41 protein-coding genes and 1 pseudogene are annotated in these 45,720 nt (G+C 71.4%); 16 read left to right on the forward strand and 26 right to left on the reverse strand.

The window, feature by feature from the left end:
* Positions 1-1,140, reverse strand: a pseudogene (locus tag Aut01nite_RS14250) (hypothetical protein); the annotation flags it as partial.
* A 64-nt stretch (positions 1,141-1,204) separates the two neighbouring features.
* The gene (locus Aut01nite_RS14255; RefSeq protein WP_201775522.1) at positions 1,205-1,693 is read right to left on the reverse strand and encodes a VOC family protein; all 489 of its coding nucleotides are present in this window, start codon (positions 1,691-1,693) and stop codon (positions 1,205-1,207) included.
* A 538-nt stretch (positions 1,694-2,231) separates the two neighbouring features.
* Between Aut01nite_RS14255 and Aut01nite_RS14260 the strand changes: the two genes are divergently transcribed.
* Together Aut01nite_RS14260 and Aut01nite_RS14265 are read left to right on the forward strand one after the other, a co-directional pair.
* Entirely contained in the window at positions 2,232-2,837 is a 606-nt protein-coding gene (locus tag Aut01nite_RS14260; protein WP_043525651.1) for a response regulator transcription factor, read from the forward strand.
* A 78-nt stretch (positions 2,838-2,915) separates the two neighbouring features.
* Positions 2,916-3,497, forward strand: a complete 582-nt coding sequence (locus Aut01nite_RS14265) for a VanZ family protein (protein WP_043525528.1) — start codon at positions 2,916-2,918, stop codon at positions 3,495-3,497.
* Here the strand turns inward: Aut01nite_RS14265 and Aut01nite_RS14270 are convergent.
* Positions 3,412-4,590 carry a glycosyltransferase gene (locus Aut01nite_RS14270; RefSeq protein ID WP_043525527.1) on the reverse strand — a complete coding sequence of 393 codons (1,179 nt, stop codon included), beginning with the start codon at positions 4,588-4,590 and terminating at the stop codon, positions 3,412-3,414. The genes Aut01nite_RS14265 and Aut01nite_RS14270 overlap by 86 nt on opposite strands.
* A 431-nt stretch (positions 4,591-5,021) precedes the next feature.
* Between Aut01nite_RS14270 and Aut01nite_RS14275 the strand changes: the two genes are divergently transcribed.
* The 5 genes from Aut01nite_RS14275 to Aut01nite_RS14295 all read left to right on the forward strand — a co-directional run bounded on the left by Aut01nite_RS14275 (position 5,022) and on the right by Aut01nite_RS14295 (position 11,397).
* Positions 5,022-6,974 carry a nucleoside-diphosphate sugar epimerase/dehydratase gene (locus Aut01nite_RS14275; RefSeq protein ID WP_083999039.1) on the forward strand — a complete coding sequence of 651 codons (1,953 nt, stop codon included), beginning with the start codon at positions 5,022-5,024 and terminating at the stop codon, positions 6,972-6,974.
* A 56-nt stretch (positions 6,975-7,030) separates the two neighbouring features.
* A complete protein-coding gene (locus Aut01nite_RS14280) occupies positions 7,031-8,287 on the forward strand; it encodes a nucleotide sugar dehydrogenase (RefSeq protein WP_043525649.1) in 1,257 nt (418 codons plus the stop codon).
* A gap of 14 nt (positions 8,288-8,301) precedes the next feature.
* Positions 8,302-8,961: a sugar transferase gene (locus tag Aut01nite_RS14285; protein ID WP_043525526.1), complete on the forward strand. Its 660-nt coding sequence runs from the start codon at positions 8,302-8,304 to the stop codon at positions 8,959-8,961.
* A complete protein-coding gene (locus Aut01nite_RS14290) occupies positions 8,951-10,033 on the forward strand; it encodes a hypothetical protein (RefSeq protein ID WP_043525525.1) in 1,083 nt (360 codons plus the stop codon). Before Aut01nite_RS14285 ends, Aut01nite_RS14290 begins: the two co-directional genes overlap by 11 nt.
* Positions 10,034-10,140: 107 nt before the next feature.
* On the forward strand, positions 10,141-11,397 hold the full coding sequence (locus Aut01nite_RS14295) for a hypothetical protein (RefSeq protein WP_201775521.1): 1,257 nt from the start codon (positions 10,141-10,143) through the stop codon (positions 11,395-11,397).
* Positions 11,398-11,643: 246 nt separating this feature from the next.
* On the opposite strand, the gene Aut01nite_RS14300 is transcribed toward Aut01nite_RS14295, so the two are convergent.
* The 3 genes from Aut01nite_RS14300 to Aut01nite_RS14310 all read right to left on the reverse strand — a co-directional run bounded on the left by Aut01nite_RS14300 (position 11,644) and on the right by Aut01nite_RS14310 (position 15,629).
* Positions 11,644-12,930, reverse strand: coding sequence for a serine/threonine-protein kinase (locus tag Aut01nite_RS14300; RefSeq protein WP_236642572.1), 1,287 nt, complete (start codon positions 12,928-12,930; stop codon positions 11,644-11,646).
* 1,041 nt (positions 12,931-13,971) lie between these two features.
* Positions 13,972-15,036 (reverse strand): NAD(P)H-dependent flavin oxidoreductase, encoded by a 1,065-nt coding sequence (locus tag Aut01nite_RS14305; protein WP_043523393.1) that lies wholly within the window; start codon positions 15,034-15,036, stop codon positions 13,972-13,974.
* Positions 15,033-15,629: a flavodoxin family protein gene (locus Aut01nite_RS14310; RefSeq protein ID WP_043523394.1), complete on the reverse strand. Its 597-nt coding sequence runs from the start codon at positions 15,627-15,629 to the stop codon at positions 15,033-15,035. Before Aut01nite_RS14310 ends, Aut01nite_RS14305 begins: the two co-directional genes overlap by 4 nt.
* Positions 15,630-15,712: 83 nt before the next feature.
* Here Aut01nite_RS14310 and Aut01nite_RS14315 point away from each other — a divergent pair, with 83 nt between their 5' ends.
* On the forward strand, positions 15,713-16,336 hold the full coding sequence (locus tag Aut01nite_RS14315; protein ID WP_043523395.1) for a TetR/AcrR family transcriptional regulator: 624 nt from the start codon (positions 15,713-15,715) through the stop codon (positions 16,334-16,336).
* 83 nt (positions 16,337-16,419) lie between these two features.
* Here Aut01nite_RS14315 and Aut01nite_RS14320 read toward each other — a convergent pair whose 3' ends face one another.
* On the reverse strand, positions 16,420-16,836 hold the full coding sequence (locus tag Aut01nite_RS14320; RefSeq protein ID WP_043523396.1) for a hypothetical protein: 417 nt from the start codon (positions 16,834-16,836) through the stop codon (positions 16,420-16,422).
* A 525-nt stretch (positions 16,837-17,361) separates the two neighbouring features.
* Here Aut01nite_RS14320 and Aut01nite_RS14325 point away from each other — a divergent pair.
* The gene (locus tag Aut01nite_RS14325) at positions 17,362-17,781 is read left to right on the forward strand and encodes a hypothetical protein (RefSeq protein ID WP_043523397.1); all 420 of its coding nucleotides are present in this window, start codon (positions 17,362-17,364) and stop codon (positions 17,779-17,781) included.
* 139 nt (positions 17,782-17,920) lie between these two features.
* Here the strand turns inward: Aut01nite_RS14325 and Aut01nite_RS14330 are convergent, their stop codons facing one another.
* Positions 17,921-18,277 (reverse strand): response regulator transcription factor, encoded by a 357-nt coding sequence (locus Aut01nite_RS14330; RefSeq protein WP_043523530.1) that lies wholly within the window; start codon positions 18,275-18,277, stop codon positions 17,921-17,923.
* Positions 18,274-19,377, reverse strand: a complete 1,104-nt coding sequence (locus Aut01nite_RS14335) for a sensor histidine kinase (RefSeq protein WP_052163343.1) — start codon at positions 19,375-19,377, stop codon at positions 18,274-18,276. Before Aut01nite_RS14335 ends, Aut01nite_RS14330 begins: the two co-directional genes overlap by 4 nt.
* 137 nt (positions 19,378-19,514) lie before the next feature.
* Between Aut01nite_RS14335 and fdhA the strand changes: the two genes are divergently transcribed.
* Positions 19,515-20,750, forward strand: a complete 1,236-nt coding sequence (fdhA, locus tag Aut01nite_RS14340; protein ID WP_043523398.1) for a formaldehyde dehydrogenase, glutathione-independent — start codon at positions 19,515-19,517, stop codon at positions 20,748-20,750.
* On the opposite strand, the gene Aut01nite_RS14345 is transcribed toward fdhA, so the two are convergent.
* From Aut01nite_RS14345 to Aut01nite_RS14400, 12 genes are read right to left on the reverse strand one after another with little or no spacing between them, the layout of a single operon-like run.
* Positions 20,641-21,060, reverse strand: a complete 420-nt coding sequence (locus tag Aut01nite_RS14345; RefSeq protein WP_083998573.1) for an oxidoreductase — start codon at positions 21,058-21,060, stop codon at positions 20,641-20,643. The genes fdhA and Aut01nite_RS14345 overlap by 110 nt on opposite strands.
* 28 nt (positions 21,061-21,088) lie before the next feature.
* Positions 21,089-23,017, reverse strand: coding sequence for a metallophosphoesterase (locus Aut01nite_RS14350; RefSeq protein WP_052163381.1), 1,929 nt, complete (start codon positions 23,015-23,017; stop codon positions 21,089-21,091).
* 21 nt (positions 23,018-23,038) lie between these two features.
* Complete coding sequence (locus Aut01nite_RS14355) at positions 23,039-24,052, reverse strand: GNAT family N-acetyltransferase (RefSeq protein WP_043523399.1); 1,014 nt, start codon at positions 24,050-24,052, stop codon at positions 23,039-23,041.
* A 26-nt stretch (positions 24,053-24,078) separates the two neighbouring features.
* The gene (locus Aut01nite_RS14360) at positions 24,079-25,311 is read right to left on the reverse strand and encodes an FAD-dependent monooxygenase (RefSeq protein WP_043523400.1); all 1,233 of its coding nucleotides are present in this window, start codon (positions 25,309-25,311) and stop codon (positions 24,079-24,081) included.
* Positions 25,312-25,321: 10 nt separating this feature from the next.
* Positions 25,322-26,344 carry a GNAT family N-acetyltransferase gene (locus tag Aut01nite_RS14365; RefSeq protein WP_043523401.1) on the reverse strand — a complete coding sequence of 341 codons (1,023 nt, stop codon included), beginning with the start codon at positions 26,342-26,344 and terminating at the stop codon, positions 25,322-25,324.
* 23 nt (positions 26,345-26,367) lie between these two features.
* Complete coding sequence (locus Aut01nite_RS14370; RefSeq protein WP_043523402.1) at positions 26,368-27,495, reverse strand: hypothetical protein; 1,128 nt, start codon at positions 27,493-27,495, stop codon at positions 26,368-26,370.
* Positions 27,492-28,685 (reverse strand): O-antigen ligase family protein, encoded by a 1,194-nt coding sequence (locus Aut01nite_RS14375; protein ID WP_043523403.1) that lies wholly within the window; start codon positions 28,683-28,685, stop codon positions 27,492-27,494. Before Aut01nite_RS14375 ends, Aut01nite_RS14370 begins: the two co-directional genes overlap by 4 nt.
* Entirely contained in the window at positions 28,682-29,956 is a 1,275-nt protein-coding gene (locus Aut01nite_RS14380) for a lipopolysaccharide biosynthesis protein (RefSeq protein ID WP_043523404.1), read from the reverse strand. Before Aut01nite_RS14380 ends, Aut01nite_RS14375 begins: the two co-directional genes overlap by 4 nt.
* Entirely contained in the window at positions 29,949-31,634 is a 1,686-nt protein-coding gene (locus Aut01nite_RS14385) for a tyrosine-protein kinase domain-containing protein (protein WP_063958727.1), read from the reverse strand. Before Aut01nite_RS14385 ends, Aut01nite_RS14380 begins: the two co-directional genes overlap by 8 nt.
* 15 nt (positions 31,635-31,649) lie before the next feature.
* On the reverse strand, positions 31,650-32,876 hold the full coding sequence (locus tag Aut01nite_RS14390) for a glycosyltransferase family 4 protein (RefSeq protein ID WP_043523405.1): 1,227 nt from the start codon (positions 32,874-32,876) through the stop codon (positions 31,650-31,652).
* Between the two features lie 5 nt (positions 32,877-32,881).
* The gene (locus tag Aut01nite_RS14395; RefSeq protein ID WP_043523406.1) at positions 32,882-33,985 is read right to left on the reverse strand and encodes a DegT/DnrJ/EryC1/StrS family aminotransferase; all 1,104 of its coding nucleotides are present in this window, start codon (positions 33,983-33,985) and stop codon (positions 32,882-32,884) included.
* A complete protein-coding gene (locus Aut01nite_RS14400) occupies positions 33,978-34,748 on the reverse strand; it encodes a polysaccharide deacetylase family protein (RefSeq protein WP_043523407.1) in 771 nt (256 codons plus the stop codon). Before Aut01nite_RS14400 ends, Aut01nite_RS14395 begins: the two co-directional genes overlap by 8 nt.
* Before the next feature lie 224 nt (positions 34,749-34,972).
* Here Aut01nite_RS14400 and Aut01nite_RS14405 point away from each other — a divergent pair, with 224 nt between their 5' ends.
* Positions 34,973-35,986, forward strand: a complete 1,014-nt coding sequence (locus Aut01nite_RS14405; RefSeq protein ID WP_043523408.1) for a lipid II:glycine glycyltransferase FemX — start codon at positions 34,973-34,975, stop codon at positions 35,984-35,986.
* Positions 35,987-36,154: 168 nt separating this feature from the next.
* Positions 36,155-36,925 (forward strand): ATP-binding protein, encoded by a 771-nt coding sequence (locus Aut01nite_RS14410; protein ID WP_052163344.1) that lies wholly within the window; start codon positions 36,155-36,157, stop codon positions 36,923-36,925.
* 7 nt (positions 36,926-36,932) lie between these two features.
* Here the strand turns inward: Aut01nite_RS14410 and Aut01nite_RS44285 are convergent, their stop codons facing one another.
* Positions 36,933-37,961, reverse strand: coding sequence for a response regulator transcription factor (locus Aut01nite_RS44285; protein WP_043523409.1), 1,029 nt, complete (start codon positions 37,959-37,961; stop codon positions 36,933-36,935).
* A 7-nt stretch (positions 37,962-37,968) separates the two neighbouring features.
* Positions 37,969-38,367 carry an STAS domain-containing protein gene (locus tag Aut01nite_RS14420; protein ID WP_043523410.1) on the reverse strand — a complete coding sequence of 133 codons (399 nt, stop codon included), beginning with the start codon at positions 38,365-38,367 and terminating at the stop codon, positions 37,969-37,971.
* A 158-nt stretch (positions 38,368-38,525) separates the two neighbouring features.
* Between Aut01nite_RS14420 and Aut01nite_RS14425 the strand changes: the two genes are divergently transcribed.
* Entirely contained in the window at positions 38,526-38,753 is a 228-nt protein-coding gene (locus Aut01nite_RS14425) for a zinc-ribbon domain-containing protein (RefSeq protein WP_043523411.1), read from the forward strand.
* Positions 38,754-38,762: 9 nt separating this feature from the next.
* Here Aut01nite_RS14425 and glpK (Aut01nite_RS14430) read toward each other — a convergent pair whose 3' ends face one another.
* The gene (gene glpK / locus Aut01nite_RS14430; RefSeq protein WP_043523412.1) at positions 38,763-40,259 is read right to left on the reverse strand and encodes a glycerol kinase GlpK; all 1,497 of its coding nucleotides are present in this window, start codon (positions 40,257-40,259) and stop codon (positions 38,763-38,765) included.
* Positions 40,256-41,008, reverse strand: a complete 753-nt coding sequence (locus Aut01nite_RS14435) for an IclR family transcriptional regulator (RefSeq protein ID WP_043523413.1) — start codon at positions 41,006-41,008, stop codon at positions 40,256-40,258. The genes glpK (Aut01nite_RS14430) and Aut01nite_RS14435 overlap by 4 nt, the downstream gene beginning before the upstream one ends.
* A 125-nt stretch (positions 41,009-41,133) precedes the next feature.
* Between Aut01nite_RS14435 and Aut01nite_RS14440 the strand changes: the two genes are divergently transcribed.
* From Aut01nite_RS14440 to Aut01nite_RS14450, 3 genes are read left to right on the forward strand one after another with little or no spacing between them, the layout of a single operon-like run.
* Positions 41,134-41,973, forward strand: coding sequence for an MIP/aquaporin family protein (locus Aut01nite_RS14440; protein ID WP_043523414.1), 840 nt, complete (start codon positions 41,134-41,136; stop codon positions 41,971-41,973).
* Positions 41,966-43,471, forward strand: a complete 1,506-nt coding sequence (glpK, locus tag Aut01nite_RS14445; protein WP_043523415.1) for a glycerol kinase GlpK — start codon at positions 41,966-41,968, stop codon at positions 43,469-43,471. The genes Aut01nite_RS14440 and glpK (Aut01nite_RS14445) overlap by 8 nt, the downstream gene beginning before the upstream one ends.
* Positions 43,468-45,171: a glycerol-3-phosphate dehydrogenase/oxidase gene (locus tag Aut01nite_RS14450; RefSeq protein ID WP_373871492.1), complete on the forward strand. Its 1,704-nt coding sequence runs from the start codon at positions 43,468-43,470 to the stop codon at positions 45,169-45,171. The genes glpK (Aut01nite_RS14445) and Aut01nite_RS14450 overlap by 4 nt, the downstream gene beginning before the upstream one ends.
* 87 nt (positions 45,172-45,258) lie before the next feature.
* Here Aut01nite_RS14450 and Aut01nite_RS14455 read toward each other — a convergent pair whose 3' ends face one another.
* A complete protein-coding gene (locus Aut01nite_RS14455; protein WP_152628538.1) occupies positions 45,259-45,609 on the reverse strand; it encodes a hypothetical protein in 351 nt (116 codons plus the stop codon).
* Positions 45,610-45,720: the final 111 nt, after the last annotated feature.

Genomic DNA, 45,720 nt, shown 5'->3' on the forward strand with positions numbered 1-45,720 from the left:
CGGCGCTTGAACCGCCAGCGGATGCGGTGGCCGCGCTCGAACCGCCAGCGGATGCGTTGTCAGGGCTTGAGCTACCAGGGGATGCAGTTGGTCGGCACTGATCATCCCGGCGTGGAGAAGTTCCAGATCGGGCGGGATCCATGTGGCCGCGTAGGGGAGGACGGGATCACCCGTACCCCCTCGGGTTCCGCGGAGGAGTGTGCCGTGACCGTTCTCGTCCAGCCGGAGGCGCTGCCGGTTTCCGAGGCGGACGGTGACCGGGCCCGCGACCCGGTCGGCTTCCCGGAGGATCGCCGCTTCGGCGATCCATCGATGTACGGCGTAGCCGCTTCCCGCGGTCACCTCGGCAGGCAGCAGTCTCTCCCGCTCGCACGGCTCGGCGAGGAGCCCGGGAGCGCCGGAACGAGTGGGCAGTCCTGAGGCGCCGGGGCCGACGGGCGATTCGGGGGCACCGGACCCGGCGGGTAGCTCAGGGGCACTGAAGCCGGTGGGTACGTCGGGGGCGCCGAAGCCGGTGGGTATGTCGGGGGCGCCGAAACCGACGGGCAGCTCGGGGGCGCCGAAGCCGGTGGATGGGTCGGGGTGTCCGGAGACGGTGAGCAGATCGAGGGCCCCGGAGCGGGTGAGCAGGTCGGGGGCGCGGTCGGCGGCCCACAGGTGGGGATGGAGGTCGAGGCGGAAGCGGCGGTCGGGCCGAGGGCGGGGGTGCGGGCCGCCGGGTCCGGCGGTGGGGTCCCACAGGGCGAGGCTGATGCGCTGGCCGGCGTCGGCCCAGCCCGGGGCGGTTCGGGCGACCAGGTGCACGTCGCCGGCCGGGTGGGGGTAGCGGGTCAGTGAGATGGTCAGGCCCGGCCGGAGCAGGCCGTTCGGAATGGTGCGGGGCAGGTGCCATCGCAGCAGGTCGGGGGCGAGACGGCGGAGGTCGGTGCGGATCAGCGCCGCGAGATCACGGCCGCGGGTTCGGGCCACCGTACGCAGATCGAGGTCCACGTCGATGTGGGCGGCGGCGCACGCTGCGGCCCAGTCGCCGGCGAGGCGGCGCGCGGTGGCGGTGTGGATCATCGAGGGCGGCACGGCGAACTCGCGCACGCGCCGCCAGTGGAGAAGACGGGTCCGCCCGTCCGCGTCGGGGGAGCGCATCAGCACTCACCTTGCGCGGACGTGACCCCCGATCCGTGTTCGAAGGTGTTCATCGCCGGGCAGCCTACCGCCCGTTCTCGAATCTGTCAGCGGGGAATCCGTCGGCGGCTTCGGCGGAGAGCGGCTGGGCCAGCGCGATGATGATGCCTTCGGGGCCGCGGAGGTAGCAGAGCCGGAAGGTGTCCTCGTAGTCGGCGATCTCGCCGACGAGTTCGGCGCCGTGGGCGCGCAGCCGGGTGACGGTGTCGTCGAGGTCGTCGACGGCGAACATGAGGCGCCGGATCCCGATCGTGTTGGCGGGGGCGCCGGCCGGGCCGGCGCTGACGGCGGGCGGGGCGAGGAACCTGGTGAGCTCGAGCCGGCTGTGCCCGTCGGGGGTGCGCATCATGGCGATCTCGACCCGGATGCCGTCGAGGCCGACGACCCGGTCCACCCAGGGGGCCTGGACCGGCATCCGGCCTTCGAGCTCCATGCCGAGTTCGGTGAAGAGGGCGACGGCGGCGTCGAGGTCTTCGAGGACGATGCCGACGTGGTCCATCCGCTGAAGTGCCATGCCCCGAGGATCGCACGGCGCCGGGTCGCCCGTACGGATGAAAGATAATCCTTTTCGGACCTTTGAGGGATCTTCAGTTTCGGGACTGATCTTGATTTGCGGTATGACGGTGCGGTCGTGGAGAGGGATTCATTATCACCTTCGAGTGATCGGAATGGCGATAATCGATCATTTTGTTGTACCTTTGGTCCAGAAAAAGCAGGACATCGCCTAGGTTTCCGGTGGGTAAATGATCCATGTCCTGGTCATTTCGGCCGCCCGTTTCGTTGATCCGGTACATCCGACTCGTTCGATCGGCTACGGCTAGGTGCGCAGAGTGCTCCGGGCCGTTACGTTAAGTACGTGTCCGATGGTGATCGCCATTGGCACGGATCGGTATTGAGCTGGGGGGACGACCGTTTTCCCGGATCAAGGGAAGATCTGTCGACCCGGGGTCCTCCGAATGGACACGGGGCGATAGAAAGGTATGTGCATCAGCGTTCCTGACGGGGGCGGCGAGCCGGCAGGCGCCGGGGCGTCCATCGACGAGGGTGGTGTGATGATCCGGGTCGTTGTGGTGAGAGACGAGGGATATTTCGGTGTCCCGGTGCGGGCCTTTCTCGAGACCGAACCGGACATGCACTACGTCGACACCCTGCCGATCAGTGGCGACCTGGCCCCACGTGCCGCCCAGTTGTGGCCCGCCGTCGTCGTGATCGACACGGAGTACATGGTGAGTCAGGTCCTGCCGATCGCCGACGAGCTGCACACCGCGATCCCGTCCTGCTCGATGCTGCTGCTCTGCGACCCGTCCAAACGCGGCATGCTCCCGCCCCGCCGGTGGAACGGCGGGCTCAACTTCCTGGTCAAGGGCTCGCCGCCGACCGTGCTGGCGGACGCGGTGCGGCGCCTGGCCCGGGGCGAGCGGGTGGTGTCGCCGATGCTGCAGGCCGCCTCGCTCAACACCGACCGCGGTCTGAGCACCCGCGAGCTGGAGGTGCTGGGCCTGGCCGCGGAGGGCGACTCGGTGAAGGAGATCGCCGGGCGGCTCTATCTCTCCGGCGGCACGGTCCGCAACTACCTCTCCGCCATCATCTCCAAGACCGGCGCCCGCAACCGCCTCGACGCGATCAGGATCGCTCGCAAGGAAGGCTGGCTGCGCTAGATCGCCCGCAAGGAAGGCCGGGGCCGGCCGGTGGGAACGGGAAAGGCGTGCGGAGCCGACCGGGTAGCGTAGGAACGGATGCCAACCCATCACCTCGACATCCCGGCCCTGCCCGTTCTGGTGCCGCTGGGCGTCGCCCTGATGATCTTCTCGGCGTGGTTCCTGCGCCGCCGGGGGCTGCTGACGCCGGGCCGGCTCGCGGTGGCCTGGTTCGCCGGGTGGTACGCGGTGGCCGTGATCGGCGCGACGATGCTGCCGATGCGGCTGTCCTGGGGGCCGGGCACCGGCGACCCCGACCTCTACCGGATCCTCTGGGTGCCGATCGTCGACATGCGCCGCCGCGACTTCGTGCTCAACACGATGATGACGCTGCCGCTGGGCGCGGTGCTGCACATGGTGTTCGGGGTGCGCGCGGTGCGGCACGTGGTGGGCATCGGCTTCCTGATCAGTTTCGTCATCGAGCTGAGCCAGCTGACCCTGCTGCTCACCCTGCACGGGCAGCGCTGGGCGGACGTGCACGACGTGCTGTCCAACACGCTCGGCGCCTGGCTCGGCTATCTGGCGTTCCGCTGGATCACGCGTTCCGGACGCTGGAGCCGGGTAGTGGAAAGCTGCTCTTTCGCCCGAAGCGCCCGCGGTACGCCAGCAGTGGCGCGATGACCCGGCGCCGTCCGGGCCGGGCCGAGATCCGCTGATAGAGGTCGCCCACCGCGGCGGCGAGATGGTCGGCGTCGTACCGTACCCCCGCTGATCGCGACGGCAACCGTGCGCCGCGCCGCTCGCCGAGGCACAGCACCTCCGCGCGCAGCGCCCGGGGCAGCGACTCGCGGTCCGCCGAGAGCCGGAACGTGCCGCGGACCGGGACGCGGGCGGCGGCACGCTCCTCCAGCGGCGGGCAGGAGCCGTAGACGGCGGGCAGCCCGGCAGCCAGCGCCTCCAGGGTGGCGAGTCCGAAATTGGTCGTGTCCGGCGAGGCGAAGACGTCCATCGCGCAGAGCATCTCGCGCGGGTGGGCGACGGTTCCGGCGAACAGCACCCGGTCGGCGACGCCCTCGATGATCGCCAGCCGTTCCAGGGCGGCGCGGGCCGGGCCGTCACCGACCAGCAGCAGCACCGCCTCCGGCACCTCGGTGACCGCCCGGATCAGCAGGTCGAACCGTTTGTCGGGGTCGAGCCGGCCGACGCCGCCGATCAGCGGCACGCCCGGTTCGACGCCGAGCCGGGCGCGGGCGGCGGCCCGCAGCCCCGCGTCGAACCGGAACTCGCGCGGGTCGATCGCCTTGGGGATCACGGTGATCCGCCGGTCCGGCACGCCCCACGCGCGCAGCCGGCCGGCGACCGCCGGGGACGGCGCGATGGTGACCTGGCCGAGGCGTTCCGCGGCCAGGTAGAGGGCGCGGACGCCGCGGGACACCCGGCGGCCCTCGACGACCTCGGTGCCGAGCTGGTGTTCGGTGGCGACGATGTTCGGCACCCCGGCCAGGCGGGCGGCGATGCGGCCCTGCACGCAGGCCCGGTACTGGTGGGTGTGCACCAGGTCGTAACGGCCGGAGCGCATCAGCTGCCGCAGCCGCAGGATCGCGGCCGGGTCGCGGTCGCCGGCGCTGGCGACGTGGTGCACCCGGGCGCCGGCCAGGTCGCCGCCGGCCAGCGTGACGATCTCGTTCTCGTACGGCAGCCGGCGCACCAGCAATCGCAATTGGTGACCGGCCCCACCCGGCTCCAGCGTGCCGATCACATGCAGCACCCGCATCTGTTGTCCCCCGGTCGCATTCTCGACAGAACGCTTGCCTCATCCGCCGTAAAGACGCTGCCGGAATTCCGGCCGTAACGGAAGTTGCAGATGTCACGCCTAAGGTGAGAGCTTCTCACCGTCAATATGACATGCTCCGCCGAATGGCCATCCGGGCGGGCCCGAAAGTATCTGACGGAAATGCCGATCAAGGCCCTGTCCTCAAGAGAACGCCGAAAATGAGATGTTCTCACGTAGCCCATGACAATTGCTACTGTGAAGCTCCCTTCCCGGCTGCAACTCTAATTTTGCGAAAGGCCGACGGGGCCGTTGCGCAGACGAGTCGCAGCCGCATTTCACTGTCCGGAAATGTATTTGGCGGGCGCTCGTTTTTTCCTTGTCTCGAGGAGGATCCGCGGCCGGCCGCGCCGGCATCGTACGAGGGGGATTCCATGCAGGTACGGCGACGAGCGTCCGGCGGCACCACCGCCGACGCGACTCCCGGCGACTGGCGCGGCCCGGGACGGCACCCGGTTCCGTGGTACCGCCGGGCCCTGCCCGGCCGCGCCGCACGTGCGGCCACCGACGCGCTGGCGCTCGCCAGCGCGCTGCTGATAGCGACGTTGCTGCGCCATGACGGCGACGTCGGCCACATCGACTTCCTCGGCCTGGTGACGCTCGCCGCGTTCGCCGCGATCGTGCACACCGTGGCCGGCATCCATTTCGGCCTCTACACCGGCCGCTGGTCGTACGGCTGTTTCGAGGAGATCGCGGCGCTGGTGAAGACCGCCGCGGTCACCACCGGCGTGGTGTTCGTCCTGGACAGTCTGTTGTACCTGACACCCCGTTCGGCGGTCATCGGCGCCGGGCTGATCGCGCTGGTGTTCACCGCCGGTGTCCGCTACACCGTGCGGTTCCTGCAGGACAGCCGGCTGCGGCCGTCGCCGGAACACGGGACCCGGGTCGTCGTGATGGGCGCGGGGGAGGGCGCCACCCAGGTCATCCGGGCGATGCTGCGCAGCCCCCGCAGCCCGTACGTCCCGGTCGCCCTGCTCGACGACGATCCGGCCAAGCGCACCTTCCGGGTGATGGGCGTCCCGGTGCGCGGCACCCGCGCCGACATGGCCGACGTGGTCCGCCGGTTCAACGCCGAGGCGGTGGTCATCGCGATCCCGAGCGCCAGCGCCGACCTGATCCGGGCGCTGACCGAACTGGCCCAGCCGCTCAACGTCGACCTCAAGGTCGTCCCGCCGGTGGTGGAGCTGTTCGGGCGTACCGTCCGGGTCGAGGACATCCGCCCGGTCAGTCACGAGGATCTCCTCGGCCGCCGTGAGGTCGGCATCGACCTGGCCGCCGTCGCCGGATACCTCGAAGGCCGCCGGGTGCTGGTCACCGGCGCCGGCGGCTCGATCGGCTCGGAGCTGTGCCGGCAGCTGGCCCGGTTCCACCCGGCCACCCTGGTGATGCTGGACCGCGACGAGTCCGGCCTGCACGCGGTGCAGCTGTCCATCGACGGCCGCGGCCAGCTCGACGACCGCAACCTGGTCGTCGCCGACATCCGCGACCAGCAGCGCCTCGACGAGGTGTTCGCCGAGCACAAGCCGCAGGTGGTCTTCCACGCCGCGGCCCTCAAGCACCTGCCGCTGCTGGAGATGCACCCGTCCGAGGCGCTCAAGACCAACATCATCGGCACGTACCAGATCCTGCAGACCGCGATCCGGCACAACGTCGACCGGCTCGTCAACATCTCCACCGACAAGGCCGCCGACCCGTGCAGCGTCCTCGGGTACTCCAAGCGGATCACCGAGCGGCTCACCGCGGCCGCCGACGCCACCGCGTCCGGCACCTACTGCAGCGTCCGGTTCGGCAACGTGCTCGGTTCCCGCGGCTCGGTGCTCACCGCGTTCGCCGCCCAGGTCGAGGCCGGCGGCCCGATCACCGTCACCCACCCGGACGTCACCCGCTACTTCATGACCGTGCAGGAGGCGGTCCGGCTGGTCATCCAGGCCGGCGCGCTGGAGAGCGAGGGCGAGGTGCTGGTCCTCGACATGGGCGAGCCGGTCCGGATCGCCGACGTCGCCAAGCGGATCGCCGACGCCGCCGAACAGCACATCCAGATCGTCTACACCGGACTGCGGCCGGCCGAGAAGCTGGCCGAGGTGCTGCTCGGCCCGGACGAGCCGGACCACCGGCCGAACCACCCCCTGATCTCGCAGGCGCCGGTGCCGCCGCTGGACGGGGCGGTCCTCTCGCTGCTCGACGCGTCGGCGCCCGGCGAGGACCTGATCGCGGTGCTGCGCTGGCTCGCCGAGAGCCCGGCCCTGTCCAAGACCCCGCACGCGGTCGTCACCACCAAACAGCGCCGTCCCGAATCGGCCGCCGTCCCGCCGGGCCGGCGCTCGTGAACCGCCGCCGGTTCAAGAAGACCCGAACGCTCGAACACCCTGAGGAGAACACGCTCATGCGGGTCGTCATCGCCGGTCAGGGCTACGTGGGGCTGCCGCTCGCGGTCCGCGCCGCCGAGGTCGGGCACACGGTCGTCGGCTTCGACGTCGACGACGACCGGATCAAACGGCTCGCCGCCGGGGAGTCCTACGTCGACGACGTCTCCTCCGCCGACCTGCAGCGGGTCCTCGCCACCGGCTCGTTCCATCCCTCGTCCGACCCGCGGTCCTGTGCCGGTTTCGACGTGGCGGTGATCGCGGTGCCGACCCCGCTGCGCGAAGGCAGCCCGGACCTCTCCTACATCGAGGACTCGGCCCGCACCCTGGCCCGGTACCTGCGGCCGGGCGCGACCGTCGCCCTGGAGTCCACCACCTATCCCGGAACCACCACCGAACTGGTCGCGCCGCTGCTGGAGGAGGGTTCCGGCCTGATCGCCGGAGTCGACTTCCACCTCGGGTACAGCCCGGAGCGCATCGACCCGGGCAACCGGGAGTTCAGCCTCGTCACCACGCCGAAGGTGGTGTCCGGCATGAACCCGGCCTCGCTGGCCATGGTCCAGGCGTTCTACGCGTCGGTGGTCGAGCGGACCGTGCCGGTCTCCGACCCCAAGGTCGCCGAGCTGGCCAAACTGCTCGAGAACACGTTCCGGCACGTCAACATCGCGCTCGTCAACGAACTCGCGGTGTACGCCCACGAGCTCGGCATCGACGTCTGGGAGGCGATCGACGCCGCCAGCAGCAAACCGTTCGGCTTCATGCGGTTCGTGCCCGGCCCCGGCGTCGGCGGGCACTGCCTGCCGATCGACCCGTCGTACCTGTCCTGGCGGGTGCAGCGGACCCTCGGCCAGAGCTTCCGCTTCGTCGAGCTGGCCAACGACATCAACAACCACATGCCCGACTACGTGGTACGCCGGCTCGTCGCCGCGCTGAACGAACGGCGCAAAGCGGTCAACGGGTCGACGATCCTGCTGCTCGGCCTCGCCTACAAGAAGAACAGCGGCGACGCCCGGGAGTCGCCGGCCCGCCGGGTCGCGGCGTTGCTGCTGGACATGGGCGCGACGGTCCGGGCCGCCGACCCGCACGTGGTCGAGGACGCCCACGTCGACCGCCGGGTGGAACGGGTCCAGCTCACCGCCGAGCAGGCCGCCGACGCCGACGCCGTGGTGCTGCTCGCCGATCACGAGGCGTTCGACCTCGACCTGGTCCTGCAGCACGCCCCGTACGTGCTGGACACCCGGCACCGCCTCACCGGCGGATCCGTCGAGTGCCTGTAAGAGAAGAGGTAACCGTGCGAGTTCTCTGGAACGCTCTCAACCGGCTCACCGCCCTCCTCATGCTCCTGCTGCTCGCCCCGCTGATCCTGGCCGTCGCCGCCTGGATCCGGATCGCCGACGGCAAGGGCGTCCTCTTCGTCCAGGACCGGGCCGGCAAGGACGGCGTCCCGTTCCGGATGCTGAAGTTCCGGTCGATGGTGCACGACTCGGTCGCGCTCAGCGCGAAGCTCGGCATCGACGACCCGTTCGGGCTGGTCGAGAACGATCCGCGGATCACCCGGTGCGGGCGCTTCCTGCGGCGTACCAGCCTGGACGAGCTGCCCCAGCTGATCAACGTGGTGACCGGCCGGATGAACCTGGTCGGCCCGCGCCCCGACGTGCTGCCGCAGGTCGCCAACTACTCACCCGAGGACGCCCGCCGCCTGGCGGTGAAACCCGGCATCACCGGGTGGGCGCAGATCAACGGCCGCGACGACATCGACTGGCCGCAGCGGTTCATCCTGGACCGCTGGTACGTCGACAACTGGTCGCCGCTGCTCGACCTGAAGATCCTCGTGCGCACCGCGATCAGCCTGAACCGGGGCGAGCCGCCGGTCCACGTCGACCAGCTCAACATCGCCCGGCAGCAGACCGTCACCGAACCGGCCGAGGCGGAAGCCAGCCGTGCCGCCTGAACCGCCCCGCGAGATCGGGTCGGAGTTCCACTGGGACGCGGCCGCCCTGCTCGACGAGGAGTGGGGCGGTCTGCCCGGATGGCTGCCGGTCCGGCGGGCGCTGTTCGCCACCGGGGCCGGCGGGCTGAGCGCGCTGCTGCGGCTGCTCGCGCCGTCCGGGCGGCTGCACGTCCCGTCGTACTTCTGCATGGGGGTCGCCGAATTCCTCGCCCCGCAGACGTCGATCACCTGGTACCGGCACCTGCCCGACGGCCGCGGCCCGCGCTGGGACACGCTGCGGCCCGCACCCGGCGACGTCGTGCTCGCCCAGAACCTGTTCGGCCGCGACGACCCGGCGGGCTGGGAGGCCTGGATACGGGGCCACCCCGCGATCACCGTGATCGAGGACCACTCGCACGACCCGTTCAGCGAATGGGCCTGCGCCAGCACCGCCCACTACGCGGTCGCGTCGCTGCGCAAGACGCTGCCGCTGCCGGACGGCGGTCTGCTGTGGTCGCCGCGCGGCCTCGACCTTCCGGCCCCGTCCGGGCCGGCCGCCGGCGGCGCCGACCTGAAACTCGCGGCGATGCTGCTCAAGGCCGCTTGGCTGGCCGGCCGGCCGGTGCCCAGGGACCACTTCCGGGAACTGCAGCGACGAGGAGAACATCAACTGCTGGGAAGCGCGGGCCCGGCGAGCGCGGTCACCGCGGCGATGCTGCCGCTCCTGGACATCTCGGGAGTACGGGGGGCGAGCGCGCGGAACGCCGCGGAGGTGGCGGCCGCGCTCGGTGGGCGTACACCGCAGGGGTTCGAAATCCTCGGGGGTGGGGGTTTCCGGGTGCAGCTGGTGTGCCCGTCGCGGCCGGCGCGCGACCGGTTGCTGGCGTTCCTGGCGGCGAACCGGATCTTCGCGCCGGTGCACTGGCGGCAGGACCGGGTCGGGTTCTGGAGTGGCGACGAGGCGGCCGCGGCCCTCGGGGACCGGATGCTCACGCTGCCCGTCGATCACCGGTGCGGACCGGGAGATCTGCGGCGTATCGCTGAGGTGGTCAGCGCGGGGTCGAAAGGATCTTTTTCTGGCCATATGATCTGAGCGTGGTCGATCGCAGGCCGGCATCAGCTCGCTTCGCTCGCCGATGCCGGCCCGGACGTTCGATCGTGATCCTGGCAGATGGCCCGTGATCATGTAGGAGGCAGGCGATGACCTCCATGAGCTGGTTCGCGCTGGGGATGGCGGTGTTCGGCGCGTTCAGCTACGCGACCGGCTCGATCCTGCAGGCCGTCGGCGCCAAGCGCAGCCACAGCACGGCCAGCACCCTCGGTCATCCGCTCTACCTGGTCGGCATCGGCTTCGACATCGTCGCCTGGGTCGGCGCCGTCGTCGCCCTGCAACACCTCGCCGTCTACGTCGTCGAGTCGGTCCTCGCCGGATCCCTCGCGGTCACCGCCGTCGCGGCCTGGCTGTTCCTCGGCTCCCGACTGCGCCCCCGCGACGTCGCCGCGATCGTCTGCACCACCTGCGCGCTCGGGGTGCTCGCGCTCTCCGCCGGCCAGCAGCACGAGATGCTGCCGTCCATGACGGTCCGGATCGGCCTGGTCACCGCCCTCGTCACCCTGTGGGCGCTCGGCTGGGGCGCCACCCGCACCGGGCGGCCCGGCCTCATCGCCCTCATCGGTGGCTTCTCGCTCGGCGGCGCCGCGATCTCCGGCCGTGCCCTGCAGTTCCCCGAGACCGAGATGGCGCAGGCGTCCACCGCCGTCGTCGCCGTCGTCACCGAGCCGGTCACCTGGACCATGCTCGCGTTCGCGCTGACCGGCATGCTGCTCTACGCCGCCGCGCTGCAGGGCGGCGAGGTCGGCCGGGTCACCGCCGTCCACTGGACCGGCGAGGTGGTCCTGCCGTCGATCATCGCCCTCACCCTGATCGGCGACACCGTCAAACCCGGCTGGGAGTGGGCCGCCCTCGCCGCCGGCGCCGTCACCGTCGGTTCGGCCATCGTGCTGGCCTCCGCTCCCGCCGCCGTCGCCCCCGCCGGGGAGGACGGCGCCGTCGCGGGTGCCGCCGCCGGTGGCGCCGTCGCGGTGCCGCCGCCACGGGCCGGGGTGGCCCTCGTGCCCGTCGAGGCCTGGCGGTTCGCCATCCCCGTCGAAGCGCACTGGCCGGCGCTGCAACCGCCACTCGTCCGCGGGTACGGGACGATCATGTGGTGGGGCTCGCCGATCACCCCCCAGCCGTTGTGGATCCCACCCGACCGGACCCTCAGCCCGCCCGGCGCGATCCCGGCCTGGGCCGGCCCGCAGCTGCCCGAGGCCCGCACCGCCGGCGCGGCCCGCACCGGCCTGCGCCGCCCGCGCCGGATCCCGGCCCGCCGGCCCGCGGCCCTGCCCGCCGCCCGCCGCGCCACCACCGCACCCGCTGCGGCCCTGCCCGCGCCACACCGTTCCACCGCGGCCTGACACCGCTGCGCGCCGGTTGGCCCGCACGGTTCCACCGCTGCGGCCTTGCCCGCGCCACACCGTTCCACCGCGGCCTGACACCGCCGCGGGCCGGCGGGCCACACCGTTCCACCGCGCCCTGACACCGCTGGGGCCGGCGGGCCGCACGGTCGCGGCCTGACGCCGCTGTGCGCCAGCGGCCCCGCACAGTTCTACCGCGGCCTGACGCCGCTGTGCGCCCGGTGGCTCGGCTTCGGCCGCCGGTGTTCAGGACTTCTTGCCGCCGGTTTTCGATGTGTTCTTGTCCTTGGTTTTGGCCTTGGCCTTGGTCTTCTTCTCGGCCTTCGGCTCTGAGCCGCCGGCCTTCGACGCGGGCGCCGCCGTCGCGGCCGCCTTTGACGCGGCAGCCTTCGGTGCGGACCCGGCGGCCGTGACGAGCCGACCGGGCGGTGAGGCCGGCGGGCGTGTGACAGCCGGCCCCGTGGCGGGTGCCGATGGCGCGGCCGGCGCCGACCGGCAGCCGATCCCGCGGGACGCGGCGAACGAAGGCGCTGTGGCGCAGCTGCCCGGCGGAGGGCCGGCGGCAGCCGGCGACGGAGTGCGGGCGTCGCCGCCGTCCCACGTCACCAGACCGGCGACGGCCAGAACACAGGCGGCGCCGGCCGCGGCGAGAACGCGGCGATCGCCGATGACGCGGGCCGCGCCCGCCGTGGCCACCGTCGTGGCCCGGTCGCGAAGCCGTGGGAGCACCGTGCTCGTCTCCGCCGAAGCCGCCGCCTCCCGCAACATCATCGCCGGGGGAAGCCCGGCGATCCGGCCGAGCACCTCGGCGACCTCCGCGGCGCTGGGGCGTTCCTCCGGCGCCTTCGCCAGACAGCGCGGGACCAGACGGGACACCTCGGACGGCAACCCCGGCACCGGCGGCAGCGGAGCCGGCTCGGTGTAATAGTGCGCCCGGAGCTGCTGTGTCACGGTGGAGGTCCGCCACGGCATCCGCCCGGCCAGGCTCAGATAGAGCAGCAGACCGAGCGCGTACACGTCGGTCGCGGGGCGTACCGGGCCGCCGTCGATGCGTTCCGGCGCCAGGTAAGCCGGTGTCCCCAGCAGTTGGCCGTCCGCGCCGTCCATCTCGCCGACGGCGGCAGAGATGCCGAAGTCGACCAGCTTCACCCCGGACGAGCTCACCATCACGTTGCCCGGTTTGACGTCCCGGTGCACGACACCGCGGGCATGGGCCGCGGCGAGGGCCGCCGCCACCTGGGCGCAGATCAGGACGGCCAGCCGCCATGGGATGCGATTGCCGCTGAGCAGATCCGCCAGCGTGCGACCGTCGACGAGTTCCATCACCACATAGGGCAGAGCCTTGCCGTGGTACGCCGCCTCGCCGTAGTCGTACACCTCGACGACCATCGAGTGCCGCAGGCCGGCTGCCGCACGCGCCTCCGCGAGGATCCGGTGCGTCACCTCCGGATCGGTCGCCAGCCGCGGCGAGAGCACCTTGACGGCCACCTCCCGGCCCAGCACGTCGTCGTCGGCACGCCACACCACGGACATGCCACCCTGGCCCAGGCGGTCACGAAGCCGATACCGCCCACCGATCAGTAAACCGCTCTCCACGACGTGTTGCGATGCCCGCAAACAGCACGGTCCAACCCGCGCGGAGCCGACCGGGACGGTGAACCGGGTCCCAGGCCCCAGCCACCTGCCGCAGATGCGGACAGACAGTGCGTTTCGCTTCTCTTCGGACTGTCGCGCCGTGGGGCGTCACCCGAGGATCGTCCGCGCAGCGGTGGATCTGCCGGGCTCGCTCTCAGTGCTGTCTCCCGCTGCTTGAGACAGCCATCCGAGTCCTTGCGACGCCCGTGCCGTGCGTGAAGTCGGCCGCTGGGCGCGGTTGGCATAACGCTTTCGATCACGGTGTGAGCTGCGGTGATGGCCGCCTTGCGAGACAGCAGTGACGACCAGCCGGAAGTAACCCGGTGCCCGGCTTGCCCGCAGGCCGGCAGAAAGTCCCGTCACCCCGCCGGTCCGGCCACGCTGATCATGGGGACGCTGTGCAGGCGGGCTGGCACCACATCATCACAGTGGTGTTCTCGCGATGAGGGACCGCGCGCTCAGCGATTCCTGATCCGTACAACCCATCGCTTCGGTGTGCCCTCCGGGTACGACGCAGAGAGGACGGAGAGTTGATGGGCCGGCTGCGCTCATAGCCACCTCCCGGAGGTGCGCTCGTCGTCGATGCCGGCAGTTCGGGCCGGCCTGCATGTAGCGGCGACGAGCCGTACCCGTACGTCATGGAATCGGGCAGCCCTCCTGCGCGCCACGCGATCGTGGACAACGCGAGCGGCGACGGGAGGCCGCAATCGAGGAGGATCGTCATGACGCCTACCGAAACGTCGTTTTACCATCGCCCCATGAAGATCATGGTAGATGACCTGCGGGGACCTGAGATCCAGGCATTCCTCCAGGAGCACGTCGATGAAATGCGCGCGGTCGGTCCTCCCGAGAGCAAGCACGCCCTCGACCTGGACGGTCTGCGCCGCAACTGGCGCCAGGTGGACGGAAGGTCGCGATCCTCCGCCCACCGATACGCCGTCAGATGCTCTCGAACCGGTTGCTGTCGTCGGCCACCAGCGTGGCCAGGTATTCCTGCGCGGTGACCGACCGTGACAGCGACGCGGACTGCCCGGCCCAGAGGTTGACATATCGCGAGTCGTTGTGAGCTGCGGCGGCTCGACGCAGGGGCTGCATCAGTGCGTTGTGCACCGGATACTCGGGCACGTTCGCCTCTTCCGCCGCGAGTTCCCGGATCAGCGGGTTGATGATCGCTCGTGCGTGGCGGCCGGAGAACAGTCGGGTGAGCACGGTGATCCGGGCGTCGGGACCGGTGAGTGCAGCCTTGTGGATCGGGCTCGCCCCCGACTGGGTCGTGGCCAGGAAGCCGGTTCCGATCTGTACGCCCGCGGCGCCGAGCGCGAGCGCCGCCGTCACACCGCGACGGTCGGCGATCCCACCGGCCGCGACCACAGGGATGCGGACGGCGTCGACGACCTGCGGAACGAGCGAGAACGTTCCCACCAGCGACTCGGCGACCGGCCGCAGGAAGGCACCCCGATGCCCGCCGGCGTCGCTGCCGGAGGCGACCACGACGTCGAGTCCCGCGGCCTCCACGGCCACTGCCTCGTCGACGGTGGTGGCGGTGCCGATCGTCACGATGCCTCGGCGTCGGGCCTCGGTCACCACGTCGGCGGACGGCACGCCCATGACGAAACTGATCACCGGTGGCTGCGCTGCCAGCAGAGCGTCCATCTGATCGTCGAAGACCGGCGGCGTGGTGTACGAGGTCGGCGCCGACACGCCGAGGCGCTCGTAGAGCGGCCGGAGCCGTTCGAAGTCCGCGGGTGCCGGGCGCAGGCCTGCCTCATAAGGGTGCGGTACCCACAGGTTCACGTTGAACGGCCGGTCCCGGGGCACCGCCGACTTGAGGTCGGCAACGAGCGCCGTGATCGCATCGGGGTCCAGATGGTGCGCGCCGAACGAGCCGAGGCCGCCGGCGCCGCTGACCGCGGCGACGAGTGCGACGCTCGACAAGCCACCGCCGAACGGGCCCTGGATGATCGGAACATCGATTCCCAGCAGTTCGGTCAGCCGGGCGCTCATGCCGCACCGACCAGGCGGCCATGGCGCAGTTCGACCGCGACCCGGGCGACCCTGCGGCCGAGGTGCTCGGCGGTGCGCAGGTCGGCCGTCCCCGGCGCGTCATCCGGGCCGGCATCGGAGGGCGCCTGTGCCATCGCGCCGAGGAACCCGCCCAAGCGATTGAGATCCTCCACATCACCGACGGTGGAATAGAGCCACCCGGGCGGCAGCCCGAGGGAAACCCAATGCATGCCGTGCTGGGCGGCGAACACCGCCAGCGACGACAGGGTGTTCAGTTTGTCGCCGTTGACACCGGCGGACGTGGTGAACCCTGCAGCGATCTTGTCGCGCCAACCCTGCTGCGCCCAGACCGACCCGCTGGCCTCGGCGAAGGCCTGGAAGACGGCAGACTGGCTGCCCATGTATGTGGGGGTGCCGAAGATGATCGCTTCGGCGTCGGTGAGGGCCTGCCACAGCACATCGTCCAGTGCGGAGATGTCGTGCAGGGCAGCGGTGACACCGGGAACCGATGCCGCGCCGGAGGCGACGGCCCGAGCTTGGCGTGCGGTATGGCCGTAGCCGCTGTGGTACGCGATGACGACACTGATGGACATGTCGTCCTCCTTCCAAGAGATGATGAAAGGACCGTAGACGACCGGTCAACTAAAAGATAGTTGACCGCTCGTATACTCGCCCCATGGGCCGAACCAGTACCGCTCGTGACCGGCTGCGCGACAGCGCCTGTGAGCTGCTGCACACTCGTGGCTACGCCGCCGTCGGGGTGGCCGAGATCTGCGTGCGCGCTGATGTCCGCAAGGGCAGCTTCTACCACTTCTTCGAGTCCAAGCAGGCATTGACCATCGAGGTCATCGACACCCACTGGCAGGCGCAGCGGACAGGGTGGCGCGAGCTGCTCACCGGGCCGGAACCGGCCTTGGAACGCCTTCAGCGCCTCATCGCCTGGCTCGTCGAGACACAACGGCAGGGGTGGCAGGAGACCGGCCGGGTCGACGGATGCCTGCTCGGCAATCTGGCGATCGAATTGAGCAACCAGGAGGCCGCCGTTCAGCAACGCCTCACCGCCGCCTTCGCCGAACAGGCCGAACTCGTCCACGCCGCACTGGCCGATGGGGTGCGGGACGGCAGCGTCGCGCCCGGATACGCCGACCGGGCCACCGCGCGGGCCGTGGTCGCGCAGATCGAGGGTGCCGTGCTGCTGGCGAAACTCGCCGGCGGCGTGGGCTCGCTCGACGATCTGTGGCCGCACGTCCGACGACTCGTAACTGTCGATCCACCAACAGATGAATCAACCGGCAGCTGAGCCCGGCTACCCCCGGCGGACATTCGCTCGCTCGGCTCATTCTTGCGTGATGACACTGCGCTACCGGCATGTCGATGCGGTGATCACCGATCCGACGCTCCACGTTCGTCGCCGATCTCCTGGAGTCCGATGGCGAGCCGGTGGGTGAACGCGAGATCGGGAAGTTCCCGGCCAACTACCTCGTCGTCGTCCATGGCGATGCCGCCACGGAATCCGCCGCCGCGGAACGTCTCCCGCAGATAACCGACGAACCAATCGCCGAACTGGTCCACCTCGTTACCGACCATTCCGAAGATCCGGAGCGAATCCGGGACCAGATCGCCGCCCAGCTGCCGGACGGTGGCGTCGCCCTCCAGCTCGCCTTCGTCGTCGGGTCTCGCCGCGCGTGGCCGGACCTCTGGAAGGCCACGATCGACTCCCTCGGTTTCCTCCTCGGCCGCGACGCCGGAGCCGGGCAGTGGAACGTCCGCGACGGTCGGATGACCGACCTCGGGCCGCACTGTGTCGTCGACTCGAACGCCCGCAGTCGCGTCGTCGTCGCCATGCGGGCAGGCGCGGTCACCTCGCCGGCATGGCCGGAGACTTCGGCGGCGGCATGGGCCACGACTCCGCGGATGGGAATGGTTCGGCGATGACGAGGCCGGGTTGTTCCCCGCGATCACGCCGCCGTGGACGGAGGAGCACTGGTCAACACGGGTATGGCCGAGGCATTCCGAAACCACCGATCACCACCGGATCGCCACGTCCCACACCGGGGGAAGATGAGGGGGGCAGAACTGGGACAAAAGAATGGCCGTTAGCTGCATTCCTGCAGGTCACGACCATTTTCAGGAAGTGCGCCCGAAGGGGCTCGAACTCCTGACCTCCTGATCTGTAATGGTCGGGCCGGTGAGCCGGACGTGCTGGTTCTATCGGTGGGCGTCGATCAGAGATGCCAGGGTGGCGATGAGATGTGCCGAATCTGACCGGTTGATCACGGTCTAGCAGTAGCATCGGGACACCTGGAAGCGGCGATGGTGGTCGATATGGATCTGCGGTGGTGGTCGATCGAGGTTCTCGACGGGACGCGTTCCTCTGCGGCCCGCTGGCGGGAGTCTCACCAGGAGACGCTGGTCTCGGCAGTCATCGCGTTCGGCGCTCGCGACTGGGACTGGCGGCTGTTCCGCTGGGGAGTCCTGTTCGAGACAGCGTTTGCCGACGAGTCGGGATGGGCCTCCTTCCGTGAGCTGCCGGCCGTTCGGGCCGCACTGGACGCGGTGCCCGATCCGGTCAACGGCCTGCTGATCTATCCAGGCAGGGGCGGCAGTGCGGGCAGCCTCCAGCCCCGCCGGCCCCGCCCCGTCACCGGAGCGGGCGCCGCCGAGATCCCTCGCGAGCCGGTGCGGACCCGCGTCACCCTGGCGGTGGCCGAGCCCGTGCCCACGGCAGGCGGTGTCACCGCCTAGCCGCTACCAGACCCCCGCCCCGCCCTACGTCCCCGGCCGCCCGCGGCCGGGGACGTCCTTTTCCGCCGGATGGCGATCCCGGACTTCCGTCCGGCGGCGAGCGCCGGACTTCCGTCAAGTGGCGAGCCCGGACCCTCCGTCAAGTGGCGAGTCCGGATCGGAAGGCGAAGACGACGAGCTGGGCGCGGTCACGGGCGCCCAGCTTCACCATGGCACGGCTCACGTGGGTGCGTGCCGTCGCCGGGCTCACCGCCAGCCGGGCGGCGATCTCATGGTTGGTCAGGCCGTCGGCGGCCAGGGTCGCCTCCAGACCGTCGATGCCGGGCATCCGGACGTCCATCAGCACGACGTCCGGTCGTACCCGCTCGGTGATCTCGACGGCGGCCAGCCCGTCCGCCGCCTCGCCGGCGACCCGGAAGTCGTCCTCGCTGGTCAACAGGGTGCGCAGGCCCAGCCGTACCAGATCCTGGTCGTCGGCGAGCAGAACCGAGATCATGCCGGGACCGTCCCGGCGACCGGAAGCCACGCGTCGACGATGAATCGGGCGCCCGGCGCGGGTCCGGCGGTGACGCGGCCGCCGAGAGCGGCGACGCGCTCGCGCATGCCGGCCAGCCCGGTGCCGCCGGCGGACGGCGTCACCTCCACGAAGGTGCTGGTCGCCCTGATCCGCAGGGCGCCCGGTTCGGTCGCCAGCACGATGTCGGCCTCCTTCGGGTACGCGTGTTTGAGCACGTTGGTCAGCGACTCCTGCACCGTCCGGTAGGCGGCCAGCGCGGACTCCGGCGGCACCGCTGCGGGCGTCCCGTCGGTCCGCACCCGGATCCGCAGCCCGGCCGAGCGCATCCGCTGGTAGAGGGCGTCGAGGTCGGCGATGCCCGGGGTGGAGGCCTGTGACGCGGCCGCCGAACGGAGCATCCCCAGCGTGGTCCGCAGCTCGTCGAGGGCGTGGGCGCTGGTGCCGCTGATCGCCTCCAGTGACGGGCGGGCCACCTCCGGCTGCTTCGCCAGCACGTGCAGGGCGATGTCGGCCTGCATCTTGATCGCGGCGAGGCCGTGACCGACGATGTCGTGCACCTCCTGGGCCATCCGCAGCCGTTCCTCCTGGGCGGCGCGTTCGACGGCTTCGTGCCGCTCCCGGGCCCTCGATTCGAGGCGGAGGGCGAGCATGCTGCCGATCGCGAACGGCACCACCACCCAGCCGGACGCCGGGAAGATCGCCAGGAGGTCGCCCGGATCGGCGCCGTCGCCGAGGTCGTGCAGGGCCAGGACCGGGACCGCCAGGCCCGCCGCCAGGACGGCGGGCCGCCAGGCGACGTGCCGGCCGACGGTGTACGCGGCGACGGCGAACGGGAGGTTGATCGGGCCGAACGGGTAGCCGATCAGCATGTAGGCGAGTGTCACGACGGTGACGGCTGCCAGCACCGCCCGGGGCGCCGCCCGCCGCCAGGACAGCACGAGCGCGTTCGCGGCGGCCAGCGCGTAGGCGGGCGGGCCGAGCGGGGTGGCCCGCGGCATGTACGGCCCGGCCCAGTGCAGCCAGGCCAGCATCAGCGCGCAGAGGAGGAGCGCGCTCAGCGCGTCACGGCCGCGGGGCATGCGTCCACTCTGGCCCATCCGGCGGCCCGCTTCGTACGCCCGGGAGCGTAGTTGGGATATGCATTATTCGACACTACTGACGGTTCTCAGTGCGTCACCCTGCGGTGAAGACTGACCGGGACCGGAAGGAGGCACTCATGGGCAACAGAGCGGTTGTCTATCAGGGGCCTGGACGCGTCGAGGTCCGTGACATCGACTACCCCGGCTACGAGATGAGGGACGGGCCCGGCGTCAACAAGATGAACGTCGGCCGCCGCACCCCGCACGGCGCGATCCTGAAAACCGTCGTCAGCAACATCTGCGGCAGCGACCAGCACATGGTCCGCGGGCGCACGACCGCCCCGGAAGGGCTGGTGCTCGGCCACGAGATCACCGGCGAGGTGATCGACGTCGGACCGGACGTCGAATACGTGCGGGTCGGCGACATCGTGTCGGTGCCGTTCAACATCTCCTGTGGCAGATGCCGCAACTGCAAGGAACGCAAGACCGGCGTCTGCCTCAACGTCAACCCCGACCGGCCCGGATCGGCGTACGGCTACGTCGACATGGGCGGCTGGGTCGGCGGGCAGGCGGAGTACGTGATGGTCCCGTACGCCGACTGGAACCTGCTCCGCTTCCCCGACCGCGACCAGGCCCTCGAGAAGATCCTCGACCTCGCCATGCTGAGCGACATCTTCCCGACCGGCTACCACGGTTGTGTGAGCGCGGGCGTGACCACCGGCTCCACCGTCTACATCGCCGGCGCCGGACCGGTCGGGCTGGCCGCCGCCACCTCGGCGTTCCTCCTCGGCGCCGCCGTCGTCATCGTCGGCGACCTCAACGACGAACGGCTCGCCCAGGCCCGCAGCTTCGGGTGCGAGACGATCAACGTGGCCCACGGCGACCCGGCCGAACAGGTCCAGCAGATCCTGGGGCGCGCGGCTCCCGCGATCGGGCAGCCGCTCGTCGACTCGGCCGTCGACGCGGTCGGGTTCGAGGCCCGCGGGCACGGCCGGGACTCCGGCACCGAGATGCCGGCGACCGTGCTGAACTCGCTGATGGACGTGACCCGGGCCGGCGGCGCGATCGGCGTCCCCGGCCTGTACGTCACCGGCGACCCCGGCGGCGTCGACGAGGCGGCGAAGGTCGGCGCGCTGTCGCTGCGCCTCGGCCTCGGCTGGGCGAAGTCACACTCGTTCGTCACCGGTCAGTGCCCGGTGATGAAATACAACCATCAGCTGATGATGGCGATCCTGTACGACCGGGTGCACATCGCCCGCAACGTCAACGCCACGGCGATCGCCCTGGACGAGGCCCCGCGCGGCTACCAGGAGTTCGACCAGGGCACGGCCCGCAAGTACGTGCTGGACCCGCACGGCTACGTCCGCCGCTGATTCGTGTGTGGAGTTCGGCCATGTGACGAGCCCGAACTCCACACACTCGGTGATGAGTCGACCCGAAACCCGAACCCCTGCTCCGGTACGACCTACCGGCGGTGGGGTGGCCGACCAGGGTGCCCTCGGTGACGATCAAGCCGATGCCGCCTTCCGCGCGCCGCCGGTAGTAGACGGCGACCTCGGGTGTGGGCACCCCGCCGGGGGAGCGGAACCGGGTCATCGGCGCCATCACGAACCGGTTCGGCAGGGCCAGTCCGGCCAGGGTGAACGGCGTGGAGAGATCGAGGGCGGTGGTTGTCGTCGTCATGCGGAGACGCTAAGACTTGACACTGGTGTCAAGTGCAAGGGATGTGAGCGGGGCGACATGCGGTCCGGCCGTCGGTGAGGACGCCGCGGCCGGCGGTGCGGGCGAGGGTGATCCGGTCGATCTCGGTGTACGGCTTCCCGGTGCCGGGGAGGGCGTCGGCCAGCGTGCGGATCGTCATGGTCGTCGTCTTCCCGGGTTCGGCGGGTTTCACGTCGACGGCGATGAAGGCGTACGCGTCGTAGCGGACCTGCGACCAGTCCACCGCCTCCGGCACCCGGGTCCCGTTGAGCTGCCCGCCCTTGCCGCGTTTCGCCGGCGTGGCCTTCCAGACGTAACTGTTGGCCACGGTCTCGGTGGTGTTCTCCGGCTTCTTCGGGCGGTAGCCGCGATACCGTTCGCCTTCGGCGAGGGCCTGCGCCCCGGCCGGTTTCACGCCGTGCGGTGCGGGCGCCTCGGGTCCGGGCGCCGGCCGGAACGGGTAGCGCGGCCGTCCACCGGATCCGGCGCAGATGTAGGTGACCCCGTCCTCGGCCGGCCGGATCGTCGACCCGTCCGGCGCGGACCGGGTCTTCTTGCCGAACCGGATCGGGTCGGTGCGTTCGAACTGGTGGTTGTGCCCCTGCACGGCCAGGTCGACGCGGTACCGGGAGAACAGCGGGTCGAGCGCGTCGCGTACCCCGCCGTCGGAGGCATGGTTGTGCGACGTCGCGTACGCGCAGTGGTGGAAGAACGCCACGATGAAGTCGACGGCCGTCCCGGACCGCCACTGCTTCAGCGCCGATTCCACCCACCGCACCTGGGCGCCGCGCGAGTACCCGGTGTTGGTCTGCAGCTCGGCCGACAGCTCGTTGGCGTCGATCGAGATGAAGCCGACGTTGGCGTACGTGAACCGGTAGACCGACGGGCAGCCGGACGGCCCGTTGGCGGGCATGTCGAGTCTGGTCACATGGCCGCCGTACCCGTGTGTCCCGTGGATGGGTTCCATGTCGTGGTTGCCGGTGGCGAACATCCACGGCGTGTACGCGGCCTGCGGTTCGATCTGGTTGAGGAAGACGTCCCAGACGTACGGGTTGAACAGGCTCGTCCCCGGCGGCGCGGTGCGGGACATGGCCATGGTGTCGTCGGCGGGCAGGCCGGAGCCGGACGGGTTGGCGTAGCAGATGTCCCCGGCGAGCAGCGTGAACACCGGTTTCTGCGTGCCCATGAGGCCGGTCTGGGTGACGGCCGGCCACGGGTCGGTCCCGGTGGCCCCGGCGACCGGGTCGGTGCCGAGGTAGGAGTTGTTGTCGAACACCCCGGCCGGCCACTTCCCGCCGTCGCGGAGCACGGCGGCGGGCTGCTGATGCCAGGAGTGTTTCGGGTCGGTGGGCGCGGTGTGCGTGCCGACGTCGGCGAACGCGGTGAAGGTGAACGGCCCGGCGACGGCGGCGGCGGGCGCGGCGGTGAAGTGGGCGTCGCCGGTGACGGTGCCGTCGGACAGCCGGATCCGGTAGTGGTGCACGGCGCCCGGTGTCAGGTCGCCGAGCACCGCCTTGACGTAGAACTGGCTGCACACCGGCCCGCCGGCGATGGCGTCGGAGCCGCTCAGGTGCCGGATCTCCGCGTCGTGCCGGGTGCCGTACTCGCCGGGCGCCCGGCCCACCTCGACGACCGCGCGCAGATTCTTCGGCAGGGCGCCGGTGCTGCTGACCAGTTGGGCGGTGACGGCCATCGCGGCGCGGAGCCCGCCGTCGCCGCCGGGCAGGAACGACAGGTGCCGCCCGGAGATCACCACCCCGGCCCGGCCGGGCTTGCCTCCGGCGGCGGCGAACGCGGCCCCGGCGAGCCGGAACTGCGCGTACGCCAGCCCGCCGGCGCCCGCGGTCACCGCCTGCAACGCCGTGCGGCGGCTGATCCGGTGCCGGTTCAGCAGGTGCGTGTTCCGCTCGGCGTACTCGTCAACGGTGATCGGTCCCATGAAGAGCAAAATACGGCAATTTCACCGGTACGGAGGGAATCGTCCTGACATCGTCTCGGCCGTGGGCGTACCCGCGAGCTTCTCGAAGGCGAGCGGATCGCTCACCACCCGCCAGGTGTGGAAGTCCTGCCGCCCCGCCGCGAACGCGGCCTTGTACCGGAACAGCGAGTCGTCCGCCCCGCCCACCCCGCCGCCGATGTGGTGGACCAGGTGCCCGCGCTCCCGCCCCCACAGCCGTACCTCGTGGTAGAGCAGCTTGTCCGCCCACCAGATCTGCCCGTCCCGGGTGGACTGCAGATGCGTCTGCATGATCCCGCGATAGGCGAAGAACAGGTTCCCGCCCAGCATCTCGCCGTCCCGGACCGCCGCCGCCAGGTGCAGGTGCTCCCCGACCGCCGCCCGCAGCCGCCGGAAGTGCTCCAGGTCGAAGAAGTAGAAGCCGGTCGCCCCGACCCGCCGCATCGTCGCGTGATAGGTGCCCACCCACTCCTCGAGCCGGTCCCAGTCGTCGAAGACGATCTCCACCCCGGCCCGCCGCGCCTTGTTGATCTGGTTGCGGTGGGTGCGGCCGGTGTCACGCCACAACTCGTCCGGGGTGAGGGTGAGGTCGGCCGACACCGTCTCGCCGTGCCGCACCACGGTCCCGGCCTCCGCCAGGGCCGGGGTGGCGACCGGCAGCAGCGGGTGCAGCCGGGCGAACACGGTGACCACGTCGTGGGTGCACAGCAGCGCCGCCATGTGCCGGACCGCCCGCGTCCAGAACCCGGTGTCGGTGGGCGGGACGTCGCTGACCGGCCCGGGGTAGCCGTACGGGGAGACCGCGTCCCGTAACCCGGTTCCCGGGATCGGCCGCAGCACCAGGGGCAACAGGAACACCTGGCCCATCTCGTCGTACCGGAACGCGACCGGCTCACCTTCGGAGAGGTGGGCGTCGAGGGTCACGTACCCGGGAAGGTGGTAGACGTCGTGGTGGACGCGCCGTAACGCGTCCGCCCACGCCGGGTCGCCGGGTTCGAGCAGGGCGCCTTCGGCCATCGGTCATCCCTTTCACTGTTCGGTTGTCATGCCGCGTCGAGGATCGCCTGTCCCGTCGTCACGGGCCCCGGCGTGTCGGCGCGGCGCCGGGCCCGGCTCCACCGGCGGGCGCTCAGCGTCCATCGCAGCAGCCGGCGGGGTACCGGGCTCTGCGTCGCCATGTGCAGCAGGTAGCGCCAGGCCGGGTATTCGCCGCGCCGGTTCGACAGGGCGTAGGAGAAACGACGGGCCGGCAGGTGGGCGTACTCCGGCATCCGCTCGAACCAGGCGCTGCTCGCCCGCGCCGCCCGTTGCAGCGGCGCCAGGGCCGCCTTGCGGCGATGCTCGTAACGTTCCAGGGCCACCGGCAGATCGTCACCCGAGGCGACGGCGTCCGCCAGGGCCATCGCGTCCTGCATCGCCAGTTTGGTGCCCGAGCCGATCGCGAAGTGGGTGGTGTGCGCCGCGTCGCCCATCAGCACCACGTTGCCGTGGTCCCAGCGCTGCGCGGTCACCCGGCGGAAGTTCAGCCAGCCGGTGCCGCCGACCTCCGCGCGGTGGTCGATCAGCTCGGCGCCGTCCAGATGGGACTCGAAGATCTTCTGCAACCGGAGCGTGCCGGTGGCGGCGTCCAGCCTGTCGAACTCCAGCGCGGCCCACGTCTGCGGGGTGCACTCGACGATGAACGTGCTGGTCCGCTCGTCGAACGGGTAGGCGTGGAACCAGATCCAGCCGGCCGGGGTCTCCTCGAACCCGAAGGTGAACGTGTCGAACACCTTCGGCGTACCCAGCCAGATGTATCTGTTCCGGGCCACCTCCACCTCGGCGCCGAAGTGCCCGGCGTGCGCCTCACGGATCCGGCTGCCCACCCCGTCGCACGCCACCACCAGGTCCGACGGCGGCAGAGCGGCGAGGTCGTCCAGCTCCTCGCGGTACCTGATGGTCACGCCCAGCTCGACGGCCCGGGCGGCGAGGATCTCCAGGAGCTTGTGACGGCCCATGCTGAAGCCGTACCCGGCCAGGTGGGTGACGGGTTTGCCGGTGGCCCGGACCTCGTACTCGTCCCACTTGCAGGCGGCGTCCCAGATCCGCTCGGCGCTCACCGGGTCGTACCGGAACAGGTCGTCGAGCAGGTCGTCCCAGAACACCACGCCCCAGCCCCAGGTGACCCCGGCCGGGTTGCGCTCCAGCACGGTCACGTCGTGCGACGGGTCGGCGAGCTTGGCCAGCGTCGCGAAGTAGAGGCCGGCGGGACCGCCGCCGACACAGGTGATCCGCATGTCGGGGCTCCTATCGGTAGGCGGGGAAGGTGACGGTCAGATCGGCCGGGTCGGCCTCCGGCCGGCGGTCGCGGACCAGGCGGTCGTACGCGGCCGGGTCGGCGATCACCCGCCAGGTGTGGAACGGGTGCCGGCGGGGCGAGAACCCGGCCTTGTACGAGAACAGCGAGTCGTTCGCGCCGCCCTTGCCGCCGCCCAGGTGGAACACCTGGTCACCGCGGCTCTTGCACCAGCGGCGGACCTGGTCGTAGAGCAGCTCGTCGGCGTACCGCTTCGGCGCTCGCCGGGTCGACGAGACGTACCCGGTGGCGATCCCGTCGTACTCGAAGAACGTGTTCCCGCCGACCACCTCACCGTCCTCGCACGCCACCACCAGGTGCATCCGGTCGCCGACCGCGTCGTGCAGCGCGGCCAGGTGTTCCCGGGTGAAGAAGTAGTACGAGGTGGCGCCGACCCGCCGCATGTTGTCGTGGTAGACCTGCACCCACTCGCCGAGCCGGTCCCAGTCGTCGAACACGATCTCGGTCCCGGCGCGTTTCGCCCGGTTGATGTGGTTGCGGTGGTCGCTGCGGGTCTGCTTCCACATCTCGTCCTCGGAGACGGTCAGATCCATCGACACCGTCTCGCCGTGATGGACGAGCGCCCCGAAGTCCCGGAGCGCCGGGGCGGGCGCGGCCAACAGCGGGTGCATGCGGATGAAGGCGGACACCACACCGCCCGCGCGCAGCGTCTCCACCAGCGCCGCGCCTGCCGCGCGCCAGAACTCGGCGTCCTCCTCGGCGGCGTCGCTGACCGGGCCCGGGTAGCCGTACGGTGAGATCGCGTCCTGGAGATCCGTGCCCGGGATCTCCCGCAGGATGAGCGGGATCAGCAACCGCCGCCCCGCCCGCTCGTAATGGAACGCGGCCGGGGCGCCTCCGTAGAGCCGGGCGTCGAGGACGACGTAGTCCGGCACGTGGTACATGTCGTGACCGACGTGCCGGAGGGTCTCCTTCCACTCGCGTGCCGCCGGTTCCAGCAGCGAAGCCGTCATGTCGTACTTTCCCTTCCGAAGCCCTACGCGCGCAGGATGCGGGCGTTGAGCGCCATGTTCGCGGCGAACTGATCGTTCACCACCTGGTGTCTCTCCAGCCGCAGTTGCACGGCCGGGTCGTACCGGCCCAGCTTCACGAAGCCGTCGGACCACCAGCCGTTGTCACTGCCGGTGCCGTCGACGAACTTGCGGTAGGTGGTTCCGCCGGGCCAGACGACCTTGGTGAGCAGGGACCCGAACGCCGCCATGTCGGCCGCCGACCAGCCCTGGTCGCGGTCGTGGGCCTCCACCACGTACGTGACCACCCCGTTGCCGTGGCCCACGTCCTGCCCGGGCTGTTTCGCCGAACCCCACACGTCGTTCCAGAACCACGCGGTCGGCTCCGCCGGATTGCGCCGCAACTGGCCGCGCAACCGGGTGCTGATCTCGTCGGCGATCGCGGTGCAGCGGGCCCTGCGGGTCTGGTCGGCGCTGAGCTGGGCCAGGTTCATGGCGATCAGCGCCCAGTGCGCGGACATGTGGGTGCGCTCGCGGTGGATGTGGCTCTTCGGGCCGCGCGAGTACCACTTGTCGAAGACGTTCGCCTCGGCGAAACCGAGCAGCCGGGTGTAGCGGTCACGCAGCCCGGCGTCGGCGGTGTCCTTGATGGCGACCAGCAGGTTCGTGCCGTACCGCCACAGGTACGACTCGTACAGCGGGAACTCGTCGCCACCCCCGCCCACCTTGCTGGACGCCCAGCCCTGGTAGCCGTCCCGGAACGAGCTGCCGTTCAGCGACGCCGACGGCACGGCGGCGGCGACCACGTTCTCCAGGAAACCCAGCCCCCGATCCAGGAAGCGGCGCTGGCCGGTGGCCCGGTACATGGCCGTGCACGAGTCGACGTCATAGGCCAGGTCGTAGTGGTCGCGGGAGTCCTTCGAGCGGCTCAGCGGGGTGGCGTTGCGCTCGGTGTAGTCCCAGCTCCTCATGTAGACGCCGGTCCAGTGCTCGACCGTCTTGATCTTGACGGCGTCCTCCACGGCGGGCGGGGCCGCCGGGACCGGATCGCGCTCGGCGGGAACGTCGTCACCGGCCCGCACCAGGTGCAGACCTGCCGCCCCGGCCACCACCACCCCGCCGAGCCCCGCCGCCAGAATCGTCCGCCGCCTCATCGCGCCACCACCAGTTCCTTAGGGGTGGCCGGCACCTTCACCAGGGCCGCCGCGGCCGCCATCGCCGCAAAGATCCACGCCAGCCGGGAGTCGTAGTAGTCGCCGGAGAACAGGCTGCTCAGCGCCACGAAGACGGCTGCCGCCACGGCCAGGCCGGTGAGCTGCGGACGGGCGCCGCCGCCACGGACGATCCGGGTCCACAGCAGGATCGAGGCGGTGAGCAGCCCCAGCCCGGCCAGCCCGCCCTCGGCGGCGACCGCGAGCAGATAGTTGTGCGGATACTCGACCGCCTGGTTGACGCCGATCAGCCCGTAGAAGCCGTCCAGCCCGGAGCCGCCGATCGGATGGTCGGCGAACATGCGCAGGGCGGCCATCCAGATGTCGGTCCGCCCGGAGAGATATTGTTCCTGCACGGTCTGTTCAACGAACCGCTCCTGGAAGAGGTCGGTGAACTCGGGCGGGGCGAGCGCCCCGATCACCCCCACCGCGGCCACGGCCACCGTCACGGCCGCCGCGACCGCGCCGGCGCTCAGCCGGCGCCGCAGCTTCAGCAGCGCCGCGAAACCCACCACGCCACCGGCCACCAGCGTCCCGCGCGACCCGGACAGCACCGTGGCCAGCAGGAACAGCGGGATCACCAGCAGCGGCGATTTCCGGCCGGTCACCATGAACAGGGCGACCGCGCTGATCACCCCGAGCACCTCGACCCGGGCGAACACGTTCGGCCCGCCGCCGAACGCCGAGTAGCGGCCCTGCTCGCCCGGGCCGCTGACGAAGATGGCGGCCAGCGCGTAGACGATCGCCGCCACGAAGAACAGCTTGAAGGTGAACAGGATGACGGTGTCCGGGTCACCGAGCGTGTAGACGTAGGCCACCAGCAGCAGCACCCCGAGCAGCACCAGGTCCAGGGTCTGCGGGCCGGTCCGGGCAGCCGGCGGCGCCCACAGCGCCGAGGCGATCTGGAACAGGAAGAACAGCAGCGCCGCGACCAGCCAGCCCTCCGGCCGCCCGCCGAGCTCCCGCGGCCGGCGGCCCACCTCGACGGCCAGCAGCACCAGCGCGATCACCAGGCCGATCACCCGCAGGTCGACCCAGGCCAGGTCGAGCAGCCCGGCCCGGTCCAGGGTGTACCGGCCGCCGATCGCGACCAGGACGAGCACCAGGCCGGGCGCGAGGAAGGCGCGGTTCATCGGTCTCTCACGATCCGGGTGGCGACCATCGCGAAGACCAGGCAGGTGCCGTACCCGGCGAGCGAGCCGTACGCCGCGCCGAGGATGTTCATCTTCGGGATCAGCAGCACGTACGCCACGAAGCTCACCAGGAAACCGGTGATCTCGGCGGCCGACACCAGACCGCCGTGCCCCTTCGCGATCAGCAGGCCCAGGCTGACCCGGGACACCGCGTACAGGCCGGCTGCCACCACCAGCGGCACCACGATCACCTTGGCGTCGGCGTACTCGTGGCCGAACAGCGGCTCGATCAGCAGGTACAGCCCACCGGCCGCCAGCGGGACCACCACCAGCGCGTAGACCGCGACGGCCGTCACGATCGGCGCCGCCTTCAGCGTGCCGTCCCGGTGCGTGGCCCGCCACCGGCCCAGGCGCGAGTCGGCGTACGCCCGCACCGGCCAGGCCAGCAGCTCGGTCATGGTGGCCACCGAGGTGTAGTGGCCCAGCGCCGCCGTCGACGCCAGGGCCGGGATGACCAGGCGGTCCACCCGCAGCATCGCCATGTTCGACAGCGCGGCCGGGAACAGCGACAGACCCTCCCGGCGGACCAGGCGGTTCTGCGCCGGATCGAGCGGGACGCTACCCTCGGCGGGCGGCAGCCGCAGCCAGATCACCAGGTAGACGACGGTCGGGGCGGCCCCGGCGATCAGGTAGGCCAGGAACCAGACCTCCGGGTGGGCGGCGCCGGTGACGTACAGGCCGATCAGCATGGCCAGCAGCAGCAGCGCCTCCATCACCCGGGCCAGCAGGAAGTCCTTGACCCGGCCGACCGCGATGGCGATCGAGCGGGTGGCCAGGCCGGCCGCCTCGATCAGCGCGAACCAGGCCAGCATGGTCACGATCAGCGGGCCGGGGGTGAGCCGGGACGGCGCGGCGATCTGCCACAGCACCGCCCCGGCCAGGAAGATCAGGCACGGTACGGCGAGCAGGCGGGCGTACGCGCGGACGGCGGGCGCCGGGGCGACGTCGTGGTACGCGGCGACGAAGCTGCGCTCGGTGCCGAGCAGCAGCAGCTGGGTGGCCAGGTACACCACCTGGAGCAGCAGCGCGACCTCGCCCCGGTGGGTGGGGCTGAGCGACCGGACCATCAGGATGTTCGCGGCCATCGCCACACCGCCGGTCAGCACCTGCGAGGCGAGCAGCTGCACCGACGGTTCGCGCAGCACCTTCCCGGCCAGGGCGACCGGGCCGCCCCGCCGTGTGCCGGCCGCCCGCACCCGCAGTTCACTCACTGCGCTGTTGCTCCTCTTCCGGGGTGCCGGCGGTTTCCTTGTCGTCCTCCGCGGCGGGCGCCTCCCGCTGCGCCGGCACCTCGCGCTGCGCCTCCCGCTGCGCGGGCGCCTCGCGCTGCGCCTCCCGCTGCGCGGGCGCCTCGCGCTGCGCCTCGCGCTGCGCCGGCGCCTCTCCCTGGGCCTGCGCCTCCCGCTGCGCCGGAGCCGGAGAGGACTCCGGCGCGGTCTCGATCGCGGACGAGGTGACCACGCGGGCCCGTCCCCGGGCGGTGCCGACCGGCGGCAGCGACACGAACGTGTCGTCCATCCGGGGCGGCTGGTCACCGTTCATCCCGAAGATCAGGTCGGGGCTGTCGGCGCCGGTGACCTCGGCCTGCCCCTGCCAGGAGCCGTTCGTGGGCAGCTTGCGCGGCAGCGCGTTGAGCACCGCCCCGGCCAGCTTGGCGCCGGCCCGTTTCAGCACGTCGATCGACTTCTCCACGTCGGCCGTCCGGGTCCGCCCGGCCCGCACCACCAGCAGCGCGTTGTCGGTGACCTGGCCGAGCACCGACGCGTCGGCCACCCCGTGCAGGGCCGGCGCGTCGACGAGCACGATGTCGTAGCGTTCGGTCAGGGTCCGCACGGTCGCGCCGAGCCGCGGGGACGCCAGCAGCTCACCCGGATCGGGCGCGTGCTCCCCGGCGGGCAGCACGGTGACCCGGCCGCCGAGCGACTTCTGCAGCACGTCCGGCACCGTGGCGGTGCCGGCGAGCACCTCGGCCAGGCCGGGCGCGCTGTCCAGGGACAGGTAACGGCCCACCCCGGGGGTGCGCATGTTCGCGTCGACGAGCGCCACCCGCGCTCCCGTCTCGGCCATCGCTATCGCCAGCCCGCAGGTGACGGCGGTGGTGCCCTCCTTGCGGCCGGCGCCGGTGAGCAGCACCGACCGGCCGCGCCCGGGCACGCCGGTGCGGGCCTCGGCCAGCACCGGCATCAGGCTGCGCAGCTGGCGGAACGTCTCGGCCAGCGCCTGGTCGGGATGCCCGGTCCGGGACCGGCCACCGATCGAGATCACCCCGACCGCGTCCAGCCCGAGCCGCCGCAGGTCCTCCTCCTCGGTGACGGTCCGCGCCCCGGCCTCCCGGACGGCGACCGCCGCCGCGCCGATCAGCAGCCCCAGCACCGCGGCGAACCCGGTGTCGCGGCCCAGGTTGCCCGGCTCCTCGACGGTGACCGCGTCCTGCACGATGGAGACCGTCGGGGCGGGCCCGTCGTCCGGGTCCGCCGGGGCGCCGATCTGCCGGGCCAGGCCGACCAGCACCGACGCGGCGGTGGTGACGATCTGCCGGCTGCGGTCCGCGTCGGGGTCGGTGGCCGCGATCTCCAGCAGTTCGGTGCCCTCCCGGATCTGCGCGGACAGGCTCTTCTGCACCTCGGCGGGGGAGATCCCCGGCCCCATCCGATCCACCACGGCCTGCGCCACCCGCGGCCCGGTGAGCAGGGCGATGTACGAGTTGAGGCGCCGGGCCCCGGCGTCCGGATCCTGCGCGCCCGAGCTCACGAACAGGACCATCGACGACCGGTGACCCGGCGCTCCGGTGAGCGAGACGCCTCCCGCGATCCCGGCCGCCACCAGGACCGGCACCAGCAGCCAGAGCCATCGGCGGCGACAGGCCCGGACATAGGCACGCAGTTCCACGATTCCCCCGATTCGTCAGGAACGGACAGGCGCACGGCGGGCGGACCGGTCCAGGACCGCCTCGAACCGCTCGAACAACAGCTCCCGGGAGAACCGTTCGACGGCCAGCCGGTGCGCCGCCGCCCGGGCCTGCCGCAGCCACGCCTCGTCCCGCAGGTGGGCGGCCAGCTCGGACCCGGCCGCCTCGGTGTCCTCCGGGGCCAGCACCAGGCCCGCCCCGGTCTCGCGGAGCAGGTCGGCCTGCCAGCCGCCGTAGTTGATGGCGATCGGCCGGGACGCGGCCAGCGCGTCGAAGAACTTGTTGGCCGAGTTGTCCCAGAGCGCGCGGATCGGCCGGACCGTGCTGCTGGACATGGTGGCCGCGCCGAGGATCACCGGCAGCTCCGCCTTGGGCACCTTCTCCCACATGTGCACCACGTCGCCGAGCAGGCCGAGTTCGGCGGCGAGCGTCTTGGTCGACTCCCACTCCTTGCCGTGCCCGACGATCAGCAGCCGCAGGTCCGGGTCGAGTTTCGCGGCCGTGTGCAGCGCCCGGACCAGGTAGCCGACCCCGTTCACCACGCCCAGCGCGCCGGTGTAGACGAGCAGCGGGCGGTCGCCGAGCCAGTCGTGCGCGGCCCGGAACGCCCGCACCTTCTCCTGGTCGACGGTGAACAGGTCGAGGTCGGCGGCGTTCGGGATGACGGTGGTCGGGGTGCCGGGGCGGCGGGCGACGACCCCGGCGGCCATGCCGGGGGACAGGGCGATCACCTCGGCGGCGTTGCGGTAGGCGAAGTCCGCCAGGCCGCCGGCCACCCGGCGCAGCACCGGGTTGCGCAGCGCGCCCATCTCGATCGGCACCTCGGGCCACAGGTCGCGGACCTCGAAGACGAACGGCACCCGGCGCAGCCTCGCGGCGATCACGCCGGGCACCGCCACGGTCAGCGGGGTGCTGGTGGCGAACACCAGGTCGGCCTTGAGCCGGGCCGCTTTCGCGGCGGCGAGCAGCATGAACTCGCCGAAGGCGCGCAGCCGCCGGGCGAAACCCATGTGATTGTCGTACGGCACCCGGAACCAGTGCACGGTCACGCCGTCCTCGACGGTCGTGCGCCAGCCCAGCCCTCGGGCGCCCGGGGTGATGTCGGTGGTGATCACGTCGACGGTGTGCCCCCGTGCCACCAGCCGGCGGGCCTGCTCGTAGGACCGGATCCCGCCCGCCATACCCGGGTTGCAGTAGTACTGGTGGATGTAGACGATGTGCATGCGGGTCAGCCCTCCCGGACCGCGTCGACGACGCGCCGCCGGTCGTCGTCGGTCAGAGCGGATCCGCTGGGCAGGCACACCCCGCGCGCGAAGACGTCCGCGCAGACCGCCCCGCCGCGCATCGCGCAGTCCTGGAACACCGGCTGCAGGTGCATCGGCTTCCACGCGGGCCGGGCCTCGATGTTGCGGCTGTTCAGGGCGGCGAGGAGCCGGTCCCGGTCGTCGGTCAGCACGCAGGTGAGCCAGTAGTTGGGCTCGCCGTACCCGGCGATCGGCATGAACGTCAGGCCGTCCAACTCGGCGCGGTAGAACTCGAAGGTCGCCTTCCGGGCGGCGATCATCTGCTCGAGGCGCTGCACCTGGCCCCGGCCGACCGCGGCGAGCAGGTTGCTGAGCCGGTAGTTGTAGCCGACCGTGCGGTGCTCGTAGTGCGGGACCGGCTCGCGGGCCTGGGTGGACAGGTGCCGGGCCTGCCGGGCGACCCGGTCGTCGTCGGTGAGCAGCATCCCGCCGCCGCCGGTGGTGATGATCTTGTTGCCGTTGAACGACAGCACGCCGGCCAGCCCGAACGACCCGGCCGGCTTGCCGCGGTAGGTGGCGCCGAGCGCCTCGGCGGCGTCCTCGATCAGGGGTACGCCGTACCGGTCGCAGGCGGTCAGCAGCGCGTCGTAGTCGGCGCACTGGCCGTACATGTCCACCGCGATCACCGCCCGCGGGAGCTCGCCGCGGTCGGCCCGCTCCCGCAGCTCCCGGGCCACCAGACCGGGATCGATGTTCCAGCTGTCCGGCGAGCTGTCCACGAACACCGGCCGGGCGCCCAGGTAGGCCACGGCGTTGGCGGTGGCGGCGAAGGTGAACGACGGCACCAGCACGGTGTCGCCGCGCCGCACCCCGGCCGCGATCAGTGCCAGGTGCAGCGCCGCGGTGCCGCTGCTCAGCGCCACCGCGTGCCGGACGCCGACCAGCTCGGCCACCTGCGCCTCGAAGGCGTCCAGGTCGGGGCCGACCGGGGCCACCCAGTTGGAGTCGAAGGCCTCCAGCAGGAGCTTGCGTTCGAGGTCGCTGACGTCCGGTGGGGAGAGCCAGATCCGTGCGCCGGTCTCAGTCATGTACCCGCGTCCTCACTGCCATGAGCGGCCAGGCCGGGTGCAGGCCCTGCCGGTGGATGAACATCGGGGAGTCGCCGGGGTGCATGGCCGGCCGGAGCGTGGTCGCGAAACTGCGGTATCCGGCGTCCCGGGCCACCTGCACGTCCCGGTCGCGGAAGTCGACGGCGGGGTGGCCGTACGGGGCGGCGAAGTCCCGTACGGCGATGCCCAGCTCGTCCTCGATCTCGTGTTTGGAGCCGACGATCTCGCGTGCCGCGGCGGCGTCGTCCTGGTCGGCCAGCCGGTGGTGGGTGACCGTGTGCGACCCGAAGTCGAACCCGGCGGCGACCAGGTCCCGGCAGTCCTGCCAGGTGAGGTTGCCGGGCTGCCCGACCAGGCCGGAGGTCAGGAAGAACATCGCCGGGACCTTCATCTCCAGCAGCAGCGGGGCGGCCACGTCCCGCCAGGTCGAGTGGGCGTCGTCGAAGGACAGGCAGAAGACCGGCCCGGTCAGCGGCGTCTCGCCGGACAGGATCCGCAGCGCGGTGTCCCAGGAGACCAGCGGGCCGATCCGTTGCAGGGTCCGCAGGTGCCGGCGCAGGTCCCGGGCGAACTCGGCGGGCACGTCGTGGTAGAAGGGGCAGTAGAGGCCGGGGGAACTGGGCAGCCGGCGGCGCAGGCCGGCCGGGGCCAGGATCCGGCCCTGCAGGCGGGGCCGGGCCCGCAGGCGGCTGCGCAGCCCCAGTTCGTTCAGGCGGCGCTTGATCGCCGTCGGCGGCTGCATGCGTTCACGCCCTCCGCTCGTCAACAGGTCGCGGCCACGGTGCGATGACCCGCGGCTTTCACCAACCCTCGCAAATGCCCGGCGAGTGCGGGAGTAGCAATTGTCATAAGGAACGCGAGTATTATTCACGTCAATTGAAAACAGCCCGAACGGCTTCTTGCGGAATGTTCTTATGGTTGAGCATCATCGTGCCCGCCGGCCACATTCTCGATCGGGGACCCAACATGTTGCGACTGCACCGGGTGGAGCCGACCGCCGCCGTCTGGGCGGACCGGGCCACCTACCCGGACCGGCTCATCTTTCACACCCCCGAGTGGCTGAGGTTCGTCGGCGAGTGCCAGCGCGCCGAGCCGCTGCTCGCCACGGTCACCGACTCCGGCCAGGTCGTCGGACACTTCACCGGCCTGCTGACCAGGCGTTTCGGCATGCGCATCCTGGGCAGCCCGATGGCCGGGTGGACCACCTCCTACATGGGTTTCACCCTCGCCCCGCACGTCTCCCGCTCTGCCGCGCTGCACGCCCTGCCGCACTTCGCCTTCGGTGAGGCGGGCGCCGCGCACCTGGAGATCCGCGACCGCGGGCTGACTCCCGGCGACCTCGACCGCGCCGGCGCCGGGTTGCGCTGGGACGAGGCGCCGACCGCGGTGATCGATCTGAATCCGGGTGAGGACGAACTCTTCGGAGCGATGGCGAGCGCCTGCCGCAGAAACATCCGCAAGGCCGCGAAGTCGGGAGTCGTCATCGAGGACGCGACCGCCGATCCCGCATTCGCCGGCGAATTCTACGATCAATTGCGGGACGTATTCGCCAAACAGAATCTCGTGCCCACGTATTCGGTGGAAAGGGTTCGGTCGTTGATCCGTCACCTGGCGCCCGCGGGGAATCTGCTGCTGTTGCGCGCCCGCGACGGCGACGGCCGGTGCATCGCCACGGCCGTCCTGCCGTGGTACCACCGGACGATGTACTTCTGGGGCGGCGCGAGCTACCGGGAGCACCAGCACCTGCGGCCCAACGAGGCGCTGATCTGGCACGCGATGCGCTGGGCCCGGGAGCGGGGGGTCACCGAGTTCGACTTCGTCGGCGGCAACGCCTACAAGGCCAAGTACGGCACCACCACGGTCCCGGTCCCGTGGGTGCGCCGCTCCCGCTCGCCGATCGTCGCGCACCTGCGGGACGCCGCCAAGCAGGGTTTCGCCCTCAAACAGCGCACGGTCGCCCGGCTCACCGGAGCGGCCTGACAGCGGCGCCGGCGCCCTTGCGGATCGCCGTGCCTGGCCACCGATGAGATGTGCCAACCCTGCAGTGGTCACACATCCGGTGATTGGCACCGGACCATGGGTGGTTATAGCGTTTCAGAGGTAATACGGGGATTTCGATACGGGGCGACACGGCAGAGCGGACGAGTGATGACCGGCCCATCGATCACGGTGGTGGTGCAGGACGAGGCATTGATCGTGGACTTCACCGTCCACGGCGTCTGGGACCGCGACCTCCGGCTCGAGGCCCGCGCCGCCATCGCCAAGGCGATGGCCCAGCATCCGGCCGGCGTGCTGTTCGACCTCCGGGGACTGACCGACCCCGGCGCGCTCAGCGCCTCGACGTGGCTTCGCACGGCGATGCAGGGCGAGCAGATGGACCCGCCGGTCCGGGTGGCCGCCTGCCTGCCCGCCGACACCAGGCTCGCCGCCCGCCTCGGCATGGTGGTCGCCCGTCGCCTGACCCCGGTCTTCCCGACCGTGCCGCTGGCCCGGTCCCATCTGACCAGCCACCGGCTGCTGCTGGACCAGGTGCGCCTGCACCTGCCGCCGGACGTGTCCGCCGCGGCCCGGGCCCGGTTCATGGTCACCGCGGCCTGCGAGGAGTGGGGGATGCCGCGGCTCGTGCCCCGTGCCCGGCTGGTCGCCTCGGAGCTGGTGGCCAACGCCGTCGAACACGCCGGCACGTGGATCGACGTGCTGATCTCCCGGCGGAGCCGGGGCGCGTTCCTGCACCTGGCGGTGGTCGACCGCGACCCGGTCCCGCCCTGGTTCCGGGGGCACCGGAAGGACCCGATCACCGCACGTGGTTACGGGCTGATGATCGTCGACACCGCCGCGCACACCTGGGGCACCGTGCCGACCCGGGTCGGCAAGATGGTGTGGGCCATGCTCCGGGCCGACGAGGTGGATCCCGCCTGAGCCCGCCTCACCCGGGCCCGCCTTCCCCGTGCCCGTCCAGGAACTCCGCGGGCACGTAGAGGCCCTGCCGGTCGGCGCGGACGGCGGCCGCGGTCCGTGACTCGGCCCCCAGCTTCAGCATGATGTGCTCCAGATGGCCGATCGCGGTCCGGGCCGTGATCCGCAGCGCGCTGGCGATCGCCGCGTTGGTACGCCCCTCCACCAGCAGCCCGAGCACCTGAAGCTCCCGCCGGGTCAGCCCGTACGTCTCCGGCGGCGGGCTCAGCAGCACCAGCGCCCGGTGGTGGCCGGGCGGCTCCGGCGGGCAGGCCAGCGCCGTCACCAGCGTCAGACCGTCCCGGCCCGGCACCAGGAACCGGGCCATCGACCGTCCCGGCGTCAGCAGCGACGAGACGAGGCGCACCGACGACGGTTCCACCCCGATCTCGCGGATGCACGGCAGCCCGGGCAGCGTCTCGAAGCCCCCCGAGCGAGTGAGCACCACCCCGGCGACCGCGTCCCGGACCATCCCGGTCATCGAGGACAGCGTGCGCAGCGGGTCCACCACCTGCGCGAGCAGTGGGGTCAGAGTGACGAGCAGGTCGATGACCTCGTCGCCGAGCGGTGTCGCGGACTCGGTGTGCCCGCACAGCAGGCCCAGGTAGCGGCCGTCCGCGGTGACCAGGGGGATGGACACGCCCTCGGCCAGCCCCACCGGCGCGAAGTAGTCCGTCCAGGAGGCGAGCTCGGCGACCGGCACCGGGCACTCGAACACCCGGAACGGCCGGCGGGCGCGGTGCATGCCGGCCCGTTCCACATCGGCCATCACCGCGGAACTGGTCAGATGGCGGCGGGTCCGTTCGGTGTGTCCCGGCGCGGCCACCGTCTCCAGCGCCCAGCGTTCCGGGTCGAGCAGGCCGAGCCAGGCTGTGTCGTGCCGCAGCACCGGCCACAACGCCTCGATCAGCGCGTCCGCCCGCTGCCGGACACCACCCTGCATCGCGGCGATCCGGACGACGTCGGCCGTGATCCGCCCACTGCCGGGAGGAAAACCCACCCCTCCATCATGTTCCTTCGCGGCTGCGTTCGGCCACGCCCGCCCGGGGTCGGCCGAACGGCCCCGGCAGGTCGCCGTTCGGGGGTGTGTGACCCAGGAAGGCGGGGATGCGGCAGAGCCGCAGGATGGTGTCGACCGAGGAGTGCGCGGCCACGATCCGGACCCGGTCCGGGCCGGCCGCCTCGCCCAGGGCGTGCAGGGCCCGCAGCCCGGCGTGGTCGCAGAACCGCACGTCGGACAGGTCGAGCCGCAACAGCAGGACGTCGTCGTCGGCGAGCATCGTGCCGAGCGCGCCCAGCAACGCCGAGGAGGTCCGGATGTCGAGCTCACCCGATATCCGGACGAGTACCTCCCGCAGACCGGTCTCTTCCGCGGAGATGGTGAGTTCTTCCTGATGGTGCTGCACGCGGCCTCCCCGTGCCGATCCGCTACCCCTGCTCGACGCTACCGAGAGCAACCGGCTGCGGACATCGGAAGAAACTCCCACCCGGGATGGGCTGGACGGTGAGGTGGCTTGCGAATGGGTAAGACCATGAGGACCCCCGGTGAGCGAGGAGAGTTCAGATGTTTCTGCTGTTCGGTCTGCGCAGCAAAGACCATGTGATCGGCACGCGGATGATGACCTGCGAGATCTGCCACTGGGAGGCGCCGCAGCAGCTGATCCGCCGGACCACCCGGTTCACGCTGTTCTTCGTGCCGCTCTTCCCGGTCAAGCCGGCCGGTCACTACATGGTCTGCGGCCACTGCCTCGGCTTCCGCAAGGCCGACCCGCGCCTGGTCGGGGCGGTCTAGTCCGGCGGTCTAGGCGGGCTGGATCCAGTCGAAGGTGCGTTCCACCGCGCGGCGCCAGTTGGCGTATTCGGTGGTGCGCAGGCGCGGGTCCATGGCGGGCATCCACTGGGCGGCGGTGTGCCAGTTGCGGCGCAGGCCGTCCAGGTCCGGCCAGTAACCGACGGCCAGGCCGGCCGCGTACGCCGCGCCCAGCGACACCGTCTCCGCCGCCAGAGGGCGGACCACCGGCACGTCCAGGACGTCGGTGATCATCTGCATGAGCAGGTGGTCGGCGGTCATCCCGCCGTCCACCTTCAGGGTGGTCAGGGTGAGGCCGGAGTCGGTGTTCATCGCGTCGACCACCTCGCGGGTCTGCCAGGCGGTCGCTTCGAGGACCGCCCGGGCCAGGTGGCCCTTGGTGATGTACGAGGTGAGACCCACGATCACGCCACGGGCCTCGCTGCGCCAGTACGGGGCGTACAGGCCGGAGAACGCCGGGACGATGTAGCAGCCGCCGTTGTCGGCGACGGTGCGGGCCAGGGTCTCGATCTCCGGGGCGCTGGAGATCAGTTCGAGCTGGTCGCGGAACCACTGGACCAGCGAGCCGGTGATCGCGATGGAGCCTTCCAGGGCGTACGCGGCCGGTTCGCCCTCGATCTGGTAGGCGACCGTGCTGAGCAGGCCGTGTTCCGAGCGCACCAGCTCGGCGCCGGTGTTGAGCAGCAGGAAGCTGCCGGTGCCGTACGTACATTTGGCCTCGCCCGGGGTGAAGCACGTCTGCCCGAAGAGGGCCGCCTGCTGGTCGCCGAGCGCGGCGCCGATCCGTACCCCCGGGAAGCCCTCCGTCGCGGTGCCGAAGGCGCCGATCGAGGCCCGGACCTCGGGAAGCATCGCGCGGGGTATCCCGAAGAAGTCGAGCGCCCGCGCGGACCAGTCGAGGGCGCGGACGTCGAGGAGCATGGTGCGGCTGGCGTTGGTGACGTCGGTGACGTGCTGGGCCCGGCCGGTGAGGTTCCAGATCAGCCAGGTCTCCATGGTGCCGCAGATGACCTCGCCGCGTTCGGCGCGGGCGCGCAGCCCCGGCGTGTGGTCGAGCATCCAGCGCAGGCGGGGCCCGGAGAAGTAGGTCGCCAACGGCAGACCGGAGATGTCCGACACGGCGCCGGCGTCGCGGGCGTCCCCCAGCGCGTGCACCAGCGCGTCGGTCCTGGTGTCCTGCCAGATGATGGCCCGCCCGACCGGCACGCCGGTGCGGCGGTCCCAGATGACGGTGGTCTCCCGCTGGTTGGCGATGCCCACCGCCGCCACCTGGCCGAGACCGATCCCGGCGCGGCTCAGCACCCGCGGGGCCAGCCGTTCCACGTTGCGCCAGATCTCCATGGCGTCGTGCTCGACCCAGCCGGGCCGGGGGAAGTGCTGCTTGTGCTCCTGCTGGGCGAGCGAGACGAGCTGTCCGCGCCGGTCGAAGACGATGCAGCGGGTCGAGGTGGTGCCCTGGTCGATGGCGACGACGTACTTCTCGCTCATCGCGTCGCCCCCAGATCCCGGGAGATGGCGCGGGCCGCGTCCCGGACGTAGCCGACCAGTGACGGCCGCGGGCGGTAGTGGCTGTCGCAGAGCCGGTCGACCGGGCCGGAGACGCCGATGGCGCCGACGACCAGGCCGCCGTACCCGCGGATCGGGGCGGCCACCGCCGCCTGGCCGAGCAGGAACTCCTCGATCTCGGCGGCCCAGCCGGCCTCGCGTACCCCCTCCAGGGCGCCGGAGAGGGCCCGCGGGTCGGTCAGGGTGAGCCGGGTGAAGCGCTCCAGCTCCGGTACCGGGCCGCCGGCCCGGTACGCGAGCAGCACCTTGCCCAGAGCGGTGGCGTGCAGCGGCAGCAGCGCGCCCACGTCGAGGGTCTGGAACGTGTCGTCCGGCCGGAACACGTGGTGCACGACGAGGACCCGGCCCTCCAGGACGGTGCCGATCCGGACCGACTCGCCGCTGCGCGCCGCGAGCGGATCGGCCCAGTTGATCGACCGGGAGCGCAGCTCGTTGATGTCCAGGAAACTGGTGCCCAGGTGCAGCAGGGCGCCGCCGAGCTGGTACTGCCCGGACACCCGGTCCTGTTCGACGAACCCGACCAGCTGCAGGGTGCGCAGGATGCCGTGGGTGGTGCCCTTGGCCAGGTCCAGGGTCCGGGCGATCTCGCTGAGCCCGAGCCGGCCCGGCCCGCCGGCGAGCGTCCGCAGGATCGCGGCCGCTCGTTCGATCGCCTGCACTGTTCCCGGCATGTTTCGGACTCTAAGCCACCGAGCGACAGCGTGCCGTTATCGACGTTCGACAATGTCGACCGGCGTTCATTGCCCCCTATCGGACCCGCTCCTAGCGTCTGCAGGCATCTATCAGGGGAGGGAGCATGGCTACACGGCTCAAAGTTCCTGGTCTCGCCGGTGAGGTCGCGGCGGAGTTCGCCGGCACCATGATTCTGATTCTGTTCGGGGTGGGCGTGGTGGCGCAGGTCGCCGCGGCCGGCATCGGCGATCACGACAGCATCGCCTGGGCCTGGGGTCTCGGCGTGACCCTCGGCGTCTACGTCGCGGCGCGGGTCAGCGGCGCGCATCTCAACCCGGCGGTGACCATCGCGCTCGCCGTCTTCAAGGGCTTCTCCTGGCGGAAGGTGGCCCCGTACATCCTCGCCCAGACCGTCGGCGCGTTCATCGCCGCGCTGCTGGTGCGCTGGAACTACACCGAGGTCCTGCACGCCGCCGACCCCGGTCTGACGATCAAGACGCAGGGCGTCTTCTCGACGCTGCCGGGCAACGGCACGCTTCCGGTGAGCGAGTGGGGCGCCTTCCGGGACCAGATCATCGGTACGGCCATCCTGCTCTTCGTCATCCTGGCGCTGACCGACATGGCCAACACCGCCCCGGCCGCCAACCTCGGCCCGGTGGTGATCGGGCTGCTCGTGGTCGCGATCGGCATGGCGTGGGGGACCAACGCCGGATACGCGATCAACCCGGCCCGTGACTTCGGGCCGCGACTCGCCAGCTTCCTGACCGGCTACGGGGGCGCGTTCCGCGACCAGTACGGGAATCTGTATTTCTGGGTTCCGATCGTCGCGCCCATCATCGGCGGTGTCATCGGCGCGGGTCTGTACCAGACTCTGATCGGACGTTTCCTGCCGTCGGCCTCGCCCCAGGAACCTGGCGAGATCCCGACCCGGACAGATGAGGATGTGGAGGTTCGCCGTGGCTGACTTCGTCGGCGCCGTCGATCAGGGCACCACCAGCACCCGTTTCATGATCTTCGACCATGGCGGCAACGAGGTGGCCCGGCACCAGCTGGAGCACGAGCAGATCATGCCGCAGGCCGGCTGGGTCGAGCACAACCCGATCGAGATCTGGGAGCGGACCGTCGCGGTGGTCCGGACCGCGATGCAGAAGGCCGATCTGTCGGCGTCGGATCTCGCCGCGGTCGGCATCACCAATCAGCGCGAGACCACGGTGGTGTGGGACCGGCGGACCGGGCGGCCGTACTACAACGCGATCGTGTGGCAGGACACCCGTACCGACCGGATCGCCTCCGCTCTCGACCGGGACGGCCGCGGCGACGTGATCCGCCGCAAGGCGGGCCTCCCGCCCGCGACCTACTTCTCCGGCGGCAAGATCCAGTGGATCCTGGAGAACGTCGACGGGGTGCGGGAGGCGGCCGAGCGCGGCGACGCCCTGTTCGGCAACACCGACTCCTGGCTGCTGTGGAACATCACGCGCGGCAGCCATGTCACGGACGTGACGAACGCGTCCCGCACCATGCTGATGAACCTGGAGACCCTCGACTGGGACGACGAGCTGCTGTCGTTCTTCGGCATCCCGCGGTCGATGCTGCCGGAGATCCGGCCGTCGTCGGATCCCACCGGGTACGGCGTGGCGCACGTCGACGGGCCGCTCGGCGGGGACGTCCCGCTCACCGGCGACCTCGGCGACCAGCAGGCCGCCACGGTCGGCCAGGTCTGCTTCAGCCCGGGCGAGGCCAAGAACACCTACGGCACGGGCAACTTCATGCTGCTCAACACCGGCACGAAGCTGGTGCGCTCGGAGAACGGGCTGCTCACCACGGTCTGCTACAAGTTCGGCGACGCCGCCCCGGTCTACGCCCTGGAGGGGTCGATCGCGGTCACCGGCTCCGCCGTGCAGTGGCTGCGCGACCAGCTGCGCATCATCAAGTCGGCGAGCGAGAGCGAATCGCTCGCCTCGCGGGTCCCGGACAGCGGCGGCGTCTACTTCGTCCCGGCGTTCTCCGGCCTGTTCGCGCCGTACTGGCGCTCCGACGCCCGCGGCGCCATCGTCGGGCTGTCCCGGTTCAACACCGACGCGCACATCGCCCGGGCCACCCTGGAGGCGATCTGCTACCAGACCCGGGACGTGGTCGACGCGATGGCGCAGGACTCCGGCGTGACCCTGGACGTGCTCAAGGTCGACGGCGGCATCACCGTCAACAACCTGTGCATGCAGATCCAGGCGGACGTGCTCGGCGTGCCGGTCAGCCGCCCGGTGGTGGCCGAGACGACCGCGCTGGGCGCCGCCTACGCGGCCGGGCTCGCCGTCGGGTACTGGAAGAACACCGAGGAGCTGCGGGAGAACTGGAACGAGTCGCAGCGCTGGCAGCCGAACTGGACGCCGGAACAGCGCGACCAGGGCTTCGGGCGGTGGAAGAAGGCGGTGCAGCGGACCCTCGACTGGGTGGATGTGGACTGATCATGGTTGCTCTCTCTCCTTCGTACCGGGACGGCGCCCTCTCCGCTCTCGCGGCCAGAGAGGTGGACGTGCTGGTGATCGGTGGGGGAGTGGTGGGGGCGGGTTGCGCGCTCGACGCGGTCACACGGGGACTGACCGTGGGTCTCGTCGAAGCGCGCGACCTCGCCTCCGGCACCTCCAGCCGGTCCAGCAAACTCATCCACGGCGGGCTGCGGTACCTGGAGATGCTGGACTTCGCCCTGGTCCGGGAGGCGCTGCGGGAGCGGGATCTGATCCTGCAACGGCTCGCGCCGCACCTGGCCCGGCCGGTCCGGTTCCTCTACCCGCTCCAGCACCGCGGCTGGGAACGCCTCTACGCGGGCGCCGGCGTCACCCTCTACGACACCCTCGCCCGGCGGGGCTCGCTGCCCCGGCACCGGCACCTCTCCCGGCGCGGCGCGATGCGGGCCTGCCCGTCACTGCGCCGGGACGCGCTGATCGGGGCTCTGCAGTACTACGACGCGCAGATCGACGACGCCCGGCACACGATGTTCCTGGCCCGGACCGCGGCCGCCTACGGCGCCCACGTGGCGACCCGGCTGGAGGTGACGGGTTTCCTCCGGGAGGGGTCCCGGATGACGGGGGTACGGGTCGACGACCTCGAACACGACCGTACGTTCGAGATCCGGGCCCGGCAGATCGTCAACGCCACCGGCGTGTGGACCGACGACACCCAGTCCCTGGTCGGCGAGCGCGGCCAGTTCCACGTCCGCGCCTCCAAGGGCATCCACCTGGTCGTCCCGCGCGACCGCATCCAGTCGTCGACCGGGCTGATCCTGCGGACCGCCAGCAGCGTCCTGTTCGTCATCCCGTGGGGCCGGCACTGGATCATCGGCACCACCGACACCGACTGGCGCCTCGACAAGGCCCATCCGGCCGCCTCCGCCAAGGACATCGACTACCTGCTCACCGAGGTCAACAAGGTCCTCGCTACGCCGCTGGAACGCGCCGACGTGGAGGGCGTGTACGCGGGGCTGCGGCCGCTGCTGTCCGGCGAGTCCGAGTCCACCTCGAAACTGTCCCGGGAACACTCGGTCGTCAGCCCGGTGCCGGGACTGGTCGTGGTGGCCGGCGGCAAGTACACGACGTACCGGGTGATGGCGAAGGACGCGATCGACGCCTGCGTGCACAATCTGGCCCGGAACGTGCCGCGTTCGGTGACCGACCGGATCCCGCTGCTCGGCGCCGACGGCTTCCCGGCCCTGTGGAACCGGCGCGGGCTGCTCGCCGCCGAGTCCGGCCTGCACGTGGCCCGGGTCGAGCACCTGCTCGGCCGGTACGGGTCGCTCGTCCACGACCTGCTCGCGCTGATCCGCGAGGATCCGGACCTGGGCCGGCCGATCGAGGGCGCCGAGGACTACCTGCGGGCCGAGTTCGTGCACGCGGCCGCCGCCGAGGGCGCCCGGCACCTGGTCGACGTGCTGACCAGGCGCACCCGCATCTCCATCGAGACGTTCGACCGCGGTGTGGTGGCCGCCCCGCACGCCGCCGAGCTGATGGGCCGGGTCCTCGGCTGGACCCCGTCGCAGCGCGAGCGGGAGGTGGAGAACTACCGGCTGCGGGTGGAGGCGGAACGCGCGTCCCAGGAGCAGCAGGACGACGAGACGGCCGACGCGGCCCGCCTCGGCGCCCCGGAGGTCGTGCCGATCCGGGTCAGCTGACGTCGCCGGCAGGGGGCGCCGCCCGTTTCCGGCGCGCCCTGCCGTGCCCGGCGGTCAGGACGGAGCGCGCCCTGCCGTGCCCGGTGGTCAGGACAGCAGGCGGCGGATCGGGAGGCCGGTGTCGCCGAGCCAGTCGGCGAGGGTGCCGAGCGGGCCGGTCAGCGCGTGACCCGCGTGGTCCAGCGCGCCGGACCGGCACAGCTCCAGGGCCAGGCACTTCGCGGACGCGGCGATCCGCGTGCGGTCGGGTTCGGCGCTGAGCAGGTCGACCTCGGTCGCGGACAGCTCGCGGTGCGCCACCGTGGTGGTCTCCTCGGGCAGCGGGAGCACGTCGAGCACCTGCCGGATCCGCTGGAGCTCGGCCAGCAGGTGGCCGGTGATCGCGTCGATCGTGGGGGTCTGCTGGCTGGCGGCGTTCGCCATGGTCTCTCCTGGCACGTCTTCTCCTGGGCGTCCGGCACACCGCCACCCCGGCGGCAGTAGCGAGTCTAGGGACAAATCGCCTGGATGGTCAGGAAACGCGGAGCCGGCCTCCCGGCTCCGCGTCCC

The organism is Actinoplanes utahensis (genome assembly GCF_016862455.1).
GTDB lineage: Bacteria > Actinomycetota > Actinomycetes > Mycobacteriales > Micromonosporaceae > Actinoplanes > Actinoplanes utahensis.

Excerpts from the sequence above, each read along its gene's own strand:
- Aut01nite_RS14355 (WP_043523399.1), bottom strand. The coding sequence starts at position 24,052 with ATGGCCGAAGGCGCCCTGCTCGAACCCGGCGACCCGGCGTGGGCGGAC.
- Aut01nite_RS14315 (WP_043523395.1), top strand. The coding sequence starts at position 15,713 with ATGGGCCGAACCAGTACCGCTCGTGACCGGCTGCGCGACAGCGCCTGT.
- Aut01nite_RS14405 (WP_043523408.1), top strand. The coding sequence starts at position 34,973 with ATGTTGCGACTGCACCGGGTGGAGCCGACCGCCGCCGTCTGGGCGGAC.
- Aut01nite_RS14410 (WP_052163344.1), top strand. The coding sequence starts at position 36,155 with ATGACCGGCCCATCGATCACGGTGGTGGTGCAGGACGAGGCATTGATC.
- Aut01nite_RS14370 (WP_043523402.1), bottom strand. The coding sequence starts at position 27,495 with ATGAGGCGGCGGACGATTCTGGCGGCGGGGCTCGGCGGGGTGGTGGTG.
- Aut01nite_RS14270 (WP_043525527.1), bottom strand. The coding sequence starts at position 4,590 with ATGCGGGTGCTGCATGTGATCGGCACGCTGGAGCCGGGTGGGGCCGGT.
- Aut01nite_RS14295 (WP_201775521.1), top strand. The coding sequence starts at position 10,141 with ATGACCTCCATGAGCTGGTTCGCGCTGGGGATGGCGGTGTTCGGCGCG.
- Aut01nite_RS14375 (WP_043523403.1), bottom strand. The coding sequence starts at position 28,685 with ATGAACCGCGCCTTCCTCGCGCCCGGCCTGGTGCTCGTCCTGGTCGCG.
- Aut01nite_RS14330 (WP_043523530.1), bottom strand. The coding sequence starts at position 18,277 with ATGATCTCGGTTCTGCTCGCCGACGACCAGGATCTGGTACGGCTGGGC.
- Aut01nite_RS14265 (WP_043525528.1), top strand. The coding sequence starts at position 2,916 with ATGCCAACCCATCACCTCGACATCCCGGCCCTGCCCGTTCTGGTGCCG.
- Aut01nite_RS14335 (WP_052163343.1), bottom strand. The coding sequence starts at position 19,377 with ATGCCCCGCGGCCGTGACGCGCTGAGCGCGCTCCTCCTCTGCGCGCTG.
- Aut01nite_RS14275 (WP_083999039.1), top strand. The coding sequence starts at position 5,022 with ATGCAGGTACGGCGACGAGCGTCCGGCGGCACCACCGCCGACGCGACT.
- Aut01nite_RS14300 (WP_236642572.1), bottom strand. The coding sequence starts at position 12,930 with ATGTCCGTGGTGTGGCGTGCCGACGACGACGTGCTGGGCCGGGAGGTG.
- Aut01nite_RS14360 (WP_043523400.1), bottom strand. The coding sequence starts at position 25,311 with ATGCGGATCACCTGTGTCGGCGGCGGTCCCGCCGGCCTCTACTTCGCG.
- Aut01nite_RS14435 (WP_043523413.1), bottom strand. The coding sequence starts at position 41,008 with ATGCCGGGAACAGTGCAGGCGATCGAACGAGCGGCCGCGATCCTGCGG.
- Aut01nite_RS14255 (WP_201775522.1), bottom strand. The coding sequence starts at position 1,693 with ATGGCACTTCAGCGGATGGACCACGTCGGCATCGTCCTCGAAGACCTC.
- Aut01nite_RS14350 (WP_052163381.1), bottom strand. The coding sequence starts at position 23,017 with ATGGGACCGATCACCGTTGACGAGTACGCCGAGCGGAACACGCACCTG.
- Aut01nite_RS14345 (WP_083998573.1), bottom strand. The coding sequence starts at position 21,060 with ATGACGACGACAACCACCGCCCTCGATCTCTCCACGCCGTTCACCCTG.
- Aut01nite_RS14440 (WP_043523414.1), top strand. The coding sequence starts at position 41,134 with ATGGCTACACGGCTCAAAGTTCCTGGTCTCGCCGGTGAGGTCGCGGCG.
- fdhA (WP_043523398.1), top strand. The coding sequence starts at position 19,515 with ATGGGCAACAGAGCGGTTGTCTATCAGGGGCCTGGACGCGTCGAGGTC.
- Aut01nite_RS14400 (WP_043523407.1), bottom strand. The coding sequence starts at position 34,748 with ATGCAGCCGCCGACGGCGATCAAGCGCCGCCTGAACGAACTGGGGCTG.
- Aut01nite_RS14325 (WP_043523397.1), top strand. The coding sequence starts at position 17,362 with ATGGATCTGCGGTGGTGGTCGATCGAGGTTCTCGACGGGACGCGTTCC.
- Aut01nite_RS14365 (WP_043523401.1), bottom strand. The coding sequence starts at position 26,344 with ATGACGGCTTCGCTGCTGGAACCGGCGGCACGCGAGTGGAAGGAGACC.
- Aut01nite_RS14310 (WP_043523394.1), bottom strand. The coding sequence starts at position 15,629 with ATGTCCATCAGTGTCGTCATCGCGTACCACAGCGGCTACGGCCATACC.
- Aut01nite_RS14390 (WP_043523405.1), bottom strand. The coding sequence starts at position 32,876 with ATGCACATCGTCTACATCCACCAGTACTACTGCAACCCGGGTATGGCG.
- Aut01nite_RS14305 (WP_043523393.1), bottom strand. The coding sequence starts at position 15,036 with ATGAGCGCCCGGCTGACCGAACTGCTGGGAATCGATGTTCCGATCATC.
- Aut01nite_RS14425 (WP_043523411.1), top strand. The coding sequence starts at position 38,526 with ATGTTTCTGCTGTTCGGTCTGCGCAGCAAAGACCATGTGATCGGCACG.
- glpK (WP_043523412.1), bottom strand. The coding sequence starts at position 40,259 with ATGAGCGAGAAGTACGTCGTCGCCATCGACCAGGGCACCACCTCGACC.
- Aut01nite_RS14260 (WP_043525651.1), top strand. The coding sequence starts at position 2,232 with ATGATCCGGGTCGTTGTGGTGAGAGACGAGGGATATTTCGGTGTCCCG.
- Aut01nite_RS14280 (WP_043525649.1), top strand. The coding sequence starts at position 7,031 with ATGCGGGTCGTCATCGCCGGTCAGGGCTACGTGGGGCTGCCGCTCGCG.
- Aut01nite_RS14395 (WP_043523406.1), bottom strand. The coding sequence starts at position 33,985 with ATGACTGAGACCGGCGCACGGATCTGGCTCTCCCCACCGGACGTCAGC.